General features: G+C 62.6%; 43 protein-coding genes, 2 tRNA genes and 1 pseudogene. 21 read left to right on the top strand and 25 right to left on the bottom strand.

Annotated elements, in window-relative coordinates; all coding sequences use genetic code 11:
• Positions 1-71: 71 nt before the first annotated feature.
• Entirely contained in the window at positions 72-1328 is a 1257-nt protein-coding gene (locus tag ACODSN_RS14255; protein ID WP_489056151.1) for an MFS transporter, read from the bottom strand.
• A 399-nt stretch (positions 1329-1727) separates the two neighbouring features.
• Between ACODSN_RS14255 and ACODSN_RS14250 the strand changes: the two genes are divergently transcribed.
• The 9 genes from ACODSN_RS14250 to ACODSN_RS14210 all read left to right on the top strand — a co-directional run bounded on the left by ACODSN_RS14250 (position 1728) and on the right by ACODSN_RS14210 (position 13777).
• Positions 1728-2609, top strand: coding sequence for an LLM class F420-dependent oxidoreductase (locus tag ACODSN_RS14250; protein WP_489056150.1), 882 nt, complete (start codon positions 1728-1730; stop codon positions 2607-2609).
• Between the two features lie 195 nt (positions 2610-2804).
• The gene (locus ACODSN_RS14245; RefSeq protein WP_489056149.1) at positions 2805-3338 is read left to right on the top strand and encodes an RNA polymerase sigma factor; all 534 of its coding nucleotides are present in this window, start codon (positions 2805-2807) and stop codon (positions 3336-3338) included.
• Positions 3338-4291 (top strand): FecR family protein, encoded by a 954-nt coding sequence (locus ACODSN_RS14240; protein WP_489056148.1) that lies wholly within the window; start codon positions 3338-3340, stop codon positions 4289-4291. Before ACODSN_RS14245 ends, ACODSN_RS14240 begins: the two co-directional genes overlap by 1 nt.
• Positions 4292-4356: 65 nt before the next feature.
• Entirely contained in the window at positions 4357-7062 is a 2706-nt protein-coding gene (locus ACODSN_RS14235) for a TonB-dependent receptor (RefSeq protein WP_489056147.1), read from the top strand.
• A 41-nt stretch (positions 7063-7103) separates the two neighbouring features.
• Positions 7104-8150, top strand: a complete 1047-nt coding sequence (locus ACODSN_RS14230) for an SMP-30/gluconolactonase/LRE family protein (protein WP_489056154.1) — start codon at positions 7104-7106, stop codon at positions 8148-8150.
• Positions 8151-9156: 1006 nt separating this feature from the next.
• Entirely contained in the window at positions 9157-9669 is a 513-nt protein-coding gene (locus tag ACODSN_RS14225) for a nuclear transport factor 2 family protein (RefSeq protein WP_489056146.1), read from the top strand.
• Positions 9670-9810: 141 nt separating this feature from the next.
• The gene (locus ACODSN_RS14220) at positions 9811-12033 is read left to right on the top strand and encodes a TonB-dependent receptor (protein WP_489056145.1); all 2223 of its coding nucleotides are present in this window, start codon (positions 9811-9813) and stop codon (positions 12031-12033) included.
• Positions 12034-12479: 446 nt separating this feature from the next.
• The gene (locus ACODSN_RS14215) at positions 12480-13187 is read left to right on the top strand and encodes a DUF5343 domain-containing protein (protein WP_489056144.1); all 708 of its coding nucleotides are present in this window, start codon (positions 12480-12482) and stop codon (positions 13185-13187) included.
• Positions 13184-13777 carry a Swt1 family HEPN domain-containing protein gene (locus ACODSN_RS14210; RefSeq protein ID WP_489056143.1) on the top strand — a complete coding sequence of 198 codons (594 nt, stop codon included), beginning with the start codon at positions 13184-13186 and terminating at the stop codon, positions 13775-13777. The genes ACODSN_RS14215 and ACODSN_RS14210 overlap by 4 nt, the downstream gene beginning before the upstream one ends.
• 531 nt (positions 13778-14308) lie before the next feature.
• Here ACODSN_RS14210 and ACODSN_RS14205 read toward each other — a convergent pair.
• From ACODSN_RS14205 to ACODSN_RS14180, 6 genes are all read right to left on the bottom strand, one after another.
• Positions 14309-14384, bottom strand: a tRNA-Lys gene (locus tag ACODSN_RS14205).
• A gap of 122 nt (positions 14385-14506) precedes the next feature.
• Positions 14507-15622: a rod shape-determining protein RodA gene (rodA, locus tag ACODSN_RS14200; RefSeq protein WP_489056142.1), complete on the bottom strand. Its 1116-nt coding sequence runs from the start codon at positions 15620-15622 to the stop codon at positions 14507-14509.
• Positions 15619-17721: a penicillin-binding protein 2 gene (gene mrdA, locus ACODSN_RS14195; RefSeq protein WP_489056141.1), complete on the bottom strand. Its 2103-nt coding sequence runs from the start codon at positions 17719-17721 to the stop codon at positions 15619-15621. Before mrdA ends, rodA begins: the two co-directional genes overlap by 4 nt.
• On the bottom strand, positions 17718-18245 hold the full coding sequence (gene mreD, locus ACODSN_RS14190) for a rod shape-determining protein MreD (protein WP_489056140.1): 528 nt from the start codon (positions 18243-18245) through the stop codon (positions 17718-17720). The genes mrdA and mreD overlap by 4 nt, the downstream gene beginning before the upstream one ends.
• Entirely contained in the window at positions 18242-19150 is a 909-nt protein-coding gene (gene mreC / locus ACODSN_RS14185; RefSeq protein ID WP_489056139.1) for a rod shape-determining protein MreC, read from the bottom strand. The genes mreD and mreC overlap by 4 nt, the downstream gene beginning before the upstream one ends.
• Positions 19151-19197: 47 nt before the next feature.
• Positions 19198-20244, bottom strand: coding sequence for a rod shape-determining protein (locus ACODSN_RS14180; protein WP_489056138.1), 1047 nt, complete (start codon positions 20242-20244; stop codon positions 19198-19200).
• Between the two features lie 152 nt (positions 20245-20396).
• Between ACODSN_RS14180 and mutL the strand changes: the two genes are divergently transcribed.
• Entirely contained in the window at positions 20397-22190 is a 1794-nt protein-coding gene (gene mutL, locus ACODSN_RS14175; RefSeq protein WP_489056137.1) for a DNA mismatch repair endonuclease MutL, read from the top strand.
• A 105-nt stretch (positions 22191-22295) separates the two neighbouring features.
• Positions 22296-22694, top strand: coding sequence for a hypothetical protein (locus tag ACODSN_RS14170; RefSeq protein WP_489056136.1), 399 nt, complete (start codon positions 22296-22298; stop codon positions 22692-22694).
• A 172-nt stretch (positions 22695-22866) separates the two neighbouring features.
• On the opposite strand, the gene ACODSN_RS14165 is transcribed toward ACODSN_RS14170, so the two are convergent.
• The 4 genes from ACODSN_RS14165 to ychF all read right to left on the bottom strand — a co-directional run bounded on the left by ACODSN_RS14165 (position 22867) and on the right by ychF (position 26176).
• Positions 22867-23820 (bottom strand): EamA family transporter, encoded by a 954-nt coding sequence (locus tag ACODSN_RS14165; protein WP_489056135.1) that lies wholly within the window; start codon positions 23818-23820, stop codon positions 22867-22869.
• Between the two features lie 51 nt (positions 23821-23871).
• Positions 23872-24345 (bottom strand): MaoC family dehydratase, encoded by a 474-nt coding sequence (locus ACODSN_RS14160; RefSeq protein WP_489056134.1) that lies wholly within the window; start codon positions 24343-24345, stop codon positions 23872-23874.
• A gap of 64 nt (positions 24346-24409) precedes the next feature.
• On the bottom strand, positions 24410-24952 hold the full coding sequence (locus ACODSN_RS14155; RefSeq protein ID WP_489056133.1) for a DNA-deoxyinosine glycosylase: 543 nt from the start codon (positions 24950-24952) through the stop codon (positions 24410-24412).
• Between the two features lie 123 nt (positions 24953-25075).
• The gene (ychF, locus tag ACODSN_RS14150; protein ID WP_489056132.1) at positions 25076-26176 is read right to left on the bottom strand and encodes a redox-regulated ATPase YchF; all 1101 of its coding nucleotides are present in this window, start codon (positions 26174-26176) and stop codon (positions 25076-25078) included.
• A 161-nt stretch (positions 26177-26337) separates the two neighbouring features.
• Between ychF and ACODSN_RS14145 the strand changes: the two genes are divergently transcribed.
• On the top strand, positions 26338-26778 hold the full coding sequence (locus tag ACODSN_RS14145) for a DUF983 domain-containing protein (protein WP_489056131.1): 441 nt from the start codon (positions 26338-26340) through the stop codon (positions 26776-26778).
• Here ACODSN_RS14145 and ACODSN_RS14140 read toward each other — a convergent pair.
• Positions 26775-27455 carry a DUF2490 domain-containing protein gene (locus ACODSN_RS14140; protein WP_489056130.1) on the bottom strand — a complete coding sequence of 227 codons (681 nt, stop codon included), beginning with the start codon at positions 27453-27455 and terminating at the stop codon, positions 26775-26777. The two genes, ACODSN_RS14145 and ACODSN_RS14140, sit on opposite strands and share 4 nt — an antisense overlap.
• A gap of 89 nt (positions 27456-27544) precedes the next feature.
• A complete protein-coding gene (locus tag ACODSN_RS14135; protein WP_489056129.1) occupies positions 27545-29173 on the bottom strand; it encodes an alpha-D-glucose phosphate-specific phosphoglucomutase in 1629 nt (542 codons plus the stop codon).
• Between the two features lie 123 nt (positions 29174-29296).
• Between ACODSN_RS14135 and ACODSN_RS14130 the strand changes: the two genes are divergently transcribed.
• Positions 29297-29539 carry a hypothetical protein gene (locus ACODSN_RS14130; protein WP_489056128.1) on the top strand — a complete coding sequence of 81 codons (243 nt, stop codon included), beginning with the start codon at positions 29297-29299 and terminating at the stop codon, positions 29537-29539.
• A gap of 60 nt (positions 29540-29599) precedes the next feature.
• On the opposite strand, the gene pth is transcribed toward ACODSN_RS14130, so the two are convergent.
• From pth to ACODSN_RS14110, 4 genes are all read right to left on the bottom strand, one after another.
• Positions 29600-30169: an aminoacyl-tRNA hydrolase gene (pth, locus tag ACODSN_RS14125; RefSeq protein ID WP_489056127.1), complete on the bottom strand. Its 570-nt coding sequence runs from the start codon at positions 30167-30169 to the stop codon at positions 29600-29602.
• A gap of 87 nt (positions 30170-30256) precedes the next feature.
• Positions 30257-30871: a 50S ribosomal protein L25/general stress protein Ctc gene (locus ACODSN_RS14120; protein WP_489056126.1), complete on the bottom strand. Its 615-nt coding sequence runs from the start codon at positions 30869-30871 to the stop codon at positions 30257-30259.
• Positions 30872-30993: 122 nt separating this feature from the next.
• A complete protein-coding gene (locus ACODSN_RS14115) occupies positions 30994-31869 on the bottom strand; it encodes a TraB/GumN family protein (RefSeq protein WP_489056125.1) in 876 nt (291 codons plus the stop codon).
• Between the two features lie 4 nt (positions 31870-31873).
• Positions 31874-32788 (bottom strand): TraB/GumN family protein, encoded by a 915-nt coding sequence (locus ACODSN_RS14110; RefSeq protein ID WP_489056124.1) that lies wholly within the window; start codon positions 32786-32788, stop codon positions 31874-31876.
• A gap of 162 nt (positions 32789-32950) precedes the next feature.
• Here ACODSN_RS14110 and ACODSN_RS14105 point away from each other — a divergent pair, with 162 nt between their 5' ends.
• The 3 genes from ACODSN_RS14105 (at position 32951) to ppdK (ending at position 38815) form a co-directional block, all read left to right on the top strand.
• Positions 32951-33823: a glycine--tRNA ligase subunit alpha gene (locus tag ACODSN_RS14105; protein WP_489056123.1), complete on the top strand. Its 873-nt coding sequence runs from the start codon at positions 32951-32953 to the stop codon at positions 33821-33823.
• The gene (glyS, locus tag ACODSN_RS14100; protein WP_489056153.1) at positions 33823-36003 is read left to right on the top strand and encodes a glycine--tRNA ligase subunit beta; all 2181 of its coding nucleotides are present in this window, start codon (positions 33823-33825) and stop codon (positions 36001-36003) included. The genes ACODSN_RS14105 and glyS overlap by 1 nt, the downstream gene beginning before the upstream one ends.
• 109 nt (positions 36004-36112) lie before the next feature.
• Positions 36113-38815 carry a pyruvate, phosphate dikinase gene (ppdK, locus tag ACODSN_RS14095; RefSeq protein ID WP_489056122.1) on the top strand — a complete coding sequence of 901 codons (2703 nt, stop codon included), beginning with the start codon at positions 36113-36115 and terminating at the stop codon, positions 38813-38815.
• Between the two features lie 36 nt (positions 38816-38851).
• Here the strand turns inward: ppdK and ACODSN_RS14090 are convergent, their stop codons facing one another.
• Positions 38852-39352 (bottom strand): hypothetical protein, encoded by a 501-nt coding sequence (locus ACODSN_RS14090; RefSeq protein ID WP_489056121.1) that lies wholly within the window; start codon positions 39350-39352, stop codon positions 38852-38854.
• Positions 39353-39492: 140 nt separating this feature from the next.
• Between ACODSN_RS14090 and ACODSN_RS14085 the strand changes: the two genes are divergently transcribed.
• Positions 39493-39569: transfer RNA gene (locus ACODSN_RS14085), tRNA-Arg, on the top strand.
• Here the strand turns inward: ACODSN_RS14085 and ACODSN_RS14080 are convergent.
• Entirely contained in the window at positions 39520-40077 is a 558-nt protein-coding gene (locus ACODSN_RS14080; protein ID WP_489056152.1) for a recombinase zinc ribbon domain-containing protein, read from the bottom strand. The genes ACODSN_RS14085 and ACODSN_RS14080 overlap by 50 nt on opposite strands.
• Between ACODSN_RS14080 and ACODSN_RS14075 the strand changes: the two genes are divergently transcribed.
• Positions 40018-40209, top strand: a complete 192-nt coding sequence (locus ACODSN_RS14075; protein WP_489056120.1) for a hypothetical protein — start codon at positions 40018-40020, stop codon at positions 40207-40209. The two genes, ACODSN_RS14080 and ACODSN_RS14075, sit on opposite strands and share 60 nt — an antisense overlap.
• 868 nt (positions 40210-41077) lie before the next feature.
• On the opposite strand, the gene ACODSN_RS14070 is transcribed toward ACODSN_RS14075, so the two are convergent.
• The 4 genes and pseudogenes from ACODSN_RS14070 to ACODSN_RS14055 form a co-directional block, all read right to left on the bottom strand.
• Positions 41078-41743: an SDR family NAD(P)-dependent oxidoreductase gene (locus ACODSN_RS14070; protein WP_489056119.1), complete on the bottom strand. Its 666-nt coding sequence runs from the start codon at positions 41741-41743 to the stop codon at positions 41078-41080.
• Between the two features lie 105 nt (positions 41744-41848).
• A complete protein-coding gene (locus tag ACODSN_RS14065; RefSeq protein ID WP_489056118.1) occupies positions 41849-42916 on the bottom strand; it encodes a phosphotransferase in 1068 nt (355 codons plus the stop codon).
• Positions 42913-44082, bottom strand: coding sequence for an acyl-CoA dehydrogenase family protein (locus ACODSN_RS14060; RefSeq protein ID WP_489056117.1), 1170 nt, complete (start codon positions 44080-44082; stop codon positions 42913-42915). The genes ACODSN_RS14065 and ACODSN_RS14060 overlap by 4 nt, the downstream gene beginning before the upstream one ends.
• A gap of 18 nt (positions 44083-44100) precedes the next feature.
• Positions 44101-44226: pseudogene (locus ACODSN_RS14055) on the bottom strand (2-deoxy-D-gluconate 3-dehydrogenase); the annotation flags it as partial.
• Here ACODSN_RS14055 and ACODSN_RS14050 point away from each other — a divergent pair.
• Positions 44172-45569 (top strand): cadherin domain-containing protein, encoded by a 1398-nt coding sequence (locus tag ACODSN_RS14050; RefSeq protein ID WP_489056116.1) that lies wholly within the window; start codon positions 44172-44174, stop codon positions 45567-45569. The pseudogene ACODSN_RS14055 and the gene ACODSN_RS14050 sit on opposite strands and share 55 nt — an antisense overlap.
• Before the next feature lie 428 nt (positions 45570-45997).
• Positions 45998-46627 (top strand): Crp/Fnr family transcriptional regulator, encoded by a 630-nt coding sequence (locus tag ACODSN_RS14045; protein WP_489056115.1) that lies wholly within the window; start codon positions 45998-46000, stop codon positions 46625-46627.
• A 66-nt stretch (positions 46628-46693) separates the two neighbouring features.
• Here the strand turns inward: ACODSN_RS14045 and ACODSN_RS14040 are convergent, their stop codons facing one another.
• Positions 46694-48892: a sugar nucleotide-binding protein gene (locus ACODSN_RS14040; RefSeq protein WP_489056114.1), complete on the bottom strand. Its 2199-nt coding sequence runs from the start codon at positions 48890-48892 to the stop codon at positions 46694-46696.
• 222 nt (positions 48893-49114) lie between these two features.
• Between ACODSN_RS14040 and glf the strand changes: the two genes are divergently transcribed.
• Positions 49115-51532, top strand: coding sequence for a UDP-galactopyranose mutase (gene glf, locus ACODSN_RS14035; protein ID WP_489056113.1), 2418 nt, complete (start codon positions 49115-49117; stop codon positions 51530-51532).
• Between the two features lie 150 nt (positions 51533-51682).
• Here the strand turns inward: glf and ACODSN_RS14030 are convergent, their stop codons facing one another.
• The gene (locus ACODSN_RS14030) at positions 51683-53911 is read right to left on the bottom strand and encodes a catalase (RefSeq protein ID WP_489056112.1); all 2229 of its coding nucleotides are present in this window, start codon (positions 53909-53911) and stop codon (positions 51683-51685) included.
• Positions 53912-54225: the final 314 nt, after the last annotated feature.

The following is a 54225-nucleotide window of genomic DNA, read 5'->3' as shown; positions in this document are numbered from 1 at the left end:
ACCGACAGGAAACTGCCAACGCCATGGCCCGTGCCATGCGCGTAATCGAGACCTTCTTTGCGAGAAGGATGTCAGTGGACCGCCACAGGTTCCAGACCCTGCATCTGCTTGCGTACGGCAAAGATCATCAGCACGGAGCACATGGAGGCGATGACCAGAATGCTCGCGGTGACAAGGAAGGGCAGCCCATATCCATTGGCGTGGTCGAACAAGAAACCGACCAGCGGTGCGAAGCTGAAAATAAACGGCAGCGTAATCGCATAGCTGATCCCCATGGCCCGGCTGATGCTCGCAGGCCCGATCAGCCTGCTGAGCGCGGCGCCGTGCAGCGTCGTCACCGGGACGACGCACATGCCAATCACCGCAGCAAGCGTGAACAACGGGAAGCCTGCCGCATGCAGCAGCCCACACCACATCAGCGCCTCGCAGAAAGTTACGAGCACGAGTGTGGACGGAGGGCCGATGCGGTCCGTTATCCAGCCAATAAGCAAGGTGCCGGCAATTCCCGCACCGGCATAGATGGAAAGCAGTCCCGATGCTGTCTGGAGGGACAGATCCCGCTCCATGCCGAAGGGAACGATATGGACGAGGAAGGCCGAACCCGATCCCGATATCACGCCGATCACGATCGACAGCAACCAGAAGGGCGGACTGGTAAGAATGTCCCGCGTCGAAAGCGGTCGATCCTCGATGGCTCCTTGAGCGGTTGCGCCATCTGGGTTCATATCGGTCCCGCGCGCGACCTGACCGATCTTTCCGGGATGTTCCACGATCAGCAGCAGGACGGGGATTAGCAGGAGGAAGATTGCCGCTATCCCCGCAAGAACCGCAAAACGCCCATATTCCGGCAAAAATTCGCCGATAATGAAAGGCGTCAAGAACAGCCCGATCGGCAGATTAACGATGCTCAGAACCTTACCCTGGCCAGACGCGAACCATCGGCTGATCAACGTCAACGGACCTAATATCGCCAACAGACTGACGCCCGTGCCAATAAAGGCGAACATCAACAGGGCGAGACCGAAAGAGGAGAGGATGGCGAGGCCCAGATAACCAATCGCGCTGAGCGCCGCGGCGCCAATCATCGCGCTGCGTACCGGGACTTTCTGCAACAGGCCGCCCAAAAAGGGAGAGAGGCCGCCCACTGCAAGCATGATCAGGCTCATTCCCATCGCCGCGACAGCACGTGTCACGCCGAAATGCTGCTCGGTACTGGCAAGCAAGGGTCCGAATGATCCGAAGGCAAAACCAACCACAAGGGTCTGCGCAAGAAAGCACGGCAGGAGCACTCTCCATCCGGAGAAAGGTCGAACAGTGTCTTTGTGCATCGAAGCCCCTCTCGCGGTTCGGCAGCTACCCCAACGCTCTACGGGTTTGATGTGCTACTCTAAGCCTAGCCGCTAGCCGAGATTCCCTCGGAACGCAAAAAACCAGAAGCCTAAGTGCCGCCGCAAGATGACGAGGCGCGTGACCGCGCTCCCGTGTCCGGCACCTCCCTACCTATCAGCCCCGCATACTAGCGGTTATGGCTAATCCAAGGCTAAGTGTCGCAAGGGGATAGTTACCCACTTTAGCGGGAACAGCGCTGGTTGAGAACCCGTTGGCAGGATTGTTGACGGGCAGGATGCGTATAGACGTCATGGCGCAGCAGGTTATAAGCTCCGGTTGAGACAAAGGCGGGGCGTCCTGGGCCAGTCGAGATAAACATGACGCCTGGAGTGTCTGTTATGGAAGTTGATTTTCACGTCCACCGTTTCGATTGGGCAGGGACCCCTCAAACCATCGGCGCGGGCGTCGCCGATCTGGCGCGGCGGGCGGAGGCCGTGGGCATTCGCGCTTTGTCCTTCATGGACCATTATTTTCAGATGGATAATATGGCGCCTGCCCAGGATCCCATGCTGGAGGGGTATACGACCCTGGGGTTCGTCGCCGGTGTTACCGAGCGCCTTCGCCTGCGCCTGCTGGTGACGGGCGTGACCTACCGTCATCCCGGCCTGCTGGCGAAGATCGTGACGACGCTCGATGTGCTTTCGCATGGCCGGGGAGAACTGGGTCTGGGCGCCGGATGGTATGAGCGCGAGCATCGCGGTCTTGGCGTCCCGTTCCCGCCGGTTGCCGAACGCTTCGAGCAGCTGGAGGAAACCCTGCAAATCTGTCTTCAGATGTGGAGTGACAATGACGGCCCATTTGCGGGCAAGCATTTTCAGCTGGCCGAGACGCTATGCTATCCAGCGCCGGTTTCCCGCCCGCGTCCCCGGATCATGATCGGCGGCGTTGGCGAGCGCAAGACCCTGCGACTGGTCGCGCAATATGCCGACGCCTGCAATTTCTTCGGCAGCCCGGCGGACGTGGCGCACAAGCTGGGCGTGCTGCGACAGCATTGCGATGCACTCGGGCGCGACATGGGCGCCATCGACGTGACCACGCTGGTACGGGCCGAGGATGGCTGGACGGCGAAGGATATGTTACGTGCGGCCCAGGATTATGGCGCTGTCGGTGTCAATGCGATCACGGTGATGCCGCAGGGTGACGATCCGGCGAGCAATCTCGAAACGATGTTCTGTCCGATCATGGACGACATTCGGGCGATCGAACCCGGTTCGGCATGATATCGAAAGGCGCCTGCCGCCTGGCTTGACCGGGCCGGGTGACTTGCGCGGGCTGGAGCATGGACGGAAATTTTGAATGAATGCCTTATCCGGGGATAGGGTATTTGTTCCTTCGTGAGTCCTAGCTTGGACAGGTCAACTTGCGGAGGGAATATGTTCGGCGATGACGAGCTGAACAGATGGTTTCGCAGGGAGGTGCTTACGCTTGAGCCCTCGCTGACCGCTTTTCTGCGTCGCCATTGTTCGAAGCAGGACGACATCGCCGATCTGCGGCAGGAAGTATATGAAAAGGCGCTGCGTGGCGCCGGCCGCGCCTTGCCGGATCGCGCGGCCGCCTATGTCTTTACGATAGCGCGCAATCTGCTCATCACGCGCGCCAAGCGGGCGCGTATCGTCCGTTTCGATTTCGTGGCCGACCTTGAAGCACTGCCCGTGCATGTCGACTGGCTGACACCCGAACGGCATGTGAGCGCCAGCCAGGAACTGGCCCGCGCGCGCGAAGGCCTGGAGCGCTTGCCGCCCCGCTGTCGCGAGGTTATGCGGCTGCGCAAGGTGCAAGGCATGAAGATACGCGAGATCGCAGACCAGCTTGGCATCGGCGTCGAAGCGGTGGAGCAGCAGATCACGCGGGGTATCCGCCTGCTCACCAACCACATGCTCGATAGCGCAAATTCCCCGGATGCCCAATGCGCCGCGATCCCGACCGGCAAGCCCCGGGAGGGCGTGTGATGTCGGCCGATATCGCAGAAGCACGGGCCGCGCGGTTCGTGATGCGTCGCGACGAGGACGACTGGTCGCAGGCCGATCAGGCCGAACTGAACGCATGGCTGGCCGAATCCCTCGCACACAAGGCCGCTTTTTGGCGGCTGGAGGAAGGATCGCGCCAGACGGACCGGCTGCGATCGCTCTATGATCCGGTCGAAATGCCACACCCTGTACAGCGCAAATGGCATTCCTTCGCCGCGCTCGCGCTGGCGGCGTCGCTCGTCATGGCGATTTTGGGCTATGCCATGTGGCCCCAACCCGAGCCGGTTGAGATCGCCACCCTGGAAACGCATGTCGGCGAGCGGCGTACCGCCTATCTGCCCGACGGGAGTACGATCGAGCTTAACACGAACACCAAAATCCGGCTTGCGCTCGAACAGGGACGCCGTACCGCCTGGGTCAGCGGGGGCGAGGCCTATTTCCAGATCGCGCATGATCCGGCGCGGCCGTTCGTCATCCATGCCGGCGCGCATGATGTCACGGTGCTCGGCACCAAATTCTCGGTGCGCCGTGATGGCGAGTTGCTGCGCGTCGCCGTTCTTCAGGGCGCGGTCCAGCTCAAGGGTCTCGGGCGCAGTGCCTCCTTGGGATCCACGGTGCTGCCCGGAGGATCGATGGCGGTGGCGAACAGCGTGGCGACCATCGTCAGGCGTGAGCCGCTGGACCAGCTCCGGCAGGGGCTGCGCTGGCGCGATGGCGTGCTGGTGCTGGATGGCAAAACGCTGGGTCAGGCGGTGGCGGAGCTTAATCGCTATAATCCCGATCCCATAGTGGTGAAGGGCGCCCAACTCGCCTCGACCCCGATCGGCGGGACATTCCAGCTCGGCAATCGCGAAGGGTTCGTCCGGCTGTTGCGAGAGGTTTATGACGTGCAGGTATCGCGCGCCGCGGATGGAAAAATAATTTTGCAGCGCTGAAATAGGGTTTCCCGTTCCTCGATAGTCCTAGCTTCTGACGGCAAAACAGCCGCAGGGGAGAGGTCATGAAAAACTGGAAGCGCGCCGCAACTGTAACTATTTGCGGGAGCCTGCTGGCCTATGCCGCGCCCGCATTGGCGCAGGGCTATACCATTCCGCGAGGCGATCTGGCGCGTGCGCTCCAGCAACTCGCTCGCGAATCCGGGCTTCAGATGGTGTATCGACCCGATCAGTTCGGGGGCGCAGTCACAGGCGGAACGAGCGGCAACGCCTCGCCCGAGGCCGCGCTGGTCGATTTGCTCAAGGGCACAGGTTTTGAGGCCCGGCGCGATCCTTCGGGCGCGCAGGCGATCGTACGGGAGGTGCCAAAAGCGCGTCCCATCGCCTATCAGGCGGAAACATCGTCCACGGTTCGCAGCGCGCCGGCGGCTGCACACGCTTTGGCATCGGCATCGGCAGACACGGGCGACATCATCGTGACCGCGCGCAAGCGCGAAGAGACGCTGATCGATGTGCCGGTCGCGATCACGGCGGTGACCGGCGCCGAACTGCAACGTCGCGGCATCAGTTCCATCGATGGTCTCGCCCGCATCGTGCCCCAGCTTCTCACCGGCGACGGCGGCAACGCGCAGGGCGGAAACATCGTGCTCCGCGGTATCAGCGGCTCGGACGCAAACCCCTTTGCCGACCAGGCCGTGTCGTTCAACATCGATGGCGTGCAGGTGGCGCGCTCCACCATTCGCCGTCTGGCGCAGATGGACATGCAGCAGGTGGAGGTTCTGAAAGGGCCACAGGCCCTGTTCTACGGCAAGAACAGCCCCGGCGGCGTCATTTCCATCCGCACCGGCGATCCGACGAAGCAGCTTGAGGGCAAAGCGTCGGTCGGTTACGAATTCAACGCGCATGAGTGGCGCGGTGAAGGCTATATCGCCGGGCCTATCAGCGATAGCCTGGGTTTCCGCGTCGCAGCCTATGGTTCTAAGATGCGCGGCTGGGTGGAGAACACGACGCCGCGCAGCGAAATCACTGCGCCCACGCACCGATATGCGCCGAGAGGCGAAGAATTTGCGGTCCGGGGGACATTGAAATTCGAGCCGACGGACAATTTCGATGCGCGCCTGAAGTTCACTTATGGCGAAATCCATGGTGACGGCTACACCTCCAATCTCCAGCTTGTGGCATGTCCCGGCGGTGCGCCGCAGTCCGGCCAGATCGACAGTTGCCGCGCCGATGACAAGGTGTCGATCGGCGCGCGGACCGACAATTTCAGCCGGCGTTACCCGCAATTTGGCAGCGATAACCAGCTGAAGGGCAAGCAGAAGCAGATGCTGGTCGCCTACGAGATGAATTATCATCCGAGCGACGAGCTGACGCTTACTTCTGTCACTGGCCTATATCATCAGAAAGACAGAAACTTCGTCAATGTGACTGCGACCTATGTGCCGAGCCGCATGCTGGCGTCGGATCAATTTTTGAGCTTTACGGAATTGTCGGAAGAGCTTCGCCTCGCGAGCAATTTCGACGGGCCTCTCAATTTCATGATCGGTGGTCATTTGCAGGCGAGTTCGGCCAAAACGAGCTTGAGGGCGTTTCTCAACGGCACCAATTTCACGACGGTGGCGCCGCTGGTTCCATCTGTGGTCGCTAACTATGATTTTGCGCAGAAGGGGCGCGCCTATTCGGCCTTCATGCAGATGCAATGGGATGTCACGAAGCAGATCCAACTGTCTGCGGGTGGCCGCTATTCCTATGAGAAGAAAAGGCTGCCCGTCGCCAGGAGCGGATTTGCCGTCGATCCGGCAACCGGGCTTCTTCTGCCGCCGGGGCCGATTTTTGCCGAAGGGTCCAAAGACAGCTGGAACGACTTTTCGCCCGAAGTCACGCTTTCTTACCATCCCGATCGAAACCTGAATATCTACGGTTCCTACAAACATGGGTTCATATCCGGCGGCTTCAATTCGGGGAACGCCAACTTCGGCAGCCCGCTGGGCTACGATCAGCAGACCGTCAAGGGCTTCGAAGCAGGCGCCAAGGCATCCCTGCTGGATGGTGCGCTGCGCACGAGTCTTGCGCTGTACAGCTATGATATCAAGGGCCTGCAGGTGACACTTGTCACGCAGGGCGTCCTTAACGAACTCAAGAATGTCGGCAAGGTCAGCAGCAAGGGCGGGGAATTCGATGTCTCCTACCGCACGCCGCTGGAGGGGCTGAGTCTTCACGGCGCGGTGGCCTATAACAAGGGTCGCTACGACGATTATTTCGCGAATTGCTACCGGGGTCAGAACAAGGCGCGGGGTTGCGCGTTCTCGCCGATACCGGGCCTGCCGGGTCAGGGGAATCCCGCCGCTCCCGGCGTCAACGGATCTTTGCAAAATCTGGCGGGCACGCAGCTGGTCCGGGCGCCCGAATGGACGGGCAATGTCGGCTTCGACTATGAGACGCCGGTCGGGGCTGGAATGAAACTGGGCCTTTCGACCAGCATGACCTTCAGCGCCAGCTATCTGACGGACGCTGCATCCAATCCGAATGCGCGGGTGCCCAATTATCAGCTGTTCGATGCGACACTGCGCCTTTCGGAACAGGATGATCGTTGGGAAGTCGCGCTGATCGGTCGGAACCTCACCGATAAATATTATTGGACCAGAGCCAGCGACAGCCCCTTCACCGGCACGGCGCCCGGCAACGAGACCGGCCCGGCTGTATACGGCGACCTTCAGGCATCCGTCAGCCGCGGCCGGGAAATCATGCTGCGGGTATCGACCAAGTTCTGAGGGTAAGGAGCGAGTTTGTGTTGAACGCAACCAGGCTGTTGATGATCTCGGCCTGCGCGATGTGCGCAGGCCAGGCAGTGGCGGAGGTCCCCTCGAAGGGGCCTCCGTCCTCCTATCCCGGGCTTGTCTATGAAACGACCAGTCGCGCGCCCGCGATTCCGCCCAACGAAAAGAGCCTTCAGACGATCGTCGCCGAACCCTGGTTCACCGTGACGGACAAGGAACCGGCCCTCAGTGGAATGGACAAGGACCTTTTCCTCGAGGGGCCGGTCTTCGACAGGCAGGGAAACCTGCTGTTTGCCGAAGCCTTCGGCGGCCGGGTGATGCGGCTCTCGCCGGATCGAAAACTGACGCTGATCCTGCCAAAAAGCGATGCCGGTTCCGCTGGTCTCGCCCTTCACAAGAATGGCCGTATCCTTGTCGCGGGTGTCGGACATTCAGAAGGGGGCGTTGCTGGTGGCCCGGTATTTTCGGTCCGGCCTGACGGTTCCGACAAACAGGTCATCATCGATCCGAAGGCGGGCTATGTTCCCGACGACCTTGTGCTGGACAATGAGGGCGGCTTCTACTTCACCGATTTTCGCGGCAACAATGCCAACCCCATTGGCGGGGTTTATCACGTCGCTGCCGACATGAAAACGATCACCCCGATCATGACCCGCATGTCGATGCCCAACGGGATCGCGCTCAGTTCGAACGGAAAAACATTGTGGGTCAGCGAAGTGGGGACAGGGTATCTCCATCGCATCGATCTGGCGACGCCAACGCAGATTTCCCCCGTCGTCGGGACGACGATCCGCTACCATTTTACGGGCGCGACGGTGGATTCGCTGCGCGTCGACGCGGATGGCAATGTTTATGCCGCGCTGGCCGGCGAGGGCAGGGTCATGGCCTTCAATCCCAAAGGCGTCCCGATCGGCCAGATACTGATCCCGGACCGCGAGCGCGGTGAATTTCTCTTCACCACCAGCATGGCGATAAAGCCTGGCACCCGCGAACTCTATATCTTGTCGAGCAATTATCCCGGACGCACCGCCAAAATCTATCGCGCCGGTGCCTTCGCTACGGCTACAGCGCCCGGTCCATGACAGGCGGCATCTGATGGTGATGACAGCGGGCCGAGCGCAGGTGGAAGGCGTATAGGTTTCAGGTTGCTCGCATTCCGGGGATCGCCGTGCTGCTACCATACTGAAACGCTTCGGCCCCAACCAAAGGCTGTAAGGCTAACGTGACAGGCATTATAGGAGACGAAAGAGTTTCGATCTGGAGCATTGTGGGGGATTGGGAAACGAAAGCGGTAAGATGGGCCATGGGCGAGAAGCCGGTCTGGCACTACATGATGAGTCTAAACCAACTCCGGGCTTTTATGATGTACTGATCCGCGTGCACGCCGCGTCGCTGAATTACTAGGACCAGATCATATGGACGGTCAATATCTCGGGCCGCTTAAGCAAAATGGCGTGTCGCTCTCGGACGGCGCCGGAGAGGCCATTGCAGTCGGACCGGCGTTACCCGGACGAAAGTGGACGTCCGTGTGACGGTCAGCTGCCATCCTCACTGGATCGGCAGCTCTCCGCTTTGGGAGCATCGGTTGGACAATGTCGTCATCAGCAGGGACGGGATGTGGGCCGAACATAATTTGCTGCATGAAAACGCTGTCGTCCTATTTCCCGAAAGCATCTCTTTCATTGAGGCAGCATGCCTACCTTGCGGCGCGGTAATTGCCTGCACAGGTCTCAATCGGTCGTCACCTCTCCAACCGGGCCAGACAGTTCGCCGGGGATGAGCTGCTGCCGATAACCGCTCGCTCGCCCATGTCGAACGTCGGAACGGGCCTGGCCGCCTCAGAAAAAAGAGCGTTCGTTCTATTGACAAATTGCGCCTTCGCGAGGATGGTGCGCGCAAATAGGCCAACAACGAAGTCGCCCACTAAGGCAATAGATTTGGGAGAGCATATCTGTTAGAGCAAATGGAAGTAATCTCTGCGTTTATGGCTGCACGCAAATGGGCTTCGTCAAATATAAGCATTTAGAAAATCCCTATGCGCCGTAATCGCGAACGGTACTGAACAATTGTTGCCTGGGAGAGTGCCGAATGGACGCAGTAGATCGTCTTCTGGCGATTGAAGGGGTTAGGCTGTGCAAGGCTAAATATGCCTATTGCGTAGATACCAAAGACTGGGATGGCTTTGGCGCCCTGTTCACCGATGATGCTGTGTTCGACGAAACCAATGCTATGACTGCGCGCCACCCAAAGACCGGCGAGTGGGTTCGGACGGGTAGTGAATTTAGTCTGGAACTTCTTCAGTCTGTCGAAAATGGGATAGCTTGGCCCGTAATAGGCGCGAAAAATATCGTAGAAGTCGCTCGGGGGATGGCAGAACACAACCTCCTGGTGCATAAACTCTTCAATCCCATGATCGAGATCCTGACCGAAGAGGCAGCTAAGGCCATTTGGCCTTTTGAAGACGAGGTTTACTTCTCAGAGGGGCAGCCCATGCGATATATGAATGGCATGGGGCATTATCATGAAACCTATGAGAAAAAAGGAGATAATTGGCTTATAAAATCAATGAAATTGACTAGAACATTAGTGCGCGCGCGCTGACGCAAGAGTATGGCGCGACTTTTCCCCGAGGGGCGGGGATTTTTATTTGACGGTCTTAAGCCGCCATTATTATTTAGACTTAATAAGCCTAAATAAACGAATCAGAAGTAAAGGGAGAGTATTATGAAAAGATTGGGACCAGTGGCCGTTGTGCTTAGCGGCCTGCTCGCTTCGACGAGCTACGCGCAAGCCCCGGCCGGCAACGCTCCGGCGGAAGCAGCCAGCAGTGGCGCTGCCGATATCGTCGTCACCGCTCAGCGCAAATCCGAAAGATTGCAGGACACCCCGATTGCGGTGACCGCCGTGACGGCCGACACCGTCCAGAAGCTTGGCCTGGCCAAGATCTCCGATATCGCGACAGTGACGCCAGGCGCGAATTTCACCGTCAGCGCGGGCTTCTTCTCGCCCAATATTCGCGGACTTGGCGTGGCTTTCACGGCTGCCGGTCTGGAAAGCCCGGTCGCTGTTTATGAAGATGGCGCGTATCTGACCAACACCGTTGGCGTGAACGAGCTTCTCGACAATTTCGACATCAGCAGCATCCAGGTGCTTCGCGGTCCGCAGGGCACGCTGTATGGCCGCAATTCTTCGGCGGGCGTGATCATCATCAACAGCGCCGATCCTACGAACAAGTTCGAGGGACGGGTACGCGGCGAACTCGGCAACATCGATCATCAGCAGCTGGACGCCATGATCAACCTGCCGCTGGGCGAAGATCTCGCCCTGCGCGTGAACGGCGGCTACAAGCATAATGGCGGTTTCATCCATAATGTGACGACCGACAGCGATAATGGCTGGGAAAAAAATTATCACGTAAGAGCGAAGCTGCGCTGGAATCCCGGCACGACCGACATCGTGCTTGGGGGCGAATATTATGACCTCCGCAGCACCGTGACGCGGACGGGCACTTTGGGGCGTAAGGACGCAACGTGCCTGGGCTGCGTTATTGCGCCTGGTGCTATCGATACCACGCTCGGTTTCTACGAGCAGCAAAATGAATCATTTGTGCCGCCTTCTCATACGAAATTCTACGGCGCCAACCTCAAGATGAATTTTGATTTCGGTAACTTCGACCTGACGAGTACGACGACTTATCGCCATCAATCGACCCGCCATAATGGCGGCGATACGGATATGACACCACTGCTGCTGTTCGAATATGCCGGCGCGGACATCGGCGGCAATACGTATTCGCAGGACCTTCAGGTCGCCTCGAAGCTGGACGGCCGGTTCCAATATCTGTTCGGCGTGAGCTATCTGCACGACAAGCGTCATTTCCGGGCAGCTTTTATAACGCCTACATCTCTCCCCGCGCTGTCCGACAGCACGACGGATGGTTTCCTGAACGTCGGGACCACAAGTTCCTACGCCGCGTTCCTGGAAGGCTATTATAAGCTTACCGACGAAATCAAGGTGACGGTTGGTGGACGTTATACCTATGACGAGCGCGGCATGACGGGGTCGGCATATGGCTTCCCATGGGGTGTGGATCTGCGTGTGGCACAGCGTGCGTTTACGCCGCGTTTCGTGCTGGCCTGGGATAACGGGCCGACGAACATCTATTACAGCTTCACTCGCGGCTTCAAGGCGGGCGGCTTCAACGACTCGCAGCTTACACCGACTCCGCCGGTCCAGCCGGAAAAGATCACCAGTCACGAGATCGGCATCAAGCATTCGATGCTGGACAACCGGGTTCACCTGAACGCGGCTGCCTTCTACTTCAAGAACAAGGGGCTGCAAGCGCAGACGCTTCGTGACGTCACGCAGGGTGGCTCCGTCACCCAGAGCGCGAACCTGGAAAATTACGGCCTTGAAGTTGAGGCACAGATTGCTCCGACCGAAGGTCTGAGCTTCGGTATCACGGGCGCCTGGCAACATCCGCGGTACAAGCCGTTTGATGGCGTCATAGGGCTTGCGTGCTTTAAGGGCGGATTGGTCAACTGTGATCCCGTTCGCACCAATCCCGATGGTTCGCCCAACCTCAATTACGACCCGATAACAAACCTCACCGGCACGGCGCCGCCACAGGCTCCGTCATGGTCGGGATCGTTCAGCGCCAATTACGAATTCGCTGTCGGCGCATGGTCGGCTTCGCTTTCGGGTCTCGCGACGTACCGTTCGTCGATCAACTACCAGCCCGGCGCTGGCGGCAATTTGATGTATGATCGGGACGGCAAGCTGTTCCTGGCGAATGCGTCGGGCTATGTCAGCCCTCCGGGTATGGACCTGCGCATCGGCTTCTATGTGAACAACCTGTTCAACAAGGAATATGTCACACGCCGTCAGACGCTCGTACCTTTTGGCACCAGCTATAATGCCGGTCTGCCGCGGACATATGGTCTGCGTTTGGAGTATAGCTTCTGACCTCTCATAACGACCGTTAATTGGCTAACGACCCTGTGGATGCCCGGCGCTTTGGGCATCCACAGGGAATTTGTATGAGAGCTGATGCCGCGATCCGGATCGGCGAATGACCCATCTGCTCGTGAGAGTACCGCGAGCGCCTCAACGGTCATCGCTCCGCGTTGACGGTTCCATGCAAAATTTTTGCGATCAAACTTTGCGGAATATGCAGAAAGGGCCCCTGACGTTCCGCTTAGGGTGCGGGGCGTTGCTGTCTCGACAATCTAACGTCCAATTTGTGGCTCTGGACCGGCAAGCGACTCCGTTGCTTCCGTTTTGTTCGCTCATAAACGGGGCGTGTAAGAGCGGTGTAAGAAGCGCCCTCAAGTTCGCCACGCGCGCCCGACTTGGCCGCGACTTGCGATTCACCTCATTGTCAGTCAGGATCACCGTAAAGGGGATTAGAATTGGCATCTGAACAGAAGGCAGCGGCAGCGCCCGCAGAGGCGGCGGCAGCGCCGACCACTTCCGAAAAGACCGCACGTCGCAAGATACCCGGCGGGCTTCCTTACACATCCAGCCCCGGCGTGTTGAAGAGGGTATTGGAGAAAATCCCAACTTCGGAGAAACCGGGCATCTTCAATACCGACTTTCTCGGCACGGTCATGGGTGCAACGGGCGGAGCCGCGCGACCAATTATTCCAATTCTGAAAGCAACGGGGCTACTCAGCCAGACGGGCGCGCCCACCGAGCTTTATGCGCAGTTTCAGACCGATGCAGGACGTGCTGCTGCTGCCCTCCAGGCTTCGCGGAACGGTTTCGGCGAAATATTCCGCCGCAATCAGTACGCGCACAAGGCTGACGAACCCGCGCTTATTGACGTGATAGTGGCAATCACGGGCCTCCCAAAAAAAGAGGGGATCGTTCGCTACATCCTGACCACATTTCAAGCGTTTCAGGATTACGCCAAGTTAGCGCGCGAAGATGCCGGAAGCGAAGATCAGGGCGAATCTGGCCAGTCCTACGATGGGCCACCACCGCCAGCCGATCAAAACAGCGGTGGCGGTGGTCGTCTGCAACTCGCCTATAACATCAACGTCATGCTCCCGGAGACAACAAACGTCGAGGTCTACAACGCGATATTCAGGAGCCTGAAGGCGAACCTGTTGTCATGAGTGACCACACCGTCGAACTGTTTGTGCTCAAGTGCGCTGTCATCGAGGCAGGGCTACGAACGACGTTGGCCGAGTATAATACCGGCCAGCAGCCCGGTCTGAGCCAAGCTGATGACGAACAGCTCGAACCCTTCATCAAGCAGTTCGATCTAGCCAATCGCAAGAACGCTGCTCACATGTCCCGCTACTACGAGATATTCTACCTCCTCGAAAATGACATTCGCCGCCTCATCGTTGAAACCATGGAAGCCGCGCACGGTGCAAAATGGTGGGACACTCGCGTTCCGCCCGGTGTCCTTGAAGAGGTGCGAAAGAATCGTGAGCGCGAGGCACAGGCTGCCGTGTCTGTCCGGTCGGAGGACGATATTGACTATACGACCTTTGGCCAACTCGGGGACATAATACGCGCCAACTGGTCCGACTTTGCGGGGATGCTGAGTAATCAGTCCGCCGTGTCGCGGGTGATGGCGGCGCTCAACATGCTGCGGGGAACGATCGCCCACTGCGGCGTCCTTGCGGACGACGAGGTTGACCGACTGAAGCTCGCGATTCGAGACTGGTTCAGGGTGCTCGAAGGTCCAAAAAGTTAGACAATCACCGATCTGCAAATCGAGCAAAATCGCGCTCGGTTATTTTTTGTCGGCCATCGGGACCGATATCAGCAAGATTGACACATGCCCCATCGGCTTTTCATCACAGCGGGAGTGTAGTGAAAAGGGGTGCCCGTTTCCGAGGCACCCCTTTCCCGTCATCTTAGCCCGGCGAGCAGTGCCATCAGAACCAGAACCACGGGGATTGTGATCCCCAGGGCTAGGCGGAAGGTAGACCCGCTAGGCTTACTGGTTTCGATGGCGAAGGTGAACTGCATATGAGTTCCTCCGTATCGTGCGCGTGCCTCTTGATGAGCCGAACATCGCGCATAAGACCAGCAGCAGGGCATTTCCAGATTTATGCAGCCTGGACGGATCCCTGCATACCTCGGCTGCAAGGCGACACATGACGTATCGGGCACATGAGTGCAACCGTGACCGCGTTCTTACACTGCTCTTACACGACGCTTAAGGGTGGCCTGTAAGACCCGTCGCCGGGTGTGGTAAGTGGCTGTATCTGCTAAGAAAATATGGTGGACGCACTTGGGCTCGAACCAAGGACCCGCTGATTAAGAGTCAGCTGCTCTACCAACTGAGCTATGCGTCCACACTACCGTTCGGAAGCCTTGCCTAAGACATGTTCCGTCTGGAGGCGCGCGGTTAGCATGATCGTCGGGCTTTGCAAACATAAAATGACTGGGGGTTCGGCAAATCGCACAGCATCGCGATTCAGCCCCAGTCGCGCATTCCTCCAGAACGCTTTTTGGTTGATCGGTCGATCGACATGATGATGCCGACGCACAGCATGACGGTGAGCATCGAAGAGCCGCCGTATGACATGAAGGGCAGCGGGATACCGACTACGGGCGCGAGACCCATCACCATCATCAGGTTGATGGCAACATAGAAGAAGATCGTGGTGGTAAGGCCCGCTGCGGTCATCCGCGCGAATTTGTCGGGGGTGCGCAGGCCTACGCGAATTCCCCATCGGAACAGCAGGGCGAATGCGCCGATCAGGAAGATGCCGCCCATCATCCCCCATTCCTCCGCCATGGTTGCGAATACGAAATCGGTGTGGCCTTCGGGCAGATAGTCGAGATGGCTTTGCGTGCCGTTGAGGAAGCCTTTGCCGAAAATTCCGCCGGATCCGATCGCGATTTTGGACTGGCTGATGTGATAGCCGGCGCCCAGCGGATCGCTTTCGGGGTCGAGGAAGATCAGGACGCGGTTTTTTTGATAGTCGTGCAAGAAGCTGAAGGCGATTGGAATGATTGCGGCGACGGCCAGGCCCGATCCTACAAACAGCCGCAGGGGCAGGCCGGCGAGGAACATGACGGTGATGCCGCCGGCCGCGATCATCATCGCGGTGCCGAGGTCGGGTTGGACCAGCACCAGCGCGGCGGGCAGGCCGATGAGGCCCAGCGCGGGCCAGATCGCGCCCCAGCGGCGGATTTCCCCCACGGGCAGCAGCGCATAGAAGCGCGCGACCGCGAGGACGATGACCGGCTTCATGAATTCGGAGGGCTGCAACTGCATGAAGCCGAGGTTGATCCAGCGCTGGCTGCCCCCGGCCACGCCGCCGATCAGCTCGACCAGCACCAATGCGATCAGGAGAGCGGCATAAGCGGGGAAGGCCAGGCGCGCCACATGCTCCAGCGGCACGCGGCTGAGTACCAGCGCCATGACCGAAAACACGCAGAAGCGCACGCCCTGGTTGATCGCCCAGGGCGTAATGCTCCCCCCGGCGGCGCTGTAGAGGACCAGCGTGCCGAAAAAGGCGATGGCGAGCAGCAGCGCCAGCACGCGCCAGGGAAAATCGGTCAGCGATTGGGGGATGATGCTCATGGCGTGGCGCTGTTGCCCGCAGGGGGTGAGCCGGGGGGCGGTGGCACATCATCGACGCCGGTGGCATCCTGTTCCGGCGCGGTCCGGGGAGGGGGAATGGTGGCGTTGCTGGCGGCGGGGGCCGCTCCATTGTCCGCGGCGTTCGCGGCTTCCGGCGGAACTTCGCCCTTTTCGATCGCCTTGGCGAGACGGAAGGCGGCCATCTGCCGCGCCATACGCTCGGCAGGCGGGCCGCCCCAGCCTTTTTCCAGCGTTTCCAGCTTTTCCAGCGCCTTGGCCGGATCGAACAGATAGGACAGCGTATCGCTGGCGATCATCGGCGCGTCCTCGATGCGGTTGGTGTGGCCGCCATGTTCGAGGATGCAGGCGACGGCGTAGCGGGGGTTGTCGAACGGCGCGAACCCCTGAAACAAGGCATGATCGCGCAGCTTGAAGGGCAGGGACGCATTGCCGCGCACGCCGCCCGCGCGCTCCGCCATGGTGATGCGGCGCACCTGCGCGGTGCCGGTCTTGCCTGCAATCAGCACGCCGGGCACGTTCATGCGCGCCGCGCCGCCGGTGCCGCCGCCATTGACCACCGCGCTCATCGCCTCGCGGATGACCGCCAGATGCTCGGGCGACGCACCGACCGAGAGCGGCTCGGGACGGCGTGCGCCTGCGATGAAATTGGGCTGGAGTTGCCGCCCCGACGCGAGCCGAGCGGCCATGATCGCCATTTGCAGCGGGTTGATGAGCATATAGCCCTGGCCGATGGTGGCGTTGACCGTGTCATACACCTCCCATTTCTTGCCATATTTCTTCATTTTCCACGCGGGGTCGGGCACCGTGCCATAGCTTTGGCTGGGAAAGGGCAGATCGAATTTCTGGCCCATGCCCACGCGCCGCGCCATATCCGCGATCACGTTCATGCCGACCCGCTGGGCCATCTGGTAGAAATAAATGTCGCAGCTCTGGGCGATGCCGCGATGCATGTTGACCGCGCCATGGCCGCGCCGGCTCCAGCAGTGGAACAGCGTGTTGCCGACCCGCACCGCGCCAGAGCAGTTCACGGTGTCCTCCGGCTTGACCCCGGCCTCCAGCAGCGACAGCGCGACCATCGGCTTGACCGTCGATCCGGGCGGATACAGGCCCTGCAACACCTTGTTGCGCAGGGGGACATGATCGTCCTTCGACAGCATTTCCCATTCGAGATGGCTGATGCCGTCGGAAAAACTGTTGGGATCGAAACTGGGCATCGACGCCATGGCGAGCACGTCGCCATTATGGCAATCGATCACCACCACCGACCCGCTCTGGGTGGCGAGGCGGCGCCCCGCATATTCCTGCAAGCCCGCATCGATGGTCAGGCGGATGGTCTTGCCCGGCGTGTCGGGCCGCGTCGTCAGTTCGCGCACGATCTTGCCGCGCGCCGTCACCTCGACCCGTTTCGCGCCGGGCTTGCCGGTCAGGAAGCGGTCGAAGGATTTTTCGAGACCGTCCTTGCCGACCTTGAACCCCGGCGTGATGAGCAGCGGGTCCTTGCGCGCCTCATAATCCTTGGCCGACGCCGCGCCGACATAGCCGAGCAGATGGCCGACCGAAGCGCCAGCGGGATAATAGCGCGAAAATCCCTGCGTCGGGGCGACGCCGGGCAGGTCGGGCAGGCGCACGCTGATCGCGGCGAACTGGTCATAGGTCAGGTTTTCGGCGACCTGCACCGGACGGAAACCCTGCGCCTTGTCCAGCTCCTCCTTGATGCGGTCGACCTCGTCCGGGGCGAGCGCGAGCAGATGGGCGAGGCTGCCGACCGTGGCGTCGACATCCTTGACCCGCTCGGGGATGAGATCGACGCGAAAATCGGTGCGGTTGTTGGCGATCGGGCGACCATTGCGATCGATGATCCAGCCACGGCGCGGCGGAATGAGGGTCAGGTTGACCCGGTTGCTTTCCGACAGCAGCTTGTATTTCTCATTCTCGGCGATGCTGATCCACGCCATCCGGCCCGCGAGCAGCGCGCCGATCCCGCCCTGAATGCCGCCCACCACCATCGCCCGGCGGGTGAAGGTGAAGGATTGGGCGGCTTCGGTAATGATCTTGCGGGGTGATCGGAGGAATTTCATGCCATAACGCGCCAGTGGTCGATCCGCGCACATTGCCTCACCACGAAGGGAAACAGCAAGATCGTCCAGATGATTTGCGGCAGAACGAGCCAAAGCCCGACATTGCCGCCGCCGGTCACACGCACGAAGAACAGCCCGCCGCTGATGCAGAACAGGATCGCGATGGCGGCGATCAGCCAGTCCTGCCGATAATCGCGCCACAAAAGCCGTTGTTCGACCGTGTCGATCGCGATCAGGGTCACGGTCCACAGGAACATCGCCGATCCGATCGGCTGGCCGCTGGTCATGTCGTCGAACAGGCCGAGCGGCAGTGCGATCCATGCGCGCCACATTTCGGGCCGCAGCAAGCGCCAGGACAGCAAAAGCAACAGGCCGAAGGGCGGGACCACCGGCGACTGGGCGACGATGGGCAGCGCCGTTACCAGCGATCCCAGCAGTACGGTGATGGCCGGGGTGCCCACCAGCCTGAAGCGGGACGGATGGCGGCCAAGCCGCGAAACCGGCTGGAGATTCCGGTCGATCACGGGGCGGATGCGTTGGAGGCGGGCGCGACGCCGCCGGGCGCTGCGGGATCGGGCCGGGTCACGACCTGTTCGAAGGCGCGCTCCACCACCACCGCATCGACCTTGGCCGGGTTCGCGAGCGGCACGCCATAGGCGATCTCGCCCTGGATGCGGACGACCACCGCCACGGGAATATTGGGCTGGTAGATGCCGCCGATCCCGGACGTGACCAGCAGGTCGCCGGGCCGGAACGGGTTGCGCCCCGCCGACAGGGCACGGATTTCCAGCGCGCCATCGCCGGACCCCGTTGAAATGGCGGGGATATTGTCGCTCGCGCGGCGCACCGGCACGATATTGCTGTTGTCGGTCAGCAGCAGCACATCGGCGGTGTTGGGCGTCGCGCTGAAGATCCGGCCGATCAGCCCTTCGGGCGCGCGCACCGGCATACCCGGCCCGATCCCCTGGCTGCGACCTGCATTCAGGCGGGCGAAGCGGTGGGTGCTGGTGGAGGAGGAACTGATGAGGCGCGCGCTCAGCACTTCGCTGCCATCCTCATCGACCAGCTTGAGCAGCTTTTTGAGGCGGGCATTTTCCTGCGCGATCGCCTTGGCCTCGATGATGCGGTTGCGGTCCGCCTCGACCTGCCGCCGCAATCCGACATTTTGCGATCCGGCGCGGAAATAGGCGGCCAGCACCTCGTCGATGGAACTGACGCCGCTCACCATATTCTTGAGGGCGCTGGACGCAGGGCGCGTGATTTCCGCCGTCCCGGCGCGGATCGCGGAAAAGCCGGTCGGATCGAATATCGCGACGACGACCAGCAACAGCCCGATCGCCGCGCCCGTCATCGCGATGACATAGCTGGCGAACAGGCTATATTGCGCCTTCCGGTTTTGACCGGGGCGTCGGCTAGGTGGCCGCGCCATTGCTTAATGCTCCCCCTGAGGGCCTGACATTGGGGCCTGGCACGCGTTCAGCCGGTCTGAAGCACGCCCCGGAACATGGGATCTTCCATCGCCCGCCCGGTGCCGATCGCGACGCAGGTCAGCGGATCTTCGGCAATGGTCACGGGCAGGCCGGTTTCGTCGCGCAATTCATCGTCCAGCCCCTTGAGCAGCGCGCCGCCGCCGGTCAGCACGATGCCCTGATCGACGATATCGGCTGCCAGTTCGGGCGCGGTATTTTCCAGCGCGATGCGCACGCCCTCGACGATGGTGCTGATCGGTTCGGCCAGCGCGTCGGCGAGCTGGCCCTGGTTGATCGAGATTTCCTTGGGCACGCCGTTGACGAGGTCGCGGCCCTTGATGTGGATCGTCTCGCCCACGCCATCTTCGGGCGGCTGGGCGACGCCGAACTGCTTCTTGATCCGCTCCGCCGTGGCTTCGCCGATCAGCAGGTTGTGGTGACGGCGCACGAAGGAGACGATCGCCTCGTCCATCTTGTCACCGCCGACGCGGACCGACGTGGTGTAGGCGAGGCCGCGCAGCGACAACACGGCGACTTCGGTCGTGCCGCCGCCGATATCGACCACCATCGAGCCGATCGGTTCGGTCACGGGCATGTCCGCGCCGATCGCGGCGGCCATCGGCTCTTCGATCAGGAACACCTGGCTCGCGCCCGCATTGCTGGCGGCGTCGCGGATCGCGCGGCGTTCGACTTTGGTCGAGCCGGAGGGGACGCAGATCACGATTTCGGGGAATCGCCAGGGGCGCGACTTGCCGCCATGCACCTTGGTGATGAAATGCTTTATCATCTGTTCGGCGACGTCGATGTCGGCGATCACGCCATCGCGCAGCGGCCGGATCGCCTCGATCGAATCGGGGGTCTTGCCCATCATCAGCTTGGCGTCGTCGCCCACGGCCTTGACCCGCTTGATGCCGTTCAGCGTTTCGACCGCGACGACCGAGGGTTCGTTGAGCACGATGCCGCGCCCGCGCACATAGACCACCGTATTGGCGGTGCCGAGGTCGATGGCCATATCCTGCGACGAAAGCTTGAAGAGACGCGAAAAGATCGACATGCGGTATCCTGTTCAGCGAGCCGCTCCGGGGGCTGGAGCGACACGATTTTCGATCACTTGCCGCGCCGCCAGCCAGCTTCATGTCTCTTGGGCAAAAAAATATGAGGGCAGGCGGGTCGCGGAAGGCGTTCGCTTGGGCTAGTCACTAATCAATGTCAATACGCCGCCTGCCCGAACATCTGGTCAATCGTATCGCTGCCGGTGAAGTGGTGGAAAGGCCCGCCAGCGCGCTCAAGGAAATCGTGGAGAATGCGCTGGACGCCGGGGCGGGCCGGATTGCCATCCGCATCGCTAATGGCGGCCTCGACCGGATCGAGGTGAGCGACGATGGTTGCGGCATGGCGCCAGAGGAGATCGCGCTCGCGCTGGAGCGGCATGCCACCTCCAAACTGCCTGATGATGCGATAGAAAATGTCGCGACGCTGGGGTTCAGGGGGGAAGCGCTGCCGTCGATCGCCAGCGTCGCCCGGCTGGCGATCGACAGCCGCCCCCGTGGCGCGGACGGGTGGAACCGCACGGTCGATAATGGCGTGCTGGCGAGCGAGGGGCCGGCGGCGCTGCCGCCCGGCACCCGCGTCACCGTGGACCAGTTGTTCGGCAAAGTGCCCGCTCGCCGCAAGTTCCTGCGCTCGGCCAAATCGGAATATGCCGCCTGCCTCGATGTCGTGCGGCGGCTCGCCATGGCGCATCCGGCCGTCGCCTTCAGCCTTGAACATGACGGGCGGCGGGTGCTGGGGGTGCAGGCTGGCGAGGCGCGGGAGGATCGGGTGGCGGCGCTCACCGATCGCGCGCTGGCGCAGAATCATGTCATCATTGCTCTGGAGCGAGAGGGCATCGCCCTGTCGGGCGTCGCGTCGCTGCCGACCTATAATCGCGGCGTGGGCGATCACCAATATCTGTTCGTCAATGGCCGCCCGGTGCGCGACCGGCTGCTGATCGGCGCGGTGCGCGGCGCTTATGCCGATCTACTGGCGCGCGACCGGCATCCGGTGGTGGCGCTGTTCCTCGACGTGCCGCCGCTGGAAGTCGACGTCAACGTCCATCCCGCCAAGACCGAGGTGCGGTTTCGCGAGCCGGCGCTGATCCGGGGGATGATCGTGTCGGGCCTGCGCCGCGCGCTCGATGCAGGAGGTTTTCGGGCAGTGCAGCATGCCGATCCCGCCGCGCTTTCGGCCTGGCGGAGCGAGCCGGTTTCGCCGACGCCGATCGGGGCGATGCCGATCTTCGATGCTGTCGGGGTGGGCGGGGACATCCTGGCGGCCAGCCAGTTCGCCGATCGCCGCGCGAGCTTCATGACGCCCCCGCCGCAGGCCCGCGCCGAAGCCGCCGCCGCGCCGCCACCGCTCGCGCAGGACTTTCCGCTCGGCGTCGCGCGCGGGCAGGTGGCGCGCACCTATATCGTCGCGGAGGCGCAGGACGGCCTCGTCATCGTCGACCAGCATGCGGCGCATGAGCGGCTGACGCTGGAGCGGATGCGGCGCGCGATGGAAAGCCAGGATGATGGCGGTCGGGTGGCGTCGCAGGCGCTGCTGCTGCCCGAGGTTGTGGAACTGGACGAACCTGCCTGCGACCGGCTGGAGGCGCGGATCGGGGAGTTGCAGGCGTTCGGCCTCGACCTCGAACGCTTCGGCCCGGCGGCGATGCTGGTGCGCGCCATGCCCGCGATGCTGGGGCAGGCGGACGCGGTGGGGCTGGTCACGGACCTTGCCGACGATCTCGCCGCCTATGACAGCGCGCTGTCGCTGAAGGAACGGCTGGATCTGGTCGCGGCGACCATGGCCTGCCACGGCTCCGTCCGCGCGGGGCGGGTGCTGAGCGTAGCGGAGATGAACGCCTTGCTGCGCGAGATGGAAGTCACGCCGCGATCGGGCCAGTGCAACCACGGCCGCCCGACCTGGGTGAAGCTGGGGCATGGCGATATCGAGAAGCTGTTCGGGCGGAAATAGCGCGGGTTGGGTGGGGGAGGGCGAGCGAGGTCGCTTGACAGGCGTGATTGCTATTTCCGCTATCTACCATTTTTTGCCGTTCGGCGCGCGGCGTGCCGCTCCCGATTGCAGACGCTCGCCAACTATTGCACGCATGTCGCTGAGGAAAGCGGAAAGGGTTGGGCATTGGAACTTGGAGATAATGAAACGGGCCTGCTGGAAGACTGTTACGAGGACTGGCGGGCGTTGTGGGAGATACCGGCGGGTCCGCCGGCCAGAAGCATCGAAGAAAGTGTTGGTTTTCTCGTGCCTCTTATCGAGGGTTGCTACCTAACAACGCTGGAGGTTACTGCATGGGAGCAGGCAAGGGCTGCTACGCCCATGAACCGGGATGATGCTTTGACTGTCGTGAAAAAAAGCGAGAACTACATTCCACCGGCGAATGAAGGCGCGACCTTTTATTTGCTATCCATCACGCCTCAAGGCGAAGCTGCCATCCCGTCGGGGGCGTTCCCGAACGATTGACCCATCCGGTTCTGCTTCGTCCGCTGCCGTGCCCGTAAACGGACAGTCGCCTACCCACCCATGACAGACATACCGCCAGTTTTAAAAAACGCTTGCCGCACACGGCGAGGCATTTTTGAAGCTGGGGCATGGCGATATCGAGAAGCTGTTCGGGCGGAAATAGGCGGGTTGTTCAGCGGCGGGCGCGTCGCAGGAACGGCCAGAGGATATTGATGGCGAGGCCGCCCATCACGAGAAGCGCGGCGGTGAGCTTCCAGGCGGGCATCGCCTCGCCCAGCAGCCATGCCGACGCGCCCATGCCGAACACCGGGACCAGCAGCGCCGTCGGTGTCACCGTGGCGGCGGGATGGCGTGTCAGTAGCCAGCCCCAGGCGGCGTAGGCGAACAGGCTGTTGCCGACCGACTGCCACAACACCGCCGCCCAGGTCGCCGCATCGGCTTGCAGGATGCCCGCTTTCATCGCCGCCGGGCCTTCCAGCAGGAACGATCCCAAAAACAGAGGCGGCACGGCGAACAGGCTGGACCAGACGACATAGGCCAGCATGTTGGTCGCGCCGCTCGTCTTGACGATATGGTTGCCGATCGCCCAGCTGATCGCCGCGAAGAGGACGAGCGTCAGGCCAAGCGGCGTCGTCGTCCCGTCCGAATGGGACAATATGAGGCCGAGGCCGCCGATCGCGAGGAGCAGCGCGACGATCTGAAACGGGCGGACCCGCTCGCCCGAAAAATACATGGCGAGCGCGATGGTGAAGAAAACCTGGCTCTGGATCACCAGCGACGCGAGGCCCGGCGAAATCTGGTCGCGCATGGCGATGTAGAGCAGGCCGAACTGGCCAAAGCCGATGAACAGGCCATAACCGGCGAGCGAACGCCATGCCACGGCGGGACGGCGGAGGAACAGCGCGGCTGGCAGAAAGGCGAAGGTGAAGCGCAGCGTCGCGAACAGCAGCGGCGGCAGATGATCGAGCGCGACCCGGATCACCACGAAATTCGTGCCCCAGATCGCGACCACGGCCAGCGCGAGCAAGGCGTGGCCGGGCGGGAGGGCGGCGGCGCGCGGCGAAGCCGGCCGGGAGGAGGGGCTGTTCATCGGGGCGGCATAGAATTTGCGGGCGGTGGGGACCATAGCCGCTTGGCCATCGTCTGGCCCTTGGCAACTTAGGCGGGCGCGGCCCCGCTATTGCGGGCGGGTGCGCCACATGGTGATCGGGATCATGGTCAGCACGGGTTCGTCATGCTGGTTGAGCAGCGTCACCTTGTTGCGGACGATGCCCATTTCGGGGCGGCTGCGCGAGGGGGTCTTTTCGATGACTTGCGATGAGCCGCGCAGCGTGTCGCCGGGGCGCACGGGGCGCAGCCAGCGCAGCTCGTCCACCCCGATCGCGCCGAGGCTTGCTTCCTGGTGGCCCGGATTTTCCTGAATCGCGGCCACGAACATCTTCATGAACAGGGCCGTGGTATGCCAGCCGCTGGCCGACAGCGTGCCGAAATGGGTTCGGGCCGCCGCCTCGTCGGACAGGTGGAATGGCTGGGCGTCAAATTCGCTGGCGAAGGCGATGCTGTCCTCGCGCGACAGTGTGAGCGGACCGAAGCGGATCGAATCGCCGATGGCGATATCCTCGAAATAGATGGTCTCTTCCGATAGGGGCATGGCCTTTCCTTATGCCCGCCCGGATCGCAGGGCAAGCGGCGCGCGCCTTCGGCCCGGTTGCGGCTCAGTCCAGTTGCGCCGCCATCACCATCCAGGCGGCGCGCTTGGCGTCGCGCGAGAGGCTGGCGAAGGCGCCGCTGGAGGAGGGGAGGTCGATCAGCGTCAGACCCTGCGCCGCGCCGAGCTGGCGACGGCCGTGCAGGGCCGCGGTCTTGCCGTTGAAGGCGACGGCCTTGAGTGCGGGCAGGCGCGCGACGAAGGCGGCGAGATCGCGCAGTTCCGCGCCCCGGATGGCGCTGTCCATGCTGCCGGGGCGATGTGCGCTTTCGATCACGTCCCACAGGCCGACATGGCGGGCCTTGAGCCGCTTGAGCCGCATCGCATAGGGCTGGCCGCGCAAATCCTCGCCCAGCACGTCGCCCATCAGCGCCCAGAAAGCGTTGCCGCGATGGGCATAATATTCGCCCTGCCGGATCGATGCGTCACCCGGCAGGCTGCCGAGGACGAGAAGGCGGGTGTCAGCGTCGACGCTCGGGGGAAAGGCGAACTTCAGGGGCAAGGGCGCGGCGCGATCAGAGTCTGGTTGGAAATGCGCGAAATAGCGCATTCTTTGGAAGGCCGCACCGGCCCGCGCCCCCACCCGACCGCCCAGACATGATATCCTGATGGGCGGCCGGGTGGGGGCGCGGGCCGGTGCGGATGCGCCAAAGGCGCATTTTCCAACAGACTCTCAGACGTTGAAGCGGAACAGCATGATGTCGCCGTCCTGCGTCACATAATCCTTGCCTTCCGACCGCCATTTGCCCGCTTCCTTCGCACCGGCTTCGCCGTCGAACTGGACATAGTCGGCATAGGCCATGGTTTCGGCGCGGATGAAGCCCTTTTCGAAATCGGTGTGGATCGCGCCCGCCGCCTGCGGAGCCTTCGACCCCTTGTGCACGGTCCAGGCGCGCGCTTCCTTTGGCCCCACGGTGAAAAAGGTGATGAGGCCGAGCAGCTCGTAGCCCGCACGGATGATGCGCGCGAGGCCCGCTTCGGCAAGGCCGAGCGCTTCGAGATATTCGCCGCGTTCCTCGACCGGCATGGTCACGAGTTCCGCCTCGATCGCGGCCGACACGATGACGGCTTTCGCCTTTTCCGCCGCCGCTTTTTCGAACACGCGCGCGGAATAGGCATTGCCTTCCGACGCGGCGGCTTCCTCGACATTGCAGATGTAGAGGACGGGCTTGGCGGTCAGCAACTGCGCCTGACCGAACAGCCGGGCTTCTTCCTCGTCGCGCGGCTGGGTGAGGCGGGCGGGCTTGCCGTCGCGCAGCAGGTCGAGCGCCTGCCCCAGCACGGCGGCGGCGGCCTTGGCTTCCTTGTCGCCCTGCGCGCCCTTTTTCAGGAGGTTGGGGACCCGCTTTTCGAGGGATTCGAGGTCGGCGAGCATCAGTTCGGTCTCGACCGTCTCGGCGTCGGCGATCGGATCGACCTTGCCCTCGACATGGGTGATGTCGTCATCCTCGAAGCAGCGCAGGACATGGACGATGGCGTCGGTTTCGCGGATGTTGGCGAGGAACTGGTTGCCCAGCCCTTCGCCCTTCGACGCGCCGCGCACGAGACCGGCGATATCGACGAAGGCGAGCTGGGTTTCGATGATCTTGGCCGACCCGCCGATCTTCGCGATCGTCTGGAGCCGATCGTCCGGCACGGCGACGCGGCCTTCATTGGGTTCGATCGTGCAGAAAGGATAATTCGCCGCCTGCGCCGCCTGCGTTTCGGTCAGCGCGTTGAACAGGGTGGACTTGCCGACATTGGGAAGCCCGACGATACCGCAACGAAAACCCATGAAACTGCCTTTGATGTCTGGAAGGATTGGCCGCGCCGATACCGCTTTCGCCGCCGCTTGGCCAGCCTTGCGACGAAGGGGCCATGGCAGGGTGGGACAAAAGGCCCAGTTGCCCGTTGCGCCGTGATCCCCACATGACGCGCGGGAAGCGAGGAACGATCATGGACGAGTCCGGCGAGAAATATTGGATCGACGAGGCGGGGCGGCGCTGGCCCTGCCGATCGGCGCTGGAAACGGGCGCGCGCGGCCGCTGCCCCCGTTGCGGCGAGGGGCATATCTTCACCGGCTTCCTGACGGTGCGCGATCGATGCGAGGTGTGCGACCTCAGCTATGATTTCGCCGATCCCGCCGATGGACCGGCGGTGTTCGTGCAACTGTTCGCCTGCGTTCCGGGCGTCATCTTCATCGTGATGCTGGAGATCCTGGCGCGGCCCGGCCTGTGGGTGCATATCGCGGTCGGCATTCCGGTGCTGATCCTGACGACCGTGCTGCCGTTGCGCCCGATCAAGGGCTGGCTGGTCGCCGCCCAGTTCACCAACAAGGCGCAGGAAGCTGGCACCGCGCCGCTATGGGCGAAGCTGCACGAGGGCGACCGGGATTAGGGACGCAGCATCAGGGTGATCGACGCGACATGGTTGACGCGGGTGCGCCCGCGCGTCTGGTTGACGACCTGATTGAGATAGCCGATTTCCAGCGTGGACGCGCCCTTGATCCCCAGTTCCGCGCCGACGAAAGTGCGGACCTGATCGAAGCCACCGCGTGCGCCCCAGTCGGTGTCGTTGAGCGCGACGAACCCTTCCACCGAGACCAGCGCGTTGACCGCCTGGCTTCCCGGCTTCAGCGGCTTTTCATAACGCAGCATTTCGCGCAGCCGCCATCCCGTGTCGTCGCCATCGGACCGCCAGCGCTGTTCGAGCCGCGAGCGCGACGACAGCTCGCCGCCCCAGGGCTTGCCCAGTGTCCAGCTAAGCTGCTGAAAGCTGCGTTCCTCGTTGAGGTCGCGTCCGCCCTCTATCGGCACGATGATATGAGCATAGCCCTGATAGACGGTCATGGTGGGCGACAGTTTCCAGCCGAGTGCGCCGCGCAGGATCGTCTGATCGACGCGCGACACGCCGTCGCCGAAGCGCGGCTGCAATTCGGCGAGATAGACGAGCTTGCCCGAGATGCTGCCCACCGCCGTCAGGTTGAGCCAGACCTGCTCGTCCTGCGTGGTGGCCGCGCGGGCGGGGGCGACGGCGGCGGACAGCAGGGCGGCGAGGGTGAGGATGATGCGCATGGGCGCGACCCCTTAACGGCGCTTCATTGCCCGCCCATGTCCGCTTTGTGATGATTGTAGCGCGCTGCCGTGGGCCGCGTTTCCGGGCGTCAGGTGATGACGCTGGGCCTGTCCATGCCCGAATGGCCGCGAATGTCCGCCAGTTCCTGTGCCGCGGCGACGAGCGGCGCGAGCGCATCGCCGGTGGCCATGGCGAGATCGCCGGTCGGCGCGACATAGCGTTCGATATACACGCGCAGGGTCGCCCCCTGCGTGCCCGTGCCCGACAGGCGAAAGACGATGCGCGAGCCATCGTCGAAGATGATCCGCAGCCCCTGATGGCTGCTGACGGACTGATCGGTCGGGTCGGTATAAGCAAAGTCATCCGCGCTCGCGATCGTGCCGCCGCTGGTCGCCAGCCCCGGCAGCGAGGCGAGCCTGCCGCCGAGCGCGGCCATCAGTGCGTCCGCCCGCTCGCTCGCGATCGCCTCATAATCGTGCCGGGCATAATAGTTGCGGCCATAGAGCGCCCAGTGATCGGCCATGACCGCCGCGACGCTTTGCTGGCGGACGGCAAGGATGTTGAGCCACAGCAGCACCGCCCAGATGCCGTCTTTCTCCCGCACATGATCCGATCCGGTTCCCGCGCTTTCCTCGCCGCAGATCGTGGCCATGCCGGCATCGAGCAGATTGCCGAAATATTTCCAGCCGGTCGGCGTTTCATACAGGGGGATGCCGAGCCGTTGCGCCACCCGGTCGGCCGCGCCGCTGGTCGGCATAGACCGGGCGATGCCTTTCAGTCCGGCCGCATAGCCGGGCGCGAGATGAGCGTTCGCGGCGAGCACCGCCAGCGAATCGGATGGCGTGACATAACAGTGCCGTCCGATAATCAGGTTGCGGTCGCCATCGCCGTCCGACGCCGCGCCGAAATCCGGCGCGTCCGGCCCGGTCATCCGCGCATAGAGGTCCGCCGCATGGACCAGATTGGGATCGGGATGATGCCCGCCGAAATCGGGCAGCGGGACTCCGTTCCTCACCGTGCCGGCGGGCGCGCCCAGCCGCTTTTCGAAAATCTCGGTTGCATAGGGGCCGGTGACGGCGCTCATCGCGTCGAAGGCGAAGGTGAAGCCGCCAGCGATCATGGCGCGGATCGCCGGGAAATCGAACAGGCTGTCCATCAGCTCCGCATAGGCGGCGACCGGATCGACCACCTCGACCGTCATCGCGCCGATCAGGCTGGTGCCAATCGCGTCGAGATCGACATCGTCCGCCGTCGCGATCCGGTACTGCGTGATCTCCAGCGTGCGGGCGAAAATGGCGTCGGTCACTTTTTCGGGCGCGGGGCCGCCATTGGCGACATTATATTTGATGCCGAAATCCTCGTCGGGACCGCCCGGGTTATGGCTCGCCGACAGGATCAGGCCGCCAAACGCGCTCGATGACCGGATCAGGTGCGACGCCGCGGGCGTGGAGAGGATGCCGCCCCGACCCACGATCACCCGGCCAAAGCCGTTCGCGGCGGCCATCCGCAGCACCGTCTGGATCACCTCGCGATTGAGGAACCGCCCGTCGCCGCCGACCACCAGCGTCTCTCCCGCAAAGCCTTCGAGACTGTCGAACACCGACTGGACAAAATTTTCAGCATAATGGGGCTGTTGAAAGACGCGGACTTTCTTGCGCAAGCCGGATGTGCCGGGCTTTTGATCGGTGAAGGGTTCGGTCGAGATCGTCTGAAACACTGGCATCCCCATGAAAGGCGCTCGAAGATCGCGGGTAGGCGCAATCGATGCTTATGGCCCTGGCGGCTTGATTATGGCACGCGGCGGTGGTTTGGAAGGGCTTCAATGAAGGAAGGTTTCACCATGTCCCCCATTCCCTGGGATCAGCCCGCGACGCTCATCGACCTGGACGGCAAGGCGCCGCTGATCGGGACCGTGCGCGATTGCGCCACGCATTTCGCGATGTTCAAACCCTTTGCCAAGGCGCAGGCGCGGGTACTGCTGACCCAGCCGGTGCATCGCGAGGGACGCAAGACGCGCACCTGGATATTGGAGCCGGACGAGATCGAGCAACTGGCGCACCGGCTGCGCAACGAAGCAAACTGACGGTTCAGGTTATTGCGCGGTTTCCGAGTCATCGGATGATTCTATCCGATTAGAAACCGCTTAGTCGGCCAGCCGCAGCGCCACCTCGTTCATGAAGCGGGCGTCGTCTCCGGCGGCGAGCCAGGGCGCTTCCGCGCCGATCGCGCCCAGCATGTCGGACAGGGCGTCGATCTCGCTCTTGTGATAATTGCCGAGCACATAGCCATGGACGCGGTCCTTGTGCCCCGGATGGCCGATGCCGATCCGCACCCGGCGGAAATCCGGCCCGATATGCGCGTCGGTGGAACGCAGGCCGTTATGCCCGGCATTGCCGCCGCCGCGCTTCACCTTGACCCGCATCGGCGCGAGGTCGAGTTCGTCGTGAAAGACGGTGACGTCCTGCGGCGCGAGTTTGTAGAAATCCATCGCCGCGCGGATCGCCCGGCCGCTTTCGTTCATGAAGGTGGCGGGTTTCAGCAGGATGATCTTGTCGGCGCCGATCCGCCCTTCCTGCACCCAGCCCTGAAACTGTTTTTTCGCGGGGGAAAAGCGATGGAGGTCGGCGATCACATCCGCCGCCATGAAGCCGACATTATGCCGGTGCATCGCATAGTTGGGACCGGGATTGCCCAGGCCTGCCCAAATCTGCATCGCTGCCATTCCCCAAAAGAAAATCCCGCCCGCCGGTTAGGCGGACGGGATCGGAATTTCCAGCCCTGCGGCTGACGCCGGAGAGGCTTATTCGGCCTCGGCGGTGGCTTCGGCTTCGCCCTCGGCGCTCTTGAGAGCCGATGGGGCCACGACCGTGGCGATGCTGAAATCGGTGTCGGCATGCAGTGCCTTGCTGCCCTTGGGCAATTTCACGGCGCTGATGTGCAGCGATTCGCCGACTTCCAGTCCGGTCAGATCGACCACGACTTCTTCGGGGATGTTCGCGGCATCGACGATCAGTTCGATGTCATGGGCCACGATGTTGAGCACGCCGCCCTTCTTCAGGCCCGGCGAGGCGTCTTCGTTGGCGAAGCGCACCGGCACATGGACATGAACGGTGGCATGTTCGGACACGCGCAGGAAGTCTGCGTGGAGCGGGCGGTCGGATACGGGGTGGAACGCCACATCCTTGGCGAGCGTGCGGATGGACTTGCCGCCGACTTCGACCATGATGACCGAATTGAAGAAGTGGCCGGTGCCGAGCTGCTTGTTGAGGAGCTTTTCCTCGACGTGGATCGACTGGGGTTCTTCGTTCATTCCATAGATGACGGCGGGTACGCGGCCCTCACGGCGGAGGGCGCGGGAGGCTCCCTTGCCTGCCCGATCGCGTGCCTCGGCCGACAGCGTAAGCTGCTCGCTCATTGCGTGTCTCCAAAAGCTTGGTTGATATAATCTTCCGCCACGCCTCCAGGGATGACCATAGCGGAAGGCGGCCCTTTAGCAGAAAAGGGCGTAAAGGCAAGCGGCGTGCCCGCCCACGGGACTTATTGAACGCGCGTGACCTTGAAGCCTTTCGCTTCGAGCAACGCGATCAGGTTGTTCCTGCCCGTCAGATGCCCTGCGCCCACGGCGATGAAGGGCTTGCCTTTCATCGGCTCGATCGCCTTGATCCAGTCGCGGTTGCGCGCGATCAGCACCGCATCTTCGACCTGCGGGTCGGGCTGCTCGCCAATCTCGTCCTCCCGGTCGATCGCGGCCATGTCGCCCTTCGCCCAGGCGTTGAGGATGCGCTCATAGAGCGCCTTCATCCCCTTCGCCTCGTGCACGGTCTGGACGAGCAGCCGCCGCTGCGCCGCTTCGGGCAAGCTGTCGAAGGCGCCGAATTGCCGCTCGACGGTTTCCAGCCCGCCGATCGGCCGCCCTTTGAAGGCGGGGATCAGCGCCTGTTCGACGCCATCGTCCTGGTAGACGTGCAGCGCCTGCTGCGTCGCGGCCGACAGCAGCATCGCCGCCGCCCAGCTTTCATAGCCCGACAGATATTGGCTGTTCGCGCCGCCGTCGCGCATCGTCTTTTCGAGCGCGGCCTTCTCGCCTGTCGGCACCCGCGCCTCCAGCGGCGGCAGGCCCGCGCTGCGCCCCATCTTTTCGAACAGGCCGAGCGTCTTGGTGGGATTTTGGATATCCGCCGCCTCCAGCACCAGCCGGTCGGCCTCGCCCATCGCCTGTCGCAGCGCGGGGGTTTGCCACGCCAGCCCCTTGGGCAGCACATGGATGGTGCCGAACAGCCAGCCGTCGAGCGCGCCGCGCTGTACGCGCCAGAGCGCCGGGCCGGATTGCGGCGCGGCGGCGGGCGGTTCGCGGTCGCAGGCCGTGACCAGCGTCAGCGAGAGGAGGGCCAGCAGCCGGAATATCGCTTGCATCGCCTTATTCCCCGACCCGAGTGGATGGCACGCCCAGCGCTCTCAACTGGTCCTGCACGCTGCCCGCACCCGCCAGATGCCCCGCGCCGACCGCGACGAACACGGTCCCCGGACGATCCAGCCGCGCCTTGATCCATTTCGCCCAATTGGCGTTGCGGCCGATCAGCAGCAGTTGCGCTAGCTCGGGTGTCGCTTCCAGCGAGTCGTTCATCTCCTTGGCCAGCTTGTCCGGCTCGCCGCGCTGCCAGTGCCGGACCAGCGAGGCGAACTGGCCCTCCATATCGGTCAGGCCATCGACCGTGCTCGTGAGAAACGCCACCTGCTGCTTCATCGGCAGGGTCGCGAAAAAGTCGAGCTGCTGCTCCACCGTCTCCAGCGGTTCGATCCGCTTGCCCTGCGCGCGGGCGCTCGCCATCAGCGTCTTTTCCGCGCCCAGTTCCGCCTTATAACCCAGCCGGTCGAGCGGGGCGACCGACAGCGCCATGCCCGCCATCCATGGGTTGAAGCCCTCGAACGCCTGCCATGGCAAGCCGTTGGCCGCCATCGCCGCCTGATATTGGGCGCGCGCCGGTGGCTCCAGCCGGTCCGACAGCTTGACCCCGTCATGCGCCAGCGCCTTGCCCGCCATGACACTGGCGAGCGCGCCCGGATTGTCCGGCTCGACAATCTCGACTACCAGCTCGTCCGAACGGTCGAAGGCGCGCTTTATGCCGCCGTCGAACCAGTGGATATCGGGCTTGAGCACATGGACGGTGCCGAACAGATAGATGGTCGTGTCCGCATCCTTCACCTCCCACAGCGCGGGGCCGGTCTGAACGGCGGCGGGGGGAGGCGCGGGCGCGACCGCGGGGCGTTCCTGCGTGCATCCGCCCAGAAACAACAGACCGGCGGCGAGCAGGCGGGAAAGGGGCGAGGTCATGTCGGCGAGCATCCATCCCGTGAAATCGGTTCCGACCTTGCGGGGGGCGGGCGCGCAGGGCAAGGGGCTTAACCCTAAAAAGCGGCGGCTTTTCCTTGACCCTTCGTTTCGCCTGCGCCAGAGCCGCGCGACGATAAAACCGCCAATTCCAAGGGACGAACCGTGGCCGAGGGCACCCCGCTTTCCTTTCAGGACCTGATCCTGACCCTGCACGCCTATTGGGGGCGGCATGGCTGCGTCATCCTGCAACCGCTCGACATGGAAGTGGGCGCGGGCACCTTTCATCCCGCGACGACGCTGCGCAGCCTGGGACCCAAGCCGTGGAACGCCGCCTATGTGCAGCCGAGCCGCCGCCCGACCGATGGCCGCTATGGGGAAAATCCCAACCGGCTCCAGCATTATTACCAGTATCAGGTCATCATGAAGCCTTCGCCCGCAAACCTTCAGGACCTGTATCTGGGGTCGCTGGAGGCGATCGGCATCGATCCGCTGGTGCATGACATCCGGTTCGTCGAGGATGACTGGGAAAGCCCGACACTGGGCGCCTGGGGGCTGGGCTGGGAAGTGTGGTGCGACGGCATGGAAGTCAGCCAGTTCACCTACTTTCAGCAGATGGGCGGCTTCGATTGCAAGCCGGTCGCGGGAGAGCTGACTTACGGGCTTGAGCGGCTGGCCATGTATATTCAGGGCGTCGACAGCGTCTACGACCTCAAGTTCAACGATGCCGGCGTCACCTATGGCGAGGTGTTTCTCGAAAACGAGAAACAGATGTCGAAATGGAATTTCGAGGTCGCCGACACCGATAAGCTGTTCCGCTGGTTCAAGGATTGTCAGGCCGAATGGCGGCAGTGCATCGACGCGGGCGTGCCGCTCGCCGCGTTCGAACAGGCGATCAAGGCGTCGCATACTTTCAATCTGTTGCAGGCGCGCGGCGTGATTTCGGTGCAGGAACGCGCCAGCTATATGGGGCAGGTGCGCGACATGGCGAAGGGCAGCTGCGAAGCGTGGATGCAGACCAACGGGTGGGCCGCGTGATGCGCGATTTCCTGCTCGAAATCCGTTGCGAGGAAATTCCCGCGCGCATGCAGTTGAAGGCGGCGGACGATCTGGCGCGGCTGTTCACCGAGGAACTGGCGAAGGCCGGGCTTCCGGTCGCGGCGATCGAGACGTTCGTGACGCCCCGCAGGCTGGCGCTGATCGCGCGTGACCTGCCGCTGGAAACCGCCGCTGTCAGCGAGGAATTTAAAGGCCCGCGCAGCAGCGCGGCGCCACAGGCGCTCGAAGGCTTCCTGCGCAAGACCGGGCTGACGCAGGACCAGCTTGAGGACCGCGATGGCGTGTGGTTCGGCACGGTCAGCAAGCCCGGCCGCGCCACCGCAGAGGTGCTGGCGCTTGCCGTGCCCGCGATCATCCGCGCCTTTCCCTGGCCCAAATCGATGCGTTGGGGCGCCGCGAGCCAGACCACCGAAAGCCTGCGCTGGGTCCGCCCGTTGCAGGGGATCGTCGCGATTCTGGGCGATGCGCTGGTGGATATCGAGATTGAGGGCGTGCGTTCGGGCTTTGCGACGCTGGGGCATCGCTTTCATCATCCGCACGAAATTACGATCGGCGGCGCGAACGACTATGCCGAAAAGCTGCGCGCCTGCCATGTGATCGTGAGCCATCAGGAGCGGCAGGCGATCATCGCGGCAAAGGCGGCTGAGGCGGCGGCTGCGCATGGCTACAGCGTGATCGAGGACAAGGGCCTGATCGCGGAGAATGCGGGGCTGACCGAATGGCCGGTGCCGCTGCTGGGCGATTTCGACGCGGCTTTTCTTGAGGTGCCGCCTGAGGTTATCCAGCTAACCCTGCGGATCAACCAGAAATATTTCGTGCTACGGGATGCGGCGGGCAAGCTGGCTCCCGCCTTCATCTGCACCGCCAATATCGACGCGAAGGATGGTGGTGCGGCGATTATCGCCGGCAATCGCAAGGTGCTGGCCGCGCGGCTGAGCGATGCGCGCTTCTTCTGGGAACAGGACCGCAAGACGCGGCTGGAAGAGCATGCGAGGAAGCTGGAGCGGATCACGTTCCACGAGAAGCTGGGCACCGTCGCCGATAAGGTGGAGCGGGTGGCCAAGCTGGCCGAGTGGCTGGCGAGCGAAGGGATTGTCCCGAACTGCGATCCGGTTTTGGCGCGGCAGGCGGCTGAGCTGTGCAAGGCTGATCTTGTCACCGAGATGGTCGGCGAATTCCCGGAATTGCAGGGGGTTATGGGCGGCTATTACGCCCGCGCCGAGGGCCTGCCCGATGCGGTCGCCGACGCCATTCGCGATCATTACAAGCCGGTCGGGCAGGGCGACGACGTGCCGACCGCGCCGGTGACGGTTGCGGTGAGTTTGGCGGATAAGCTGGATACGTTAGCTTGCTTCTTCTGGGCGAAGATGCCGCCGACCGGTTCGAAAGATCCGTTCGCACTTCGCCGCGCTGCTTTAGCAACAAGTCTCTTGATTATCGGCAACTGCCTTAAATTGAAGCTTGGTCGTGCCTTGAGCGTAGCGGAAATGTCGATCATCGTGCAACAGATGGCTCCAAATGCCGAATATTTAAGCGCTCTAGAAAATCGATATGCCGGCTTTGCAGAAGATCAAATTATTTCGATTTTCTATCGAGAAATAAAGGCATCTGGGCGTGAGGAACAACCAGATGCAAATTATCAATGCGTCCAAGACCTTCTCGACTTCTTCGCCGACCGCCTCAAGGTCCAGCAGAAGGAAGCTGGCGTTCGTCACGACCTGATCGATGCGGTGTTCGCGCTCGGGGGCGAGGATGATCTCGTTCGCCTGCTTGCGCGGGTGAAGGCGCTGCAATCGTTCGTCGCGACCGATGATGGCGTGAACCTGCTCGCCGGGTACAAGCGGGCGGCGAATATTCTCAAGAAAGAAGCGCCTGTTTCGGAAACCACGCCGCTGTCCTACACCCCGGAACCCGCCGAAGCCGCGCTGATCGCCGCGCTCGACGGGGCCGAGCCGCTGGCGCGTGAGGCGGTGATGGCGGAGGATTTCGCGGGGGCGATGGCCGCGCTCGCGTCGCTGCGCCAGCCTATCGACGCCTTTTTTGAATCCGTCACGGTCAATGATGCGGACTCCGACAAGCGATCGGCGCGTCTGGCGCTGCTTGCGCGGGTGCGGGACGCGGTTCATGCTGTGGCCGACTTTTCGAAAATTGCAGGCTGACGGAGCCAAAGCGAGATTGCCAGAATGAGACGCCCCGCCACCGCCAACTGAAGTCTTTGTTGCAGCGCACAACTATACTATGGCTCTGCCGCAGGGAGATCGCCCACCGATGAAGACGATGGAAGAGACCAGCATGACCGATACCGACACCCGCTATGTCTACCGTTTCGGCGGCGGCGTCGATGATGGCGGCAAGGGAAATAAGAACCTGCTGGGCGGCAAGGGGGCGAACCTCGACGGCATGGCGTCGATCGGCCTGCCGGTGCCGCCGGGTTTCACCATCACCACCGAAATGTGCACCCGCTATTATGAGGATGGCGGCGTCTATCCCGACAGCCTGATGGCGCAGGTTGCAGGCGGCATCGCCCATATCGAGGGCGTGACCGGCAAGCGCTTCGGCGACGCATCCGACCCGCTGCTCGTCTCGGTCCGTTCGGGCGCGCGCATATCGATGCCCGGCATGATGGACACGGTGCTGAACCTCGGCCTCAACGACACCACGGTGCAGGGTCTCGCCTCGGCGAGCGGTGACGAGCGGTTCGCGTGGGACAGCTATCGCCGCTTCATCCAGATGTATTCGGACGTCGTGCTCGAACTCGATCATGGCGCGTTTGAAGAGGCGCTGGAAATCGCCAAGGAGGACCAGAATTACAGCCTCGACACCGAGATGACCGCCGACGACTGGAAGGCGCTGGTCGAGGAATATAAGGGCCTTGTTTCAAAGCTGTGGGGCAAGGAGTTCCCGCAGGATGTTAACGACCAGCTATGGGGCGCGATCAACGCCGTCTTTGGGTCGTGGCAGGCCGACCGGGCGAAGGTCTATCGCCGCCTCAATTCGATCCCGCATGACTGGGGCACCGCCGTCAACGTGCAGGCGATGGTGTTCGGCAATATGGGCGAGACATCGGCCACCGGCGTCGCCTTCACCCGCGATCCGGCGACGGGCGAAAATGCCTATTATGGCGAATATCTCATCAACGCGCAGGGCGAGGATGTCGTCGCCGGCATCCGCACGCCGCAATATCTGACCAAGGCCGCGCGCGAGCGGGCCGGGGCCAAGCCGCTCAGCATGGAAGAGGCGCTGCCGGAAACCTATGGCGAGCTGGCCGGTGTTTTCCAGATTCTCGAACGCCATTATCGCGACATGCAGGATATCGAGTTCACGGTGCAGCAGGGCAAGCTGTGGATGCTCCAGACCCGATCGGGCAAGCGCACGGCGAAGGCCGCGCTCAAGATGGCGGTCGATATGGCGGCCGAGGGGCTGATTACCGAAGAAGAGGCGGTGGCCCGCGTCGATCCATCCGCGCTCGACCAGTTGCTGCATCCGACGCTCGATCCGTCGGCGCCGCGCGATGTGCTGACCAAGGGGCTGCCCGCCTCGCCGGGTGCGGCGTCCGGCGCGATCGTGTTCGATGCCGATACGGCCGAGCGGCATAATGAACTGGGCGAGGCGGTGATCCTCGTCCGCGTGGAAACGTCGCCTGAAGATATTCACGGTATGCATGCGGCCAAGGGCATTCTGACGGCGCGCGGCGGCATGACCAGCCACGCCGCCGTCGTGGCGCGCGGCATGGGCCGCCCCTGCGTGTCGGGCGCGGGCAGCCTGTCGATCGACAATAGCGCGAAGATTTTGCGGATCGGCGACCGGACGCTCAAGGAAGGCGACATCCTGACTATCGACGGATCGACCGGCGAGGTGATGGCGGGCGCGGTGCCGACGGTGCAGCCCGAATTGGCGGGCGATTTCGGCATATTGATGGTGTGGGCCGATAAGGTCCGCCGGTTGAAGGTGCGCGCCAATGCGGAAACACCGCAGGACTGCAAGGTCGCGCGCGAGTTCGGCGCGGAGGGTGTTGGCCTGTGCCGGACCGAACATATGTTCTTCGACGCGGCGCGCATCACGGCGGTGCGCGAGATGATCCTGGCCGACAGCGAGAAGGGGCGGCGGGTCGCGCTCGACAAGCTGTTGCCGGAACAGCGCGACGATTTCGCGCAGATTTTCATGGTGATGGCGGGCCTGCCCGTGACCATCCGCCTGCTCGATCCGCCGCTGCATGAATTCCTGCCGCATGGCGAGGCGGAGTTCGAGGAGGTGGCGAAGGCCGCAGGCGTTTCGGTCGACGTGCTGAAGCGCCGGGCGTCGGAACTGCACGAGTTCAATCCGATGCTCGGGCATCGCGGCTGCCGCCTGGGCGTGACCTATCCCGAAATCTACGAGATGCAGGCGCGCGCGATCTTCGAAGCGGCGCTGATCGTCAAGCAGCGTAGCGGCGAAGCGCCGATCCCCGAAGTGATGATCCCGCTGGTCGCCACGGCCAAGGAACTGCAACTGATGAAGGCGATCGTCGATCGCGTCGCTGCCGAAGTGTTCGCGGAACAGGGCGCCAGCGTCGAATATCTGGTCGGCACGATGATCGAGCTGCCGCGCGCCGCGCTCAAGGCTGGCGAGATCGCGGAGGCGGGCGAGTTCTTCTCGTTCGGCACCAACGATCTGACGCAGACGACGATCGGCATCAGCCGCGACGATGCGGGCCGTTTCCTGACGCAATATGTCGACAAGGGCATTTTCGCGCGCGACCCGTTCGTGAGCATCGATGTCGAAGGCGTCGGCGAACTGATCGAGATCGCGGCGGAACGGGGCCGGGCCACGCGCCCCGATATCAAGCTCGGCATTTGCGGCGAGCATGGCGGCGATCCGGCCTCCATCGCGTTCTGCGAGGCGACGGGTCTCGATTATGTGTCGGCATCGCCTTACCGCGTACCGATCGCGCGACTGGCGGCGGCGCAGGCGGCGCTTGCCCGCAAAGGCTGACGGAGCGGGGCGGCCGATGCGCCGCCCCGTTACCCCCTACCGGACGGTCCGGCGGCCCTGATAATCGGCGGCATGTTCGTCGGCACGGCCATCCGCAAGCATCTGCGCCTGGCGCGTCCACTCGTCCCGTGCGATCAGGCCCGGACGATGGCCAAGCCGCGCTTCGAGCGTTGCCTGCTGCTCCTCGTTCAAAGCCGCGATCTGACCATAGCGGTGATAGCCCGCCTCGTTCAGCGCAATTTCCTCCGCGGACGAAATCGTGTGAATCCGTGTCAGATCATCGCGGCCATGCACTGCCCCGGCAACCGCCGTCGCCGTACCGGGGCCGATTGGTCCACTACGCTGTTCCAGTTCCGCGATCCGGCGGTTGGCCGCCTCGATCCGGGCGTCCCGATCGCTGATCGTATGGCGATGCGCCGCCTGTTCATCGCGCCACAACCGCTTCAATCGCCCGCGACCGCTCAACATCAGGCCCAGCACAAGGCCGATGAGCAGCATGATGAGCAGCAAGACGATATCGTTCATCGTGAAGGTCATGAGGATATCCTTTCGCCCTCAGAAACGATCCGCAGCGGGCAAAGGTTGCCGGGCGTCATCCGTGTGGAAAGCGCAGGGTAAAAAAGGCGAAAAAGGGGGTTGCCAGAACAGCAGCCCCCGTCTATCCGCGCCACTCCACTGCACCCATAGCTCAGCTGGATAGAGCATCAGACTACGAATCTGAGGGTCGGGCGTTCGAATCGCTCTGGGTGCACCATTTTCCCCACTCCATCCTTTGAGGCTTGTAAAAGCCTGAAACGTGAAGAGGTTAGGGGCGTTCTAAACGCCGTGTCGAAACTGGCGAGCGGACGACCGCAATTGTCGAATTTTTCCGCCAGTTCGATCTTGCGAGACTCGGCTTCGCCGATGCGTTTTTCATACGCGGCTATCAGCGTCGCGTTTTCGGTTTCAATCACGCGATCCACGAGCTTCTTGATCTCGTTCTCTACCTCGCGGATTTCAGGGGTAATCGTCTTCTTGCGTTCCGATGCGCGGGTTGATTGCTGGTTCCACAAAGTACGCAAAGCTTGATGCACCATGGCGAACAAGGTTGACGATGGCTGCATGGACTCGAGCAGTTCAGCGAACTCGCCTTCGATCTTCGCGCGGGGGATAGCGCGGCCATAGGCTTCGCATGTTTCTTCCCGGCAATGATAATAGGCATAGTGTTTGTGACTGCCCTTCGCCCAATAGCTGGTGAGGCGCGTCTGGCAGCAGCCGCACACGACGTAACCCCTCAACGCAAAATCCTCGCTATTGTCTTTACGGACCATGCCACGGCTGTTGCCAGCAAGGCGGTGCTGGATGCGCTGGAACGTCTCGAAGCTGATGAGCGCCGGGTGATGGCCGCGACGTAAGGACACATCCTATTTGGGCACTTGCACATATCCGGCATAGAGCGGATTGGTCAGGATGTTGTTGGCAACCTGATCACCTACCTTCCCGGCGCGATCACGCGGGAAATAAGAGCATTCGCCAAGGAAGCGGGCGACATCGGCCTGCGTCGTCAGATGGCCGCTGGCATAGGCAAGTCGGCGCTGGGCAAGTGGGTGTCGCAGTATCGGCCATCTGACCTGATGGCAGCGCCGCAGTCAGATCTGGCGCGTGAGAATGAACGCCTTCGCCTTGAGAACCGTGTACTCCGAGAGGAGAGGGAAGTGCTAAAAAAGGCCATGCAGTTCTTCGCAAGCCAAAGGCCCGGAAGTTCGCTTTTGTGCATAGCTGGCGGCATCGGTGGCCCGTTGAACTGCTCTGCCGTGTCATGCTTGTCAGCGAGCGCGGCTATCGTTCCTGGCGCTCGCGCGCGATCAGCAGGCGGGAGCGGACGGATATGAAAGTGCTGGCCCATATCAGGGAACAGTACAGCTCAGCCTCGGCAGCTATGGTCGTCCTAGGCTGACCATGGAACTCAAAGAGGTTGGGCTCGACGTTGGCGAGCGCCGGGTCGGGCGGCTGATGACCCGAAGGGCGGCGGAGCCAACATCAACGGGATCAAGCCGGTCCGCACGCGCAAGCACGAGGTGACGACAGGCAGCCACCATCGCCTAGGGGTCGCAGCGAACTGGCTGGATGGCAATTTTGCCGCCGATGCGGCCAGCCGTAATGGACGGGTGACATCACCTATATCTGGACGTCAGAGGGATGGCTCTAGCCTCGCCGTCATCCTTGACCTCATAATCATCCATCAGGCGCATCAATCGTTACGCATGAGATCCAAGACGGCGTTTATATCCGGCCTGTCACCGGTATATTGGCGCCGGTTATGGCCGAAGCTTCGCTTGATAGCAAAAAGCCGATAACCTGGGCAAGCTCGCGGGGAGCGACCCATTTCGCCGCATCGCTTTCCCCCATATCCGCCCGATTGGCGGGAGTGTCGATGATCGAGGGAAGGACGGCGTTGACCCGCACACCCTTGTCCTTGAGTTCCTCCGCGAGCGCTTCGGTCAGGCGTGCGACGCCGGATTTGCTCGCCGTGTAGGCGCCCATGCCCGCGCCAGCCTTCAATGTCGCCGCCGCGCCGACATTGACGATCGCGCCTTTGGCGAGGACGAGCGCAGCAAGGAGAGACCGGCTCATATGCAGGGCGGTCATCACATTGATCTTGTGCAGAAATTCCCAACTGTCGGGATTGCCATCCGCAATGGTTTCCCACCGAAAGCCGCCGGCGATGTTGACGAGGCCATCGACCTGTCCTTTCGCAAGGATTTTCCCGGCGGCGCTGTTCGCGCCCTCCGCGGTGGTCAGATCGACGGAACTGATGAATGTCCCCGCAAAATCACCGGCCTGTTCGGCAAGATCGACTCCGGTCACGTCATGGCCTTGTCCGATCAGGAACTGTGCAACGGCATTGCCGAGCACGCCGGCTGCTCCGGTCACTACGATATGGCTCATGAATAATCTCCTGGAGCATTTTCGAGGCAGATCGAATTATCTGCCGGCTCGGAAAATGCGAAAAAACAACAGACGAATATAGAATGATTTTGGCGTCCCTATGGACTAACCGTCCGCGAGTTCGGCCTGACGCCATGCCAGCGCGAAAAGCTCCGGCAGCACCGCGACCCGCTCCGTCGCCTGCGCATTTGCCGCAGTCCCCCGCAAGACCCTGCCTTTAATGCCGTGGAAGATCGCTGCCAGGCGGAAAAAATTGAATGCCATGTAGAAGCCGTAGTTCGGCATGGTTTCGCGCCCGGTTCGGGCGCAATAGGCCGCGACATATTCTTCTTCGGTCGGGATACCCAGGGCAGCGATGTCGGCGCCGCCAAGACCCGCCACGATGTAGGGCGGCATCCGGTACATCATGGCGTTGTAGGCGAAGTCCGCGCCGGCATGGCCCAGCGTCGACAATTCCCAGTCCAGTACCGCCAGAACCTTTGGCTCGGTGGGGTGGAAGATCATGTTATCGATCCGGAAATCGCCATGGATCACGCTGGTCTCGTCATCATCGGCCGGCATATTCTCGCGGAGCCAGACGATGAGCCGGTCCATGTTCGGATCGCGCCCGGCGTCGGTATCGTCCTCATATTGCTTCGACCAGCGGCCGATCTGCCGATCGAAATAATTGCCCGCGCGGCCATAATCACCCAGACCGACGGCATTATAATCGACCGAGTGCAGCTGCGCCATGGCGCCATTCATCGCATCGAAGATCGCCGCCCGCTCCGCCTTGTCCACGCCGGGGATGGTTGCGTCCCAGAAAATGCGGCCTTCCACCATGTCCATGACATAGAACCAGGTGCCGATGACGCTGTCGTCGGTGCAGACCGCGTGGACATGGGCGACGGGGTAGACGGCCCTGGCGAGGCCGATCAGCACTTTCGCCTCGCGCTCCACCGCATGCGCGCCCTTGAGCAACTGTCCGGGCGGTTTGCGGCGCAGCACATAGGCTCGGGTCGGGGTCAGCAGCTTGTAGGTCGGGTTGGACTGGCCGCCGCGAAACTGCTCGACCTGCATCGGTCCTGTGAAGCCCGGCACGTTCGCCGTCATCCAGCGTGCAAGCGCCGCCTCGTCGAACGCATAACCTTCGCGAACGGCGGTCGTGCCAAGATTTTCGTCGCTTGCGGTCATGCGCCCTGTGCCTTGAGGAAGTCGCGCTTGATCTTCTTGGCGAGCGACCATTTATGCACTTCGGTCGGCCCGTCATAGATGCGGAACGCCCGGATTTCGCGGAACACCTGTTCGACGATGGTGTCGCCGGACACGCCCGTGCCGCCCATGACCTGCACGCAGCGGTCGGCGACGCGCATCAGCGCTTCGGACACGGCGACCTTGGCCATCGAACTTTCCGCGGTGCCGAGCGACCCGCCGTCGAGCACGTCGGCACACCAGTCGATCATCAGTTCGGCCTGTTGCAGGTCGATCAGATTTTCCGCCAGCATGAAGCCGACGCCTTCATGGTCGACAAGCAGCTTTCCGAAAGCTTCCCGCTTGCAGGCATAGGCGGTCGCGATCTCGTGCGCCCGCGTCGCGGCACCGTGCCAGCGCATGCAGTGGGAAAGCCGGGCGGGGCTGAGGCGGACCTGCGCATATTTGAACCCTTCGCCACTGGCGCCGAGCATCTGGTCTGCGGGCACGCGCAGATTGTCGATGGTGACGACGGCGTGGCCGCCGGGCATGGAACTGTCGATCGTGTCGAGCAACCGTTCGATGCGAATGGCGGGGTCGGGCAGATCGACCAGAAACAGGCAGGCGCCCTCCTGCGCCTTGGCCATGATGATACCGACTTTCGCGCCCTGCGCGCCGGTGATGAAAGCCTTGCGTCCGTTGATGACCCAGTGATTGCCATCAGGATGGCACAGGGTCTGCATCATGGACGGATCGGCCCCTGCGCCGCCTTCGGCAGCCGGTTCGGTCATGAAGAAGGCGGATCGGGCCTCCCCCGATACCAGCGGGGCGAGAAAGCGCGCCTTCTGTTCCGGCGTCCCGACCTTGCCCAGCAGATACATATTGCCCTCGTCGGGCGCCATCGTATTGACCGCGACCGGGCCAAGCGGGGACAATCCCGACCGCTTGAGAATGATGGCGGTCTCGCGCTGGGTGAGGTGGGAGCCATCGTCGAGAATATGCGGGGTCATGACGCCTGCCGCCCGCGCTTTTGTCCGCAGTTCGGCGACCAGATCCTCGGGCGGTCCATGACCATGGACTTCGATACGCGGGTCCTTTTCATAAGGCGCCACGATGTCGCGGACGAAGGCCTCGACGCGATCCGCTATGGCGATTGCGCGATCAGTCATTTCATTATTCCCTGTTTTTCAAAGCGTACTGACCAGATGGCCACCGTCCACCTCGATCACCGATCCGGTCATATAGGCGGAGAGATCGGATGCGAGCAGCAGCAGCGGTCCTTCCAGATCGTCGAGTTGCCCCAGGCGGCGCTGCGACCGCCAATGGGGTGGCGCTGTCGGTCACCAATGGCATCATCAGCTATGCGCCGGGATCGCGCTATCAGTCGCTGGGCGCCGGACAAACCGTCACCGACGGTTTCAGCTACACGGTGTCGGACGGGTCGGGCATCCAGTCGAGCGCCGAAGTCACGCTGGTCGTGACGGGCGCAAATGATGCGCCGACGACGCTGTCGCTGACGGGCGGAAGCGTCGATGAAAATGCGGCGAACGGGACTGTGGTCGGCCAACTCGGCGCGCAGGACGTCGATACCGGGGATGTCCTGACATATAGCCTCACCAACAATGCCGGAGGTCGCTTTACCGTCGATAGCGCGACGGGCCAGATCAAGGTCGCCAACGGGACGCTGCTCGATTTCGAGAAGGCGACCGCACACCAGATCGTCGCGCGCGCGACCGACAGCGGCGGGCTTTTCACCGAACAGAGCTTTTCGCTCACGCTCAACAACCTGCCCGAACCCAAGACCTATACGGGCGACAATGGCGCGAACACCTTCACCGCGCCCACCAACGACCTGTGGACGATCTATGGCCTGTCCGGGAACGACATATTGACAGGCAACGCCAGCAGCGACATCATCTATGGCGATGCGGGCGCGGACATACTCGACGGCGCTGGCGGGGCGGATACGCTGTATGGCGGTATCGGCAACGACACTTTCTATATCGACAATCTGGGCGACCGCATCGTCGAATATTATGGCGAGGGGACGGATCAGGCGTTCGCGTCAGTCGATTTCACGATGGAAGCCAATCTGGAAAAGCTGACTCAGACCGGCACGGCGAACATCAATGTGACCGGCAATGATTTTGCCAACACCATCACCGGCAATGTCGGCAACAACAGCTTCTATGGCGGCGTTGGCGGCGATCTGCTCGTCGGCATGGAGGGTGACGACCAGCTTTACGGGCAAGAAGGCAACGACTTTCTGCAAGGCGGTGCCGGCAACGACCTGCTGGTCGGGGGCGTGGGCCTTGATGAGCTTACCGGCGGGGCGGGCGCGGACAAGTTCCTGTTCGATTCGCTCACCGTTTCCGCCGACCGCGATACGGTGAAGGATTTTACCCCCGGCGAGGATATGTTCGTCCTGTCCCGCTCGATATTCACCGCCTTTGCGACCTTGCCGATCGGCGGATTGCCCTCGAACGCCTTCTATGCGGGCGCGGTCGCCCAAACGGCGGATCAGAAGATCATCTACAATGCTGCTAACGGCAACCTGTTCTACGATGCGGACGGCTCCGGCTCGGGCGCGGCGGTGCAGATCGCCTTCCTTGGCAACAAGCCAACGCTGAACGCACAGAGCTTCTCGCTGGGCTGAGTGGTCAGCGTAACCGGCTCGCTTCATCACTTCCATATCCGGAAACGCTGAGCTTTCTTGATGGCATGATTTGGATGTGTCCAGACACCTCTGTTTACGCTTGAACGGTCGTTCGCGTATAAATCTGCCGAGGCAGCCCGGTTGCTGATTGTAGCATCGCGCGGCATTATATCGTTTGTTCGCACAGCAGTCTTGGTTACCGTCGGCGGCTCCGCAAACGGCTTCACCGCCAGGCTTCAGGGTCCGCTTCGCTACACCTCCAACCGAATATGGCGACAGTGAGCATAATCTACGCACCGGCCAAATCGGTGGGGCAGGTCATGGGCGACGCCCTATAAATTGCATACGGGCGCTTAAAAATAACATGGGTCAATCCATGTCCGAATATTTCCGCTATGATGCAATCGCGGGCTGACGGGAGAATGGATATGTTGGCTCAGGCCGGCCTCACCGACGACCTGCTTTTTTTTCGTCCGCATCAATTCCTCGCGCGCGAGGGAGAAACGCCCGACGGCCTCCTTTATGTGCAGGAAGGATGGGCTTGCCGGTATCGCTTGCTCAGCGATGGCCGCCGCCAGATCACGGCGCTGTACCTTCCTGGCGATTATTGCGATCCGATCTGGATGTTCGGGGTTTCGGGTCAGCCGGTTGTCGCGCTGACCAATGTTCGGGCCATGAGAATTGCGTTCAGGGGCGGCGGCGTCTTCGACCAGAATCCTCAACTGCGGAAGGCCCTGGTCGAAAACTATGATCGCCAGGCGAACTGGCTGGTGACGCTGGGGCGAAAAACGGCCTTGGAACGACTGGCCCAACTCCTCTTCGAATTGTTCGAACGTATGCGTCGGGCGGGATTGGCTTATGGTCAGCAATGTGCGCTGCCGCTGACCCAGATGGACGTCGCCGACATGACGGGCCTGACCTCCGTTCACGTCAATCGCACACTACAGCTTTTGCGGTCGAAGGGGCTGGTCGAATTGCAGGCGAAATGGCTGCGCATTCCCGATATCGACGCGCTTCGCGAGGCGGCCGCGCTGCCCGCAATTTCGACATGCGGCTAAGCTGCGTGATGAAAGGGTTTCAGGCGATGGAGGGGCGTGGCGACCAAAGCGGATCGACTGGCCCCGTCATTCATTGATCGGCTGGCGCGCGTTCAGCAGGCCGGACCGCCGGGCCTGCGCGGCAAACTCGCCAATGGCGTTTCCAAGCGGCGGCATGAGCGCGCCCCTGACCGATGCGAGCGGAACGCTGCGCGGACGCGGGGCACGCAGCCCCAGTTCCTGATGCGGGACGCCCCGGATGTGATCGGGGCTGACCGAGCAGGCGATTGCGACGAGGCGGGCAAATTCCGCCCAGCTCACAGCATCGCCGTTGGTCAGGTGCCACAGGCCGCTTTCGCCGTCGATCAGCAGATCGAGCGCGTTCGAGACCAGATGCGGCACATAGGTGGGCGAGATGATGAGGTCATCCGCCGCAAGCGGCTGTTCGCCGCGCGCCAGTGCCTCGACAATGCCGACCGCGAAATTATGCCGGTCGTAGGCGGAAAAAAATGCGGCGGTGCGGATCACCAGATGGTTTCCGTCCAGCGCCGCGATCGCCTTTTCCATCCGCGCCTTGCTGGCCCCGTAGATGTTCAGGGGCGCGGGGAGATCAGGTTCGATATAGGCATGGCCTTTATCGCCGTCGAATATCAGATCGCTGGAGAAGCTGAGGCTGGCGATTCCGCGCGCCGCGCAGGTTGTGGCGAGCAGGACCGCCCCTCGTGCGTTGGCCTCCATGCATTCCTCTGGCGCGTCTTCCGCCTCGTCCACCCGGACCCAGCCGGCTGCGTTCACGACGGCCCAGGGATCATGTTCCCGCAGCGCATTGTCGATGTCCTGGGATCTGGTAAGATCCAGTTGCGCCCTGCCGGTGAGGACATGCGCGATATTCCGCAACCGGCAAGCGCCTGCGATCGCCTGGCCCAGTGTGCCCGTCGCCCCGCAGATGAGCAGGGGCCGGGTGGATTCCAGGAACCGCCGGGCCACGAAATGTTCGCGCGCGGGCGCGGGGCGTGGAACCGGCGGATGGGCGGCGCGGACGGGGCGTTGCCACCAGCCCGCGCTCGTTGCGAGCGGATGGCGTTCGCCCGCTATCGGTAAGGCTTTGATCAGGTCGTTCAGGGCCGTTTCGCGAGGGGGCGTGCCGGTCGCGTCCCACGCGCCCGCTTCATAGCGCCCCGGTCCGGTCAGCAGCGTGTTCCAGCCGCTGCTTCCCAGCAATGCCCAGGCCGTGACCGCCTGCACCGGCACGCCTTCCTGTCGAAGCGCCACGGCGATGTCCCACGCCTGCGCCATCCAGCGCATCTGTTCCTCGCGCGTGCAGCCATTATGCACCTCGGTGATCGCGACCGGCAGGCCATAGCGCTCCCATGCTTCGCGCAGCGCCCCGTGCAACCCGTGCGGCGCCGGCTGGAGCACGCGAACGGCCTCCGTATCGATATATCTCTGGACATGGCTGCCGCCATGAAGGTGGGGCGGGTATCGGTGAAGCCGGTGATCCAGAAAGCGGTCGCTGGTCAGATAATGGTTGATGCCGATGACGTCGGGCGGACAGGGGTCGTCAGCGATGGCGCGCAGACGATCGGCGAGTCCATGCCGGGCGATGCGCGCCCATAATCCATGGTCGGGGGTCAATCTGCCGCATAACAGGTCCCATCCCGCCCAGCGTCGCAGATTGTCGAAACCCGCCTGCTGGCGCAGGGACGCCGTCGCATAGGTCCGGCCGAGATCGTCGGTCTGGATAAGGCGCGCCGAAGGATTGATCCGGCGCACGGCGCGCATTGCCAGCCGCGTCGCATCGACCTGATTCAGCAAGGCGAGCCAGAAGGCGCCTTCGTCCCGTGCATGAGGATACCAGTGGCCGTAGAGCGCCGAAAAGCGCGCGGTCGTCAGTGGCTCATTGACCGGAGTCCAGGCATCGATCCAGGGATAGCGCCGGGCCGTGCGATGCGCGTGGCGCGCCAGTCCCGATGCGAAGCTGCTTTCCAGAAGTCCTGTGTAGCGGGGGCCGCTGCCATGATGCACCAGACCGGCGATCACTCGGATGCCAAGCTTCCGAAGGTGGTGGAGGCGCGCGTCCGTTGGTCCCCAGACGCATTCGTCGGGCCGGCGGGGGCTGATATGCTCCCACAATATGGGGTAGCGGATCGCCTTGAGGCCGAGCGCGGCGAAGCGATCGAGATCCTCGATCCGGTCCAGATGGCCGCTCAGTTCCAGTTGATCGCTAAATTGGTTCCCTACGCGGTTCACCGTGCATTCCGGGCCGCCCCATAGTTCAGGTCCCATGTCTGGCTCTTGGTCGGGATCGCCCCTCATGCCGCATCTCCACCATAGCCGGTCAATGCGGCAGTCGCGCAAACGGCGTGTGAGATCGATGGTTGCGTCCCATCGTCCGCAATCCGCCGGTGGGCCATCCTGTACGTGATCACACCAACCTGGGTTACGCTCCCCGCAACTATCGCCTGCGCCGCCGGGTTCATCGGCATTCACGATAGCAGGAGCATCAGCATGGCGAAGCCGCCTTCTTCCCCCTTCCAGACGGCTTCGGCATCCCAATCCGCGACAGGCAGCCACACGATCCTGTGCTTCAGTCACTTGCGATGGGACTTCGTGTTCCAGCGGCCGCAGCATCTGATGAGCCGGTTCGCTCGCGATGCGCGGGTGATTTTCTGGGAGGAGCCGGTTCTGGTGGAAGGACTGGATGCGCCGACGCTACGGATGGATCGCTGTCCCCGATCCGGGGTCATGGTGGTAAAGCCGCAATTGCCGCGCGGAGCCGACAGGGCAGGGGATGGCGATGCGGTGCGGCGTCTCCTCGATACCTGTCTCCAGGGCGAGAGCGGGCCATTTATCCGCTGGTATTACACGCCGATGATGCTGCCCTTTTCACAGCATGTCGCCGCCGATTGCGTCGTCTACGACTGCATGGACGAACTCGCCAATTTCAAGGGCGCGCCGCCTGAACTGCTGCCTTTGGAACAGCGGCTGATGGCGCAGGCGGATATTATGTTCACGGGAGGCTATAGCCTCTACGAAGCAAAGAAGCATCGCCATCCCAATATCCATCCCTTCCCGTCGAGCGTCGATGCGAGCCATTTCGCGCTGGCGCGTGGCCTGGGTTCGGCGACTGAGGCGGGAGAGGGGCCGCGGCTTGGCTTCTTCGGTGTGGTGGACGAGCGGATGGATCTTAACCTGCTGGCCTTGCTGGCGGACACGCATCCCGATTGGACGCTGGAGATCGTCGGCCCGGTCGTGAAGATCAGCGAAGGCGATCTGCCCGTCCGTCCGAACCTGCGCTATCTTGGCGGCAGGCGCTATGAGGAACTGCCATCGGTTATCGCGCAATGGGACGTCGCGCTGATGCCGTTTGCGATCAACGATGCGACGCGCTTCATCAGCCCCACCAAGACGCCGGAATATCTGGCGGCGGGAAAGCCGGTCGTATCGACGCCGATCACGGACGTCATCCGCCATTATGGCGCGATCGACGGGGTGTTCATCGCGCAGACGGGCGCGCCTTTCATCGAGGCGTGCGAAGAAGCGCTGGCGCTGGTGTCCGGCGGCGACGCCTGGTTGCGGCAGGCGGACGCGCTGCTGTCGCAAGGGTCATGGGACCGAAGTTTCGCCGCCATGCGCGGGCTTGTGGATCAGGCCCTCACGGCGGGGGGCCATGTCCATCCGGTCGTTTCCCCCAATAGCTGGGACGCCGGACCGTCCGATCATTACGATGTGATGGTGGTGGGCGCGGGCTTTGCGGGCGCGGTCATGGCCGAGCGGCTGGCGTCGCAGGATGGCAAGAGGGTGCTGGTCGTGGACCGCCGCCCGCATGTCGCCGGCAATGCCTATGATTGTCTCGACGATGCGGGGATATTGATCCATCGGTACGGGCCGCATATCTTCCACACCAATTCGGCTGAGATTTTCGACTATCTGTCGCGCTTCACGGATTGGCGTGCCTATGAACATCGCGTGCTGGCGGCGGTGGGCGACATGCTCGTGCCGATGCCGATCAACCGGACGACGCTGAACATGCTCTACGGCCTCGACCTCACGAGCGAGGATGAGGCAGCGGCTTTCCTGGCGAGCCGGGCCGAGCCGGTGGATGTGGTGAGGACATCGGCCGATGTGGTGATCTCCGCGATCGGCCGGGAACTGTATGAGACTTTCTTTCAGGGCTATACGCGCAAGCAATGGGGACTCGATCCGTCCGAGCTCGACAAGTCGGTGACGGCGCGCGTGCCGACGCGCACGAACGTCGATGATCGTTATTTCGGCGACCGTTTTCAGGCGATGCCCACCGAAGGCTATACGCGGATGTTCGAGCGGATGCTGGACCATCCCAATATCGACCTGCTGCTGGGCGTGGATTATTGCGAGGCGCGCGAAGCCTATCCGCACGCGCATCTCGTCTTTACCGGGCCGATCGACGAATATTTCGACTATCGCTTCGGCAGGCTGCCCTATAGGTCGCTGCAATTCCGGCACGAGACCATCGAGCAGGAGCAGTTCCAGCCGGTGGCGGTCGTCAACTATCCCGCGCCGGACACGCCCTATACGCGGATCACGGAATATAAGCATCTGACCGGGCAGCAATCGCCACGCACCAGCATCAGTTACGAATATCCGTCGGCGGAGGGCGATCCCTATTATCCGATCCCGCGTCCCGAATGTCAGGCGCTGTTCAAGAAATATGAGGCGCTTGCCCTTGCGCAGCGAGACGTCACCTTTGTCGGCCGTCTCGCCACCTATCGCTATTATAATATGGATCAGGTCGTCGGTCAGGCGCTTGCCACCCATCGCCGCATGACGGCCAAACAAGCTTTCGGCGCGGACAAGGCACCCAAGGACCAGAGCGCGATGCCCGTCCCTACAAGCCATGCGGTCAGACCGGGGCGGCAACTGACCGGAACTCAGCTATCCGGCTGAGGTCCGGCCAACTCCGCCAAGACCTCACCCTTTATCGGGTTTGACAAGTTCCGCGAACCGCCCGCGCTGATCCATATTTCGTTTTGAAGCCGATCGCGGAGCGGAACGGGTCGCGGCATAGGGCCGCGACCCCCGGCGGTTTCAGATCTCTCAAGCCTGTGGACGGGCGTCGAGATCGACCGTCAGTTCCCGTGGCCAATAACGCAGCGCCCGCGCGGCGGCGATGAAGGTCTTTGCATCCGCTGCCTTGACCAGCGGCAAACAGGCTTCGTCCAGATCCTCGGCGATGCCAGCCTTGGCGAAGATCGCCTCCGCGCCCGCGCTAATGCCGATATATTTGCAATGAGCGAAGGCGTCCGTCGCAAAATCCTTCGCCGCCGCATCGAGCGAGAGCAGGGCCGCGCCGTCCGCCGATACCAGGATTGCGACGGCATCGAACAGCACCGAAGGGCCACCGTCGATCTTGTGTTTCGCCGCGACTGTTGTGCCATCGGACAGGATCACGCCGCCGATCTTCGGCGCCACGACCTCATAGACCGCGCCCTCTGCATCTACGGCATCGATCAGGGCTGCGAAAATGGCCGCGTCCGCGCCGTCAGTCAGCAAAAGGCCGAGCTTGCGGCCCTTGAAGCTGCCCGGTCCGTTCTTGATGATGCTGAGCTTGTCGGATGGGGGAAGATCGGTAATCGGCTTGCGCGCCGCGACCGCTGGATCGGGAAGCGAGAGGCGCAGGCCGTCCGCGACAATGTTTGCCAGCCCCGCGTCGATGTTGAGAAGGTGGGACACGACGCGCGACCGGATATCGGGCCGTTCGACCTTGGACAGTTCGAACACCAGCGCGTCGCCGATATGCTTTTGTTCGATCGGCGTCTGGCTGACGAGGAATTGCCGCGCCTGGCTATAATGGTCGGCGAAGCTTTCCGAGCGGACCCGTTGCTTCGGCCCATCGGCAGTATCGGCAAAGCTGGTGAAGCCGCGCACGGGATCTTCGCGCGGGCCGCCCTGGGTCGCTCCCCAGCTATTGGGTTCGTAATTGACGCGGCCCACCGGGTTGCGCATCGCCATATGCCCGTCCTGCTGGAAATGCGCCATCGGGCATTTGGGCGCGTTGATCGGGATGTGGGTGAAATTAGGTCCGCCCAGCCGTTTGATCTGGGTGTCGAGATAGGAGAAATTGCGCCCCTGGAGCAGCGGATCGTTTGAAAAATCGATGCCGGGCGGCACATTCTGGGTGCAGAAGGCAACCTGTTCCGTCTCCGCGAAGAAATTGTCGACGACGCGGTCCAGCACCAGTCGGCCGACGACGCGGATCGGCACCAGTTCCTCGGGAATGATCTTGGTCGCGTCGAGCACGTCGAAGTCGAAACTGTCGGCGAAGGCATCATCGAACAGTTGGACGCCCAGTTCCCATTCAGGAAAATCGCCGCCGTTGATCGCATCCCACAGGTCGCGGCGATGGAAATCGGGATCGGCGCCATTGATCTTGACCGCTTCGTTCCAGACGACGGATTGCAGACCCTGTTTAGGCTTCCAGTGGAACTTGACGAAGGTCGATCGCCCCTGCGCATCGACGAGCCGGAAGGTGTGGACGCCAAAGCCCTCCATAGTGCGATAGGATCGGGGAATCGCGCGGTCGGACATGGTCCACATGATCATGTGGAAGCTTTCGGGGGTCAGGCTGATGAAGTCCCAGAAATTATCATGCGCGGTCTGGGCCTGCGGAAAGGCGCGATCCGGCTCCGGCTTGGCGGCATGGACCATGTCGGGAAACTTGATCGCGTCCTGAATGAAAAACACCGGGATATTGTTACCGACCAGGTCCCAATTGCCTTCCTGCGTGTAGAGTTTCACGGCAAAGCCGCGAACGTCGCGGGCAAGGTCGAACGACCCTTTGGACCCGGCGACGGTCGAAAATCGCACGAAGGCCGGCGTGCGCTCGCCCACTCGCCGAAAAATGTCCGCGCGGCTGACATCGGCCAGGCTGTCGGTCAGCTCGAAAAAGCCATGGGCGCCATAGCCGCGCGCGTGGACGACTCGTTCGGGAATACGCTCATGATCGAAATGGAAAATCTTCTCGCGAAAGTGAAAATCCTCCAACAGCGTCGGCCCGCGCGCGCCCTGCTTCAGACTATTCTGGTCGTCCGCCACGGGCACGCCCTGCTGGGTGGTGAGCGTCGCGACGTCGCCTCCGGCGATCTGATGCATTTCGCCCCCGGCCGCCTGCGGTTCCCCGACGCTGAGGGAAATGTCGGCATCGGTCGGGACTGGCGACGCTTTCTGTGGCGATTCCCCGCTTATTTGCGCGCCGGACAGATCGGGCGGCGTTACCTTGCCGGCGTTGGCGGACGGCTTTTTCGGCGGTGTCGGTTTACGGGCCATGCGAAGGTTCCTCGATCAGGGGGGCAGTGTCACATCAGGTGCGGTCTGCCGGGATGGCCCGGCATTCAGCCCGCCGATGGCGGGTGACGATCACAGAACCCGCGCAGCGACCCGACAGTTGCCCCGTCTTTGCGGAAACTAATCTGTGTGATGACGATTGTTTGGACGGGCCGGGCAACGGACCGGGGCGTCAACCGTTACCATCGACCCAAGCCGCTTTTGCGGCGGTTGTCATTGCCCAAGCCGCTTTTGCGGCGGTTGTCATTGGAGGTCGCGGCATTCTTACGGAACGCTTCTTGAGGGACAAGCGGGGC

The sequence above is a fragment of the Sphingobium sp. FG11 genome (genome assembly GCF_057809915.1).
Note: the sequence above shows the minus strand (reverse complement) of the source record. Positions and strands in the feature narration are given on the sequence as shown.

Coding starts and splice junctions, on each gene's coding strand:
- ACODSN_RS14255 (WP_489056151.1), bottom strand. CDS start 1,328: ATGCACAAAGACACTGTTCGACCTTTCTCCGGATGGAGAGTGCTCCTG.
- ACODSN_RS14250 (WP_489056150.1), top strand. CDS start 1,728: ATGGAAGTTGATTTTCACGTCCACCGTTTCGATTGGGCAGGGACCCCT.
- ACODSN_RS14240 (WP_489056148.1), top strand. CDS start 3,338: ATGTCGGCCGATATCGCAGAAGCACGGGCCGCGCGGTTCGTGATGCGT.
- ACODSN_RS14235 (WP_489056147.1), top strand. CDS start 4,357: ATGAAAAACTGGAAGCGCGCCGCAACTGTAACTATTTGCGGGAGCCTG.
- ACODSN_RS14230 (WP_489056154.1), top strand. CDS start 7,104: ATGATCTCGGCCTGCGCGATGTGCGCAGGCCAGGCAGTGGCGGAGGTC.
- ACODSN_RS14225 (WP_489056146.1), top strand. CDS start 9,157: ATGGACGCAGTAGATCGTCTTCTGGCGATTGAAGGGGTTAGGCTGTGC.
- ACODSN_RS14210 (WP_489056143.1), top strand. CDS start 13,184: ATGAGTGACCACACCGTCGAACTGTTTGTGCTCAAGTGCGCTGTCATC.
- rodA (WP_489056142.1), bottom strand. CDS start 15,622: ATGAGCATCATCCCCCAATCGCTGACCGATTTTCCCTGGCGCGTGCTG.
- mrdA (WP_489056141.1), bottom strand. CDS start 17,721: ATGAAATTCCTCCGATCACCCCGCAAGATCATTACCGAAGCCGCCCAA.
- mreC (WP_489056139.1), bottom strand. CDS start 19,150: ATGGCGCGGCCACCTAGCCGACGCCCCGGTCAAAACCGGAAGGCGCAA.
- ACODSN_RS14180 (WP_489056138.1), bottom strand. CDS start 20,244: ATGTCGATCTTTTCGCGTCTCTTCAAGCTTTCGTCGCAGGATATGGCC.
- mutL (WP_489056137.1), top strand. CDS start 20,397: ATGTCAATACGCCGCCTGCCCGAACATCTGGTCAATCGTATCGCTGCC.
- ACODSN_RS14165 (WP_489056135.1), bottom strand. CDS start 23,820: ATGGTCCCCACCGCCCGCAAATTCTATGCCGCCCCGATGAACAGCCCC.
- ACODSN_RS14160 (WP_489056134.1), bottom strand. CDS start 24,345: ATGCCCCTATCGGAAGAGACCATCTATTTCGAGGATATCGCCATCGGC.
- ACODSN_RS14155 (WP_489056133.1), bottom strand. CDS start 24,952: ATGCGCTATTTCGCGCATTTCCAACCAGACTCTGATCGCGCCGCGCCC.
- ychF (WP_489056132.1), bottom strand. CDS start 26,176: ATGGGTTTTCGTTGCGGTATCGTCGGGCTTCCCAATGTCGGCAAGTCC.
- ACODSN_RS14145 (WP_489056131.1), top strand. CDS start 26,338: ATGGACGAGTCCGGCGAGAAATATTGGATCGACGAGGCGGGGCGGCGC.
- ACODSN_RS14140 (WP_489056130.1), bottom strand. CDS start 27,455: ATGCGCATCATCCTCACCCTCGCCGCCCTGCTGTCCGCCGCCGTCGCC.
- ACODSN_RS14130 (WP_489056128.1), top strand. CDS start 29,297: ATGTCCCCCATTCCCTGGGATCAGCCCGCGACGCTCATCGACCTGGAC.
- pth (WP_489056127.1), bottom strand. CDS start 30,169: ATGCAGATTTGGGCAGGCCTGGGCAATCCCGGTCCCAACTATGCGATG.
- ACODSN_RS14120 (WP_489056126.1), bottom strand. CDS start 30,871: ATGAGCGAGCAGCTTACGCTGTCGGCCGAGGCACGCGATCGGGCAGGC.
- ACODSN_RS14115 (WP_489056125.1), bottom strand. CDS start 31,869: ATGCAAGCGATATTCCGGCTGCTGGCCCTCCTCTCGCTGACGCTGGTC.
- ACODSN_RS14110 (WP_489056124.1), bottom strand. CDS start 32,788: ATGACCTCGCCCCTTTCCCGCCTGCTCGCCGCCGGTCTGTTGTTTCTG.
- glyS (WP_489056153.1), top strand. CDS start 33,823: ATGCGCGATTTCCTGCTCGAAATCCGTTGCGAGGAAATTCCCGCGCGC.
- ppdK (WP_489056122.1), top strand. CDS start 36,113: ATGAAGACGATGGAAGAGACCAGCATGACCGATACCGACACCCGCTAT.
- ACODSN_RS14090 (WP_489056121.1), bottom strand. CDS start 39,352: ATGACCTTCACGATGAACGATATCGTCTTGCTGCTCATCATGCTGCTC.
- ACODSN_RS14070 (WP_489056119.1), bottom strand. CDS start 41,743: ATGAGCCATATCGTAGTGACCGGAGCAGCCGGCGTGCTCGGCAATGCC.
- ACODSN_RS14065 (WP_489056118.1), bottom strand. CDS start 42,916: ATGACCGCAAGCGACGAAAATCTTGGCACGACCGCCGTTCGCGAAGGT.
- ACODSN_RS14060 (WP_489056117.1), bottom strand. CDS start 44,082: ATGACTGATCGCGCAATCGCCATAGCGGATCGCGTCGAGGCCTTCGTC.
- ACODSN_RS14050 (WP_489056116.1), top strand. CDS start 44,172: ATGCGAGCAGCAGCAGCGGTCCTTCCAGATCGTCGAGTTGCCCCAGGC.
- ACODSN_RS14045 (WP_489056115.1), top strand. CDS start 45,998: ATGTTGGCTCAGGCCGGCCTCACCGACGACCTGCTTTTTTTTCGTCCG.
- ACODSN_RS14040 (WP_489056114.1), bottom strand. CDS start 48,892: ATGGGACCTGAACTATGGGGCGGCCCGGAATGCACGGTGAACCGCGTA.
- glf (WP_489056113.1), top strand. CDS start 49,115: ATGGCGAAGCCGCCTTCTTCCCCCTTCCAGACGGCTTCGGCATCCCAA.
- ACODSN_RS14030 (WP_489056112.1), bottom strand. CDS start 53,911: ATGGCCCGTAAACCGACACCGCCGAAAAAGCCGTCCGCCAACGCCGGC.